Below are 57671 nucleotides of genomic sequence, written 5' to 3'. Positions count from 1 at the left end.
CGACGTGGGCATCCAGGAGCAGATAGCGGCTGCGCATCACGAGGCTGTCGCCGATGTGTTGTCGCTGATCGAGCAGCATGCGGCGTTCACCAGGAGCGGCGATGGCGGCATCGCACAACTGGATACCCGCGGGTTGATCGCGGCGGCGTTCGATCACTGGGACAGCCGCAGTGGCGACCCGCAACTGCACACTCACGTGGTGGTAGCGAACCGCGTACAGGGCCCGGGCCACGCGTGGCGGACCCTGGATGGGCGTGTCCTGTACCGGGCCGCGGTGGCGATGTCGGAGATCCACAACGTGCTTCTCGCCGACCATCTCGCGCGTCGTTTGGGCGTGAAATGGGAACTGCGCGAACGCGGTTCCCGGCGCAATCCGGCGTTCGAGATCGACGCGATTCCGGACGAACTGCTCCGCGAGTTCTCTGCAAGAACCGAACAGATCGAAGCCAACCTGACCGCACTTCTGGACGAGCGTCTTGACCAGATCCACCCACCCGACCGCCGCGAAATGTACGCCCTACGGCAGCACGCGACCCTCATGAACCGGCCAGCCAAGCACCTCGCCCAACCCCTCACTTTGCTGATGGCGCAGTGGCGCAAACGCGCCGACCAAGCCATCGGACCGGACGCCGTCGCCGCCATCCAACGCGCCCTCAACAACGCCGGCGAACGTCCCCTGGCGGCGGCAGACCTGAGCCCGGAAACGGTCGACGCGTACGGCGCCGCGACCGTCCTGACACTGCAAACCAAACGCGCGACCTGGACGCGCTGGAACCTCCTCGCCGAGGCCGCACGGCAAACCCGACTCCTCCGATTCGTCTCCACCACCGACCGGGTCGCCGCGCTACAGGCGATCGTCGAACGCGCCGAACAGCATTCGATCAGCCTGACTGCACCCGACCTCGTGACCATCCCCGTCACCCGCGCCAGCGGCGAGAACGTGTTCACCATCCACAACGGCCAGATCTACACCTCACCCGTCATCCTCGGCGCCGAAGCCGTCCTGCGAGACCTGGCCCACGACACCAACGGACCCACCATCGCCCCAGCCACGATCCACACCGCCGGACTCAGCCCCGACAAGGCCGCCGCACTCCGCAGGATCGCGACCAGCGGCCAGAAGCTCGAGGCCCTCATCGGCCCAGCCGGCACCGGCAAAACCAGCCTGTTGTCGGCGCTCGCGGCCAGCTGGGAAGCCAGCCACGGCGACGGGTCGACCATCGCGCTCGCACCGTCGTCGGCCGCCTCGACCGTCCTGTCCGACGCTATCGGCGCCCCCACCGAGAACATCGCCAAATGGATCTTCGAGTCCGCCGGCCTCGGCGCCGAACAACGCCGCGACATGATCCTGCACACCGAACACGCGGCCGGCCTCGCTCGCCGCTCAGGGCGCCGTCTCCGCCACCAGCGACTCATGGCGCAGCTCGCCGCCCTGAGAGCCGAGCACGATCGATGGAGCTTCCACAAGAACCAGCTCGTCATCGTCGACGAAGCCTCCATGGCCAGCACCATGGAACTCGCCACCCTCGCCCGCGCCGCCAATACCGCCGGCGCCAAACTCCTCCTCGTCGGCGACGACGCCCAACTCTCCGCCGCCGACACCAGCGGCGCCTTCCGCCTCATCGCCCACGACACCCAAGCCGCCGAACTCACCGACGTCTGGCGCTTCACCAACCCTTGGGAACGCGATGCCAGCCTCGCCCTGCGCCGTGGCGATCTCACCGCCATCGACGCCTACGACAACCACCACCGGCTCACCGCAGGCTCCTCGGAGGCGATGGAGGACGCCGCCTACAAGGCCTGGCTGGTCGACATCAATCACGGGAAGACCAGCCTGCTCATCGCGGCCGACAACACCACCGTGGCCCGGCTCAACGCCCGGGCCCACCTCGACCGCATCAGCATGGGAGAAGTCGAACCCGACGGCATCGAACTCCACAACGGCAACTACGTCGGCCTCGGCGACCACATCGTCACCCGCCTCAACAACCGACGCCTCTCCTATGGCCACCGCCAATTCGTGAAGAACGGCGACCACTGGACCGTCATCCACCGCTGGCCCGACGGCTCCCTCACCGTCCGAAACCACACGGGCAACACCGTCACCCTTCCCAGCACCTACGTCCAGGAATCCGTCGAACTCGCCTACGCCACCACAGCCCACCGCGCCCAAGGCACAACAGTCGACACCGCCCACCTACTCGTCACCGAACAGCTCACCCGAGCGCTGATCTACGTCGGCATGACCCGCGGCCGTGAAACAAATCGCGCGTACGTCGCGACCCACCAAACCACGTCAGACCTCCACGAACCCCACGCCGACCAGACTATGCAGGATGTCCTCGGAGCGGTCCTCAACGATCCCGGGGTAGAGCAATCCGCCCATGAGGTCATGCGCCAAGAGCTCGACAACGGCACCCGCCTCGACCGGCTGATCCCCATCCACGAACACCTCTGCCAACTCGACGCCAAGAAGCGCTACCAACCCGCCATCGCTGCCTCCGCCCTCGACCCCGCCGACCAAGCCGCACTCCAAGCCTCCCCCGCCTACGGCCCACTTATCGCCGAACTCCGCCGCGCCGAGAATGCCGGCCTCAACATCACCGACCTACTCCTCCACGCCGTCAACCAATCACCACTCGCAACCGCCAACGACGTCGCCGCCGTCATCCACCACAGAGTGCAACGCCTGACCGCCCGGTCGCTACACAAGACCGGCCGCCACGCCACACAGATCCTCGGCCTCATCACCCCGGCCGCCCACGTCAGCGATCCAACGCTGATCGCGCCCCTGCGCGAACTCGAATCTCAGATCATCGAACGCGCCAACTGGCTCGCCGAGGAGTTACTCGCCCATCCGCGCGCCTGGTACCGCGATTTGCGTCACGCAGCCGGCAACCCCCCAGACCAGGAACTCGCCGAGTTTGCGCGCGAGATCGCCGCGTACAGGGAGCGCTACCAGATCCACGGCCACTCCATCCTCGGAGACGCCCCGCCGGCCAACGCAGACGAGCGACACCATCAGCACTCCCGGCTCGCCAAGATGCTCACCGGCTTCTCGCCAGACGCTGTCGAACGATCGATCGATAGCACAGGCATTGCTGAGGCGCCAACGCAGCCCACCCCGCTACCGCAGCCAGACTGACGTCGCCATATCGGGCGATCGGCCAGACCCTACCGACCGTGGGTCGGTAGGGTCTGAGGTACGACGGTCGCCGACCTGCATGCTTCCATCAAAGGTGTCGACCAGTCGGCCAATCCGCTGACCAGACCAGACTGCCCAGGCCATCCGACGACTGGTGATCTGAATGACTCTTCCCGAACTGGATGTCGCACGCGTACGGCGGTGGTGCGCCGCACGGGTCCCCGAGCACGCTCGCGACCAACTGCGCATTGACTGCGAACTCGCCCCGCGCCACCTGACGATCGTGGAACGACGCCCGCCATGGCGCGAGGACATCGGACCGGATTGGACCAGCTCCGCAATCGCTCGCCTGCGGTACAACACCACCGATAGGTCCTGGATGTTGTACTGGGCCGACCACCACCAACGCTTCCACGCCTATGACCGACTCGCCCCGTCGCACAGTGTCGACGACCACCTGACGGAGCTCGACCGCGACCCCACGAGCATTTTCTGGGGCTGACCGCGATTCGTCGGCGAGATGGATCCGATCCATCTAAGGAGGGGTTCAGTGGGGGATCCACGACGCACCTCCGTAGGTCGAGCGCCTCTGAACAACCACGCGGACGACGCTTCTGGTACTCGAGCACCACCATCAGGTCCGCGCAGAGGTCGTCCGGATGATGAAGACCTACGCTTACGACGTACGCCGCCCGCGTCGCTTCATGATCCTCGACGGCTTCGCCACAGCTGCGATCCTGCGGGATTGCGGACACCTCAGGTAGCGATTCGCGCGCCAAAAGGTGGGTAGTCTGCCGTCCGTGATGAGCGACGATCTGGTGCGCGCCAGGACTGCCCGGCTGTTCGACGCGTTCTGGTCAGGTGGAGTCTCCAATCCGCTGGAGATCGTGGAGCAGATTTCCCACTTGCTTTACCTCCAGGAGCTGGATCGCCTACAGAACAGCATGGACCGCCAGTCGGCGAGCCCAGAGGATGCGGACAGGGAGCCGATCTTCGCGGAGGACGAGCAGCACCTTCGCTGGTTCCAGCTCATGACTTTGGAACCCCAACTGTTGTTCACAACGATGTCAGAGCGTGTGTTTCCCTGGCTTCGCAGTCACGAATTCGCGGGAGTGCCGTACTCGTACCAGATGCAGGACGCTCGGTTCCGGATCCCGACCCCTCGCCTCCTGGCCAGGGTCATGCACTACTTGGATGAGGTATCCGCCGACAATGAATCTGAGGCGGCTGGACTGTACGACCACCTCTTGGCAAGGATCGACGAATCTGGCGCCGTGGGTGCTTTTCAAACCCCACCTCACCTCTCGTCACTTCTGGTGGCGCTGGCCGAGCCCGGAGACGACGACGAAGTCTGCGACCCTACCTGTGGCATGGGCGGTCTGCTGATCGCGGCAGGTCAGTTCGTGCGCGGTTCTGTCCCCAACGTAGGACGTGCACTGCATGGGTTTGACCTCGATTCGACGATGCTCAGACTCACCAGCATGCGGATGACCTTGAACCGCATCGAGGCTCCTGATCTACGGCGCCGGGACAATCTGTCCGAAGCTGCCGCTGCGGACAGCGGACGTTTCCCGGTGGTCGTGTCCAGGCCTCCGTTCGGCGGCAGGGTGGACTTGGAATCTGTTGCGCCTGAGCTGTTGCTGTGGGGGCGGCCGAGGTCGGCTGAGATACTGCATATCGCGGCGATCCTGAGGCTGTTGAAGCCCGGAGGACGCGCGGCTGTCATGGTTCCGGCGGGATTGCTCTTCAACTCGAGCGCAGCGCACGTCGGCATGCGTCGGGCCCTGGTGGACGAGCACGGACTCGAGGCAGTGATCGCGGTGCCGAGCGGCACCTTCAGACCGAGTGCGGGACTGCGGACTGCCATCCTGGTTTTCGTCAAAGGAGCAGGACGGGCCGAGAGTGTGTGGTTCTACGATCTGAAGGCTGACGGATGGAGCTTGGACTCCCGACGCGCGCCGTTGCTGCCGGCTGACAAGCTCGGCCTTGCACCCCACGGCGTGCTCGACACAGCTGACCATGCACGCAACAACCTGCCGGACCTGATGCGACGCTGGCGACTGCGTCACGAAGGTGAGCGTCGGCGTACCCGGTCGGAGCAGAGCTTCTGCGTGACTGGACCGGAGATCGCCGATGCTGACTACAACTTGACATCGGAACACTTCCGGCACCTCGACCAGATGCAGCAGGCCGCACAGGATGGCATTCGGCTCGGGGACTTCGCCCAGGTCTTCTCGGGATCCGTACGGAGCGCCGAGATGGACAAGGAAGCTGTTGCGGCGGAGCTGGACGTCCGAAAGCGAGTTCTCCCACCGAGCTTGTTGTCCTCCGCGCTGCCCGAGGTTGCTGAGTTGCCCACGCGGATGGATGGCCGCGAGGCAGCTCGTCCGTTGCGCCAGGGCGACGTGATCGGGCGGGACCTCGCAGGTGTCCGTCACTGGACATCGGTCCCCGGCGAGTACGAAGGCGTTCAGCCCGGGCAAGGCCTGATCGTCATCCGGCTGACCGAGGAGGCTTTTCCCGCCGAGTACCTGATCGCCTACCTGTCGAGTCCATACGCCGAGCAGCAACTCCCCAAGTACGGAACGATCCCGCGCGTCAAGGCACGTGAGATGGCCGACATATGGATTCCCAAGTGCGACGGCGACTTGTCGGAGATCCGCAGCGCCTTCGCCATGCTCGAAGAAGGTGAACAGGAAGCCGCGCACATCCAGGAAGAGCTGCGCCGGGCACGGAACCGGATCTTCGAGAGTGGTTCAGGATCAGACCGCCGCGCGCGACTGGACGAGGCCGCCGCAAGGAGCTCATTGACCGGGCAGAGTCTGCGTCGGCAGAACGATCCCTACAAGCTGTTCCAGGAGTCGTACCCCTACGGGATCGCCCGGGCAGTCCGCAAGTTCCGGCATTCGCTCTCGCCGACGGAGAAGCACGAGGCTGCGATGCAATGTGCCGAGTCGCTGATTCTCTCGCTCGGCATTGTGGCGCTTGCTCTCGCCACCGACCGTGGTCGCCACGATTTGCCTGCGATCTCTCAGTGGCGTGAGTCCGTCAACCAGCGAGGCGTGTCGTTGGGACACTGGGTCGGCGTCATCAGAGCAGTTGCCGACGACGCCCGGCAGCGTGGTGAGTCAGCCGGAGGGCTGGCGGAAGCCATGAGGCGGAAGAAGGGCGGACAAGGTCTGTCTTCTGATCTCGATGGCCTGGTCACGGTCCGAAACAAGATTCGGCACGGCGCCGCACCACGGACACGAGCCGAGTTGGAGAGGAGCCTTGAGCTCATCGAACCGCTGATGCTCAACAGCCTCGAAGGATCTACCTTTCTCGCCGACACTCGCTGGGTGTATGCGGACCGCCTCCAGTGGGTGCCGGCTACCGGGACGTTCCGGGTTTCGGGCTTGGGCCTGATGGGCGATCACCCGGACTTCGCGGTTGTCTCGTTCGACACGACACACCCCGTGGTCGACGACAGCTTGTACCTCGTCGCAGCGTCCGGCGCACCCGTCGCCCTGTCACCGTTCTGTCTGTTGGGAGACTGCCCCACCTGCCTGGCGCCCGAGCTCTTCTACCCTGACCGGATGGGAGCATCTACCGCACTCCTGAAGAGCCTCGATCGAGGGCATGAGCTGGACAGCGACTCTGTTTTCACCGCATTGCGAGAATGGGCCATGCCCTGACAACGCCACTCCAGCGGCTCGACCGCGGCGCGCCTGTGTTCTCAGCGTTGCGCGCCGCGTAAGCGTTCGGCGACTCGATCGAGGCCATGACGGCCGGAGTGACGGCGGTGCAGCACATCATCACCAACTACCTGATCCGCCTGACCGGCCTGGACACCGCCGACGGCGAAGCGTACTGATCGCCGATCAACATGCGGAGAACAGCGACTCGGCCTACGTACTGATCGTCGGCGGCCGCTACCTTATCGCTACTCCCGATGAGAAGGCCAATGGAAGATCGCCCACCGCAAATGCGTCACCCAGTGAACCCACTAGGCAAACGTTCCCAGCCAAGCTACAGAACGAATCAATGACCGCGACCCTCGCCGCGGGGCCGAATGGACGCCGACGACCCGTCCTACAAGTTCTTCACGGCGTTCCCCCCGCGGCCAACGACGCTGGACCGAACGTCCGCCTGGACGTCAACCGCCGCGATCAGGCCTGGCCCTTCAGCGCCGCAGCATCGAGAAACACGACTTGCCGGTGGTCTTCCACGCCCCCATCGGCGGCGGCTGGCCAGTCTGCGTCACCGAGACTGTGATCCTCATCCGCGGCGACCAGAAACCCACCGTCTGAGGGAACGAGGGTCACGAGGTCCTGCTGCCGTTGTTCTTGTCGAGCTGCCGCACGGAGCAGGCGGAGCGCCTCCTCAGGCGGGTACCACGCGCGCCCGGTGACAAGAGACTGCGCGGGGAGCCGCACAAGCTGGGGCCAGTCGGCTTGGCCGCAACGCAGAAGTGTGTCCCAGAAGTCCAGCCAGCTCATCGCCGCTGGGCGACGCGGCCCGCCGGACCCCCAGGTCTCGGTCTTTCCGGCGGTGTCATAGCGGACCAGGCATCTCTTCTCTCCTCGCTTCGGCGAGCCATGACGCCTGAGTTCGGTCGAGAGAATGTCGGCGACTTCGGCCGTCGTCAGGACGACCATCCAGTCAGCGAACCACCAGCCTTCACCGCTGCGCCGGAAGGCCAGCTCCGTCACAGGGACACCGTTGTGCCTTGCCACAGTGGCGAGCTCCCCACCCCAGTCAGGCCGCGGAAAGACATAGAACGGCTGCAAACCGAGCGGGCGCCGGCAGTAGTCCCACAGTTGCCCCAGATCCACCAGCACATCCTGCTTGTGCACGCCGACGAGCTTCGTCGTCTTCAGCTCGAGTTGCACAGCTTTGCCCGGTCTTGCCGGCAACCAGGCGACGTCGACGTCCTCACCCGCCGCCGGCCACCACAACGCAGCTCGGGACTTGAAACGGTAGGTCACGTACTGGCTGACCCAATGCTCAAGTGTCTTCTCAGGTACGGAAACCGACGCCGCCACGACCGGGAATACTACGTGCACCCGCAGACAATTGAGCGCCTCGGATTGGCCGATCCACGGTCGGTCGGTGGGACGGTCTGGTGACATATCGCTGGGTTTGCGGCACTCTGAACACGGACAGTTGCCGGGATGACGCTGAGTGCGTTGGGGGTATGGCGTTGTTGGAGGGGGACGTGGGGGTGCGGAATGACGGGTTTGACGCGGTGGCGGTGCGGAGAACGACGAGTCTGATCGATTTCCTGGCGGACATCACGGACTCGGCCAATCGGGATCCGGTACGCGACGTGATGTCGTCGGGTGCGCGAGCACCTGAGCGGGTGTTGTGGCTCGACGAGCGCCCCGCGGGAGTCGAGGTTTGGGCGGGCGATGCGGCCGAGGTTCTGCTGGCGGCCCGGCCGGTGCCGATCGTGCCGTTTCCAGCTGTTCCGGTCGGCATCGACGAGTTCGTGGACCGCGCCGGCCGAAGTGATCCGAACGGCCCGGCGCCCCGGCTACTGGACCCGGAGGACAGGAGCGATCCCGCCGATGACGACCAACCGGAGGACCCAGCGGTAGCTCGCCGGCGCGCGACGTACCACGAGTGGCTGCAGGGCTGGCGTCAGTGGGCTGCCGACGAACGTGAGCGGGCCGTCCTGAGGCAGTTCCACGAGGATCTCGAGCATGCCGCGAAGGCCATGGAGCAGCGCGATGACGAGCTCGAGTTCGTGCTGGCGATCGGGCTGGTGACGTGGCAGGCTCCGGGCGGCGACCTGATCCGCCGGCACCTGCTGACGGTGCCCGTGGTGCCCGTGATCGAACGCTCCGGGATTGTCCAGGTTCTGGCGCCGTCCGGGCGCAGGCGGTTCGAGGACCGAGAGCTGTTCGAAGGTCTCGAGGAGTACCGTGCGGACCGCGGCGCCGCGACCAAGGAAGACATCCTCGATGCTGCTGAACCGTTTCTTGGCCCAGCCACGCTGGATCGGCTCCGGGCGTGGATGGGTCTCGGACTGACCACGGCATTCGAGGAACGAGCACGGAGGAGTGCCGACGACGCGACCCTCGCCACTGGTCCATTGCTCGCCCCCGCCCCGGCCCTCGTACTGCGGCCTCGCAGCCGTGAACTCCTCGCCGAGGCGTACCGGAAGATCGCCGGCGAACTGCGGAAGCCGTCGGTCGAGGTCCCGGTGGGTCTCGCGCAGGCGATCGTCGACACCGAGCCGGATCAGCGACGCTCCTGGCTGGAGCGCCAGGGCTCGACGCGCGGCGACGTACTCGGCAAGGATCCGCTGTTTCCGCTGGATGCGAACGAGGAGCAGGAACGGGTACTGCACATCCTGAGCAAGGAGACCGCGGTGGTCGTTCAAGGACCGCCCGGGACCGGCAAGACCCACACAATCGCCAACCTGGTCTCCGCTCTCCTCGCTCGTGGTCAGCGCGTACTCGTGACCAGTCAGAAGGACCAGGCCCTCCGTGTGCTCCGTGACCGGATTCCCGATGAGCTGAAGTCCTTGTGCGTGTTGCTCACCGGTGGCAGCAAGGATGCCGCCGCGGAGCTGGAGCGCGGCCTGGAGGCGTTGTCGACCACGTTGGCGACGTCCGACGAGAAGAGCCTCAGGTCGGCAGCAGCAAGGTTGGCTGCCGAGCGGGACGCGCTCAAGGACCGCAGCGTCAGCCTGAATCGGCGGATCGCCGAGTTGCGGGAGATCGAGCAGCGAACCTTCGATCCCGTCGCGCCGTGGTTCGATCCGTCGATGTACCGCGGTTCGCTGGCGGAGATCGTCCGGGATGTGAACCGGACCGCGGCCGAGCACGAGTGGATGCCGGAGCTGCCAAGACAAGCACCGGAACAACCACCGCTGTCGCCGGCGGCATTCACCGAGTTGCGACTGTTGCTGGCTGACCGTACGCCGAGACGCGAACGGAGACCAGGACAGCGCATCCCGACGCCCGAGGAACTCGTCTCCACCGCGACGCTGGCCGAGCTGACGAGGGCCGAACGCGACGCCCGTGAGCGCTTGAATCAGGTCAACGATCCGCTCGCGCATCAGCTGTCGGCCTTGCCTGCCGAGGACCTGTCGAACATCGCCGATCTGCTGCACCAGCTGGTGCAAGGCGTAGAGGAAGCCGGCTATTCGTCCTCCTCGGTGACCAGCGGCTCCTGGATTCAGCAGGCAGTGGACGACGCGCTGGCCGGCCGGAACGCCGGTCTGTGGGAGCACCTCGCCGCAGCTGCACACGAGCCGGGCCGGCTGCTGGCCGCTATCCGTGGACAGAACGGCGACCACGTCGTCGAGTTCGTCCAGCAACCGATCAGCTTTGCGACGCTGGGCACGGCCCGGGGGTGGCTCGTCGCGGGCAACGCGTTCCTCACGTATCTAGACCAAGGCGGAAGCTTCAAGAAATTGATGCAGTCGGCACAGCAGAAGGCCGCGAGGCCGCTGCTGGAGGCCGTGCGGGTCGACGGCACCGAGGTTCGAACGGCCGACCAGCTTCGTGCCGTCCTGCGCCGAATCGACGCCGAGGTCGGTGCCCTTCAGCTCGCGCAGCGCTGGACAGAGGGCGGCGTCAAGATCGCGGAAGGCCCCGTGCACGCGGTGCTGTCTGAGGTCGCCGACAACGCGCGTGTGCTGACCGCGATCGTGCGCCTCGGCGTACTGCGGAAATTCCGTCAGGGAGCTGCTCCAGCAGAAGCGAGTCGTCGTTCAGCTGTCCGACGTCCGGTCGCTCCGCGAGGCCCACGAGGCCACAGGGCAAGCAAGACTCGGCGCCGTACTCCGCGATGCCTCGGCGCAGGTCGAGCGGGTCCGTGCGCCGCTTGAGACTCTGGTACGACGACCGGACGCCTGCCCCGAGCTCGCGGACCTCGTCGCCGCGATCGAGGAGCGGAACGTCGAGAACTACGAGCTCGCGGTCGCGGCGATCGACGCCGCACGGCGGGAGCAGGCGGCGGAGGTCCGGTGCGTCGAGCGGTCCGCCGTACTGCGTGACGCGCATCCCCGGCTGCTTGCGGTTCTGGAGCGCGACGCCGTCGACCCGGACTGGGAGCATCGCGATGTCGCGGCGGCGTGGGCGTGGTCACTCGCGAAACGCTTCATGCTCGAGCACCGGAATGCGGACCAGGAGCGCAGGCTCGCCGACGAGTTCCGCCAGGTGGAGGATCAGCTCGCCCACGTCACGGCCCAACTCGCCGCCGCCGAAGCCACCAGTGCCTGCATCGCGCGGTTGACGGACGACCAGCAGCGGGCGCTGAACACGTATCGCACGCACATGTCCAAGATCGGCGCGGGCCAAGGGAAGAAGGTTCGCGAGATCCGACATGCCGCCCGTTCCGCGATGGAGAAGGCCCAGAGCGCCGTTCCGGCCTGGGTCGTGCCGTTGCCGAATCTCCTGGAGAACCTTCCGGCCGAGCGCGACCGCTTCGACGTGGTGATCGTCGACGAGGCCAGCCAGGTCGGGCTGGAGCATCTGTACCTGTTGTGGATGGCACCTCGGATCATCGTCGTCGGAGACGACAAGCAGTGCACGCCAGGACCCAGCACGCTCGGCAAGCTCGATGTGGTGTACGCGCGCAACGACGAGTACCTCGCCGAGGTCGACACCGACATCCGGCGCCTCTACACCTCGAAGTCGAACCTCTATGACATCTTGTCGGCGCGTTCCGGAAAGGCCGGCCTGATCCGGCTCCGTGAGCACTTCCGGTGCGTGCCGGAGATCATCACCTGGTCCTCGAAACAGTTCTACGAGACGGACGCCTCCGGGGTGTCGGGCGGCCTGATCCCGCTCCGCGAACGTGAGGCGAACGCTTTGCCGCCGCTGCGGGTCACGATCGTGCCGGACGCGCACATCGAAGGGATGGGTGACAGGCGGCGGAATCGTCCGGAGGCGACGGCGATCGTCGACGAACTCGCACGCTGCCTGGACGATCCCACGTACGCTGGCAAGACCTTCGGGATCGTGGTGCTGCAGTCGGTCAAAGGCCATCTGCAACTACTCGAACACCTCGTCAACCAGCGGATCGCACCCGACGTACGTCAGGAGCGGCAGATCCGGATAGGTACCGCGCCGGACTTCCAGGGTGACGAACGCGACGTCGTGTTCCTTTCGATGGTCGTCGCCGAGACACCGCACAAGGCAACTGCGGAGCACTACCGGCAGGCCTATAACGTTGCAGCGAGCCGCGCACGGGACCAACTGTGGCTCTTCAGTTCGGTCCGCCTCGAAGATCTCAAGCCCGGCGATCTCCGGACCTCCTTGATGGGATACATGCTGCAACCGCCTTCGGCGTACGGCGCGTCTCCGTCGCTGGACGACGTCCCGGAGACGACTCAGGTGATGCCGTTCGAGAGCCTCCTCGAGCAGCGCGTCTTCCGGGAGATCCGCGGGCGGGGTTACCACGTCGTACCGCAGTACCCGGTCGGCTCGCGGCGCCTCGACCTCGTTGTCGCGGGCAACGGCTCGCGGATCGCGGTCGAGTGCGACGGCCACCGCTGGCACACCAGCCCGGAGGGCCAGGCGAACGACGCGCGGCGGGACCGGGAGCTGCAGCGGATGAAGTGGCAGACGGTGCGGATTCGCGAAAGCGAGTTCGAGTTCGACCGGGAGCACGAGCTCGCGCGGCTCTGGCAGTTGCTCGAAACCCAGCGGATCCCGCCCGAGGCGGTGGAGGACACCGGCGCCGACTGGAGTCCGGTCGAGCTCGAGGACGACGAGATGACGGAGGTCTGAAGTGGTGGACGACGACACTTTCGAGCTCGACGACAACGTCCTGGAAGGGATCGCGCAGCTGATCTACGGCGACGACCTGAGTCCGCGCTACCGGCGGAGCTTCGAGATCGAGAAGTTCTTCAAGGCGGCGGGCCTGCCAGTCGGCGAATTTGAGGGCTACCGCCGCGAGTGGACCCTCGAACAACTGCGCGCCTGGCGGCACGACGCGGCCGCCATGCGCCGCGTGGTGTGCCGGCTCGCCGATCCCCGGGAGTACATCGGCGAGGAAGACGCGCTGTCTGCCGTCGTGACGGAACTGAACAAGCTCCTTGCGCTGGAGGGCTTCCAGGTCACGTACGAGGTCGGCCGACCGGTGATCGCCTCAGGTACTCGGATCGCGGACCGGATCAGCGCTCCGAGCGTTGCCGAACTCTCGGTGAGCATCGCCGAGATCGTGAACGACGAGGCCTTCGGGCGCCAGCTCCGCCACCGGCTCGACGAAGCGTACGCGTGCTGGCGGTCGGGGGCTCCGACAGCAGCCCTGATCATGCTCGGCAGCCTGCTCGAAGGGGTGCTGTACGACGTCGCGCTCGCCGCCCGCGCCGACGGCCCGGCACCGAGCGACAATCTGCAGGCACTGATCGAGAAGGCACGCAACGAGCGCTGGATCGCCAAGGACGTCGCGGAGTACGCCGACGTCCTGCGGAACCACCGCAACCTCGTCCATCCACGCAAACAGTGGAAGCAGGAGTACGAGCCGAAGGACGATAGCGTCCGCATCGCGTGGAACGTCGTCGTCGCGGCCCTCAACGACCTCGCAGCCTTTCGCGCCGCCCGAGGGCCCGCCCGACGCGCTACCTGACTCACGAAGGTCAGAAGTTGATGTTGCCCTTCACCTCACCCGCTTGGACGGCCTTGCCGGTCACCAGACCTGAGAATCTGGTTGCGACCGTCAATAGCGGGTCGAGGTTCGTGCCCAGTGGCCACGGAACGACCAAGACTGCTGAAGGCGACAGCCGCGTAGTGGGGCGAAGGCCAACGACGCCGCCGCTACTCCTGCTGTACGTCCAGGCTCGATGCTGGCCAAATGGGCCGACCGGCCCGATCCTGGCCTCAAGCTCGATCGGCCCTGACACTAGCTAACTCAGGATGCGGATGTATCGCCCACGCACGTTAACGCGCTCGATGGTGCCACGGGCCTTCAGGTCAGCCATGGCTTTGTCGCGCAGCCGCCTGGCCTCGGGCTCGGTCAGGCCGTACTCCTTCATCAGCCACGGCTTGACCTCGAAGTCAATGAGGTCGCCGACGCCGCCTCGCTTGCGGTACTGCTCGTAGATCTGGTTCGCGTAGTCCATCGCGTCCACGTCAGCCTTTCGTGGTTGCCGATCCTACGGTGGGCTCCACAGCCGGGAGCCCTCTTGCGTGCTTGTCGTTCAGCGTGCCGTACGCCGGGCAGGGTGTCAGCGATGCCTCAAGCTCTGTGACAGCGAGATCGAAGCTCGGCAATGACTTCTTTCTCACGTGTGGTGAGGGCGCCATCTACGGTGGCGACTCGATCGGCAACGTCGAGGAGTTCGGTCAGGTCGCCGGGCTCGGCGTCCAGACGTTTCCACACAGCGTTGGGGTCGATGTCGACAACGTGAGCGAGTTCGTCATCGACCACCTGATGCTGATCGCGGACGACCCGCACCAGGTGCTTCGTCAGCAGCGCCTCGTCGTCGGTGATCTTGTCGTCCGCCGCGATGACGAGCCATGCAACCCACAGCATCAGCTGCGGATACCGGCTCGAGCTGCTCAGCCGCTCGGCCAGCTCGATCACCCGGGCCTCGTTACGGAAGACCGCTCGCGCGTGCCGGCCCGCGACCAACGTCGTGTATCGGTTCAGTAGGACGGTCAAGGGGACCCCGACCAGCGGAATCCCGACCTTCATGACATTGCGCTGGAGCAGATACTTCCCGACGACAGGGAGCGCTTTCGCTGCGCTCAGAACATCCTTGGAGAAGAACCGCTTGACCAGTGGGCGCACCACAAACGGGACCGACTTGGTGACACCTTCCCGCGCCAGCTCCCCGGCCTTGATCGCGAAGGCCACACGAACCAGCTTCCACAGGTCGTCCGGGTCGTCCGGGTCCAGCGGTAGCCGATAGAGAACGGAGATGTCGTAGGCCAGGCGCAGCTGCAACTGGGTAATGTAGGCGAGGTCGACTAGGAGCGTCACCGCGGCGGCGGGGGCAGTCAGCGGTGACGCACCGCCCAGGCTACCGATGGTGGCGACGACGGCCGCCGAGTACGCGCTGGCGGAGAGCCCGCCTTCGAGCGCGGCGTATCGCGATGCCATCCTGATCCGCTGCTCGACGATGCCGTCCGCTGGCACGCCGTCGTACTTCTCCTTGAAGTACTGCCAGTCGACCTTCTTGGTGTAGGAGTTCAGCGCGTGCGCGACGAGCTTCGAGAACCAGCCGCCCGACTTGACGTCATCCGCGTCCAGCCCTTTGATGAACTCCCGCAGCTCGGCGCGATCGCGCTCGACATCCGCCCGCGCAGCCTCGTCGGAGTCGTCCACGTCAATTGGAGATTCGGTCATCGCTAGTCCCCCCAGCGGTTAGCGGATAGCCAGCTCGAAGGCCCCCGCTGGCGTCTCGATCGGTGAAGCAGCAATCAGAACATCGGCCGACGGATGCCGACTGAGCCGCCATGTTAGGCCGGTTCGTGTGACCCCACCACTCCATCAGTCCAAGGCGGCTCAAGCCACTCGGCCCGGACAGCCAGGCGAACGATTCTCACCAGAGGTCGAGATCCGCGAACTCCTGGTCCAGGGCGGTTGCTGCGGAGGGGTTGTGGATTCGGCGGCCCATGTAGACGTCTTGGGTTATGGAGACTTGGGCTTGGCCTAGGTGGTCGGCGATTTGGCGGGCGGATTGGCCTCGGCGGTCTAGGGCTGTGGCGGTGGTTTTGCGGAACGTGTGGGAGCGGATCCAGGTGAGGGCGTCTGAGGGTGAGGGTTGGGCTGCTTGGTCGACTTGGGCGCTGAGGTCGGGGGATGCGTCGAGGTTTATGCGGTAGGTCTTGACGAGGGTGGCTGCGAGTTCGCGATCGAGCTTGATGCGGCCGGTCTCGATCAGCTCGAGTCTGGTCTTTGGCCAGCCGAGCTTCGTGGCGACCTGTTTCCGAGTCAGGCCAGCCTGAAGTCGTGCGGATCGCAGTACTTGGCCGAGGTCTCGGCGGGCGGTGCTGGCTACGGGGGACAGTGCGCGGCGGAGGGCTCGGCGGACGTTGGAGGGGTCTCGGAAGCCTCCGAGGGAGTCGGCGAAGATGGGTTCGTCGGGGCGGATGCCGGCTGCGTGGCGTCGGCGGAGCATGGTGACGGCCCAGTCTGGGAGGGGTAGGGCGCGTTCGCCGGCTTTGGACTTCGGGGCCTTGCGGATTAAGCCTTGGCCAGGGACGCGAACCATTGTGTGGGTGATCTCGAGGGCGCCGGCTTCGAGGTTGACCTGTGACCAGAGGACGGCGAGCGACTCGCCGATTCGGACGCCTGTGCCGAGCATGAAGATCACCAAGTCAGGAAGGTCGGCGTGTACGGCGGCTTCGTCGGTGGTCAGGAGTTGCCGTAGGCCGGCGATCTCCTCGTTGGTCAGCGCGCGGGGCGGGTTCTTCGGGCGGGACTCGACCGGCTCGACTTCGCGGACCGGGTTGACGGTCAGGGCGCCGTACCGGACGGCGAGTTGCATCATGCCGGAGATGACTGCGCGGCAGGTCTTCGCGGTGGGGCGGCCGGCGTTGCGCTTGATGGTTCCGATCACTCTGTCGATGCGGGGCGTGGTTGCCTCACCGATCAGGAGTTCGCCGATGGCAGGGCGTACGTAGTTCTTGATGGCTGTGCGGTACGTCGTCAGCGTCGTCGGTGATCGACGGCCGTCTTCGATGCGTTCCTCGAACTTCTCGATCCACAGGTCGATGAGGTCGTTGATCTTGTCCGTCGGGCTCAGCTCGCCGTACTGCGAGACCTTTGCCCGGTCTCGCAGCTTCGTTAATAGGCGGTGCTCGGCTGCGCCCTTGGTCTTGGCGGACGCGGTGACCTCACGGGTACGTCCGTCGTGGTCACGGAAGTATGCGGACGCGCGCCAGGAGACCACCTTGCCCTCGGCGTCCTTCCTCTCTGCACGGGATCGGACGTTGCCCCACGTTCCGATCGGAAGGTGCGGTCTGCTCATGTCGGCCCTCCACAGTCCAGCTGCGTGTGGAAGCTCAACGGCTGGTCGGGCCGGAGATCGGGCGAAACGAGAGCAGTGCGACGCGATGCGATACGTCGCTCAGCAACGCGCAGGCAGCTGGCTGCGCGGAGCCGCCGGCCGCTGTCAGACGGGCATGCATCGGCCACCCCTGAGTATTGGCAGAGTTTGCGCAGACACAACTTTCACGGCCGAGGCGCCGATCTGGGCCTGACCTGCGGAAAGTGGTAGGCCCCGTGGGACTCGAACCCACAACCCGCGGATTAAAAGTTAGACGCTCCCCGCAGAACGGTCTGCATCACGCCGGAATTGCCGTACCAATCGCCGTCTATGGTGTCTGAAGTGGCATGTTCTGGCTGACGTTCGTGGACACGACCATGGACAATCTGCTTCTCAGAGCGTTGACACTCGATCGGCCACGTCCGCGCCGATGCTTGGGTGACTGCCGGCCAACCTGGCTCCGCTTGTGCGCTCTGCGGGAGTGGAGACAGCCTTCGACACTGTGAGGAGGTGCGCTCTGGGCCGCGTCCTCGAGAAGACGACGCAGAACTTCGATGCGTGTCCTTCAACCCGCTATCGCTACCCTAACGTTCGTGTCGATTCTCCGCCGGAGTCCTACGGCCGAGGGCCGTGTATCAACTCGGCCCATCCCAGCCGTAGCGTTCCTCCTGATCGCCGGAATGGCGTGCGTCGTTGGCGTACTGGTCGGTTGGGTCGTATGGGGCTCCGCTGGTGGTGTGACAGGGCCAGCCAAGGCGACGAGTCAGGCGGAGGCCGTTAAGTCGGGAATCGCGGCCGGGGCAGCCGTCGGTGGTCTGTTCGCGCTGTGGATCCAAACCCGCCGGCAGCGGACCGAAGAACGACGTCACTCGCTGGATGAGCAGAAGTTCCAGGCTGAAATCGATGTCCGCCGCGAAGAGCTGACCACCGACCTATACATCAAGGCCATCGCATACCTGGGCGATGCGAACCCGTCGGTTCAGATCGGAGGTGTCTACGCGCTGGCTCGTCTCGCTGACACTGCGCCGTCTGAGCAGCAGCGCATTGTCAACACGCTGTGCGCATACCTTCGATCGCCCTTCAGTCAGCCCGACGCCGACACGATGGCTGCTGCGCGAGACCACGTCGTTTCGACGATAATTGAGGTACTTCAGAACGGCCTGTCACTCACGGCGCGGGACCGATGGGAGAATGTCGATATCGATCTGAGTGGGGCAAACCTGGTAGAACTATCGCTGACTAATGTCGGTGTGCGCTCATTTCGGTTTGAGCGCTGCACCTTTAAGAAGGACCTCCGCATCATCAATTGCGAGGTCTCCGAGTCTCTGAGTATCCAGGACAGCACGATCGATGGGCCATTCATGATAGGTGGAACATCTGTTGGTCAGCGAGCATGGATCACTAACACCGAATTTCGCGACCACGCTCATATGGTGGCTTCCGATTTCGCCCGGGGTCTATCGGTCATGGATTCCAAGTTTGATAAAGATGTGACGTTGGATGATAGTCATTTCGGCCCTCCCGACTTGGATATTCGTAAGTGTCGCTTCGGCGGTGGTGTATCCATGGAAGATGTCAGAATTGATGGAACCCTAAAGGTGCTGTCGTCTTCGATATCCGGAGAATTCCGTGGAGCGAACAGCGAATTTCGATCGACGGTGCGATTCAGTGAAGACCAGTTTGGAGATATGGTTGACATGCATCAGGCTGTGTTCGGACGAGACGTGCACTTCGATGCGGTCATGTTCGATGGGGAAGTTGACCTGAGCGAGACAACCCTGAAGGGTGAGCTGTCCGTGGACAGTTGCGGCTACTCGGCTGACACGTTCATTCCGCCGCTCGGCTATGAGGTGGCTGGCTCTAACCAGGCAGTAGTCCGGTCGCATCCCAGCAAGTAGCCTCTCGCCGCGGCCCGGCCGGACACGTCGGCTCGACACCCCGTCAGGTAGCTGACGACTGCCACCTGGAGACCGGGGTTAGCTTCAGTTGCCGACCGTGGCTAACCACGTATCTCTTAGAGATGGGTCAAGGGCGATCTGTGGCGACCAGTTGAGGGTTCGCCGCGCGAGGGAGATATCAGCGCACTGCCATGAGACTTCAGCCGCTGAGGATTTGTGTGTCCGCTGCGGGTCGGCCCCTACGACTGGCTCGGCCTCGGTGTCGCTGATCTCAATCAGGCGCTTCAGCCAATCACCGGTACGGACAGCTTGCCCGGAGCCGATGTTTACTAGCGGAGGCGCGGCTGCGGCTTGGATGGTCGCAATGGCCGCTGCGGCAACATCTCGCACGTCGACGTAGTCTCGCCATCCGTCTAGTGAGTCCACGATGAGCGGGTCGCCGCTTCGTAGCTTTGCTACAACCCCACCAAGCAGCGTGCTGGTCGGTGAGAGCGGACCACTCACATTGAAAATGCGAAGGACCGTGACGGCTAGGCCCTGCCTCCGGGCATGCAATGCGAGCTGCGTGGCAGCCAGCTTCGAGTATCCGTATGGACTGCTTGGCCGCTCTTGGGCGTCTTCAGCTATGGGTCGCTGCTCATCCTGTGCGCCGTACTCGGCGGAGGATCCCAATTGCACAATCCTGGCTGCAGGAGCGGCGATCCGGGATGCCGACACGAGACTGTGAACGCTCGCGACGTTGGTCCGCATCATTTCGCCGGCGGTACCACGTACAGCTCCCGAACAGTTGATCACAGCTGTCGGCTTGTATGACCGAAGCAGGTCGACGAGCTCTCCCTGCGGTGCCTGCACGAGGTCAAGGCCAACATCTACGACGGGTCCTTGAGTCCGACCGACGCGAAGGTGGTCGATTCCCCGGTCAGTCAGCAGCTGCGAGCAATGGTGCCCCATGAATCCCGAGGCGCCCAGAACCACGACGCGCATAGTCATTGCGTCAACGTTGGCGGAGGCGCTCTCGACGCCGGACTGGGGCAACGAGTCTTGCATTGCTGATCTCCTGCGTGTCGGGGTCGTAGTCGCACTGGACGAGACACGACCACAGGTGGTTGCGCGTCTCTCGATACAGCTTGGCAATGTTCTCGGCTAGATAGAGGGCGCCACCTCGGGATCCGGGCGCATGAATGCCCGCGCAGTACAGCCAGGTTCCCTTGCCATCTGGCCTGGGCAGCGTGCCAAGGTACGCAAGGTCGCCGCCCTCATTCCGGTGCCTCGGTGACCGCAACTTCTCACCTGTCGACTTGTCGAGCAGGTACCAGCTCTCGTCGTCTCGCTCGAAGCCATACGCGCTATCCGAGGCGAGGATCTGGGTCAGCCAAGGCGACTGTCGCGGACCGCAGGTCACGACGAGCCCGTCGCGGTTGAGATCCACGTATTCGCCTGCCGGCAGGTGCTCGGTCTTGGTCTCGAGGCCGAACTCCAGCGCCAGCCGTTGGATGTCGTCCCGGAACGCTATGTCGCTTTCATGTACGACCGGACGTTGTGGCCCCTCCGGATAGGGTGCCTGCTCGACGGGCAGGACGACATGAACGGTATCGCCGGTGCTGAGGACTACTCGCTCTGGTCGGCGGCGCGGTGCACCGAGCTGAGACAGCCGAGCGACTGAGAGGCCTACGCGTTCCGCGATTTGCGCCAGGGTCATGCCATCTTGACGCATCTTGTCGAGTGCTAGACGTCGAATGTCGCCTACCTCGGTGATGGCTGCGTCCAGGGCATTGAGGACGTCGCCCGAGTAGATGAACTGCTCGACGGGATCCTCGATCGCCCGAAGACGCTCAAGGTCGTCCACTCCGTTCACCTCCCTGCATCAGCCCATCCTAGTGCCTCTCGACTTCCGGCTTAAGGGGGGCTTGAATTTCTGATTCAAGGGGTGCTTAACTTATCTATACAGGGTAGCCAAACATGCCAGCCAGGGAGAACTAGGAGCACCACATGACGAGCTCGACAGACCTGCCGGATCCACAGACAGATACGGCTGATCCGGCCATGTCAACCCGCGCAGTAGCCGCGCGGACGGTTGGTGCGGCACTCCGACTCGCCGCGCGCAATCGCGCATTGGAGAGCGCGTTGCACAAGCGGAGCCGGGGTGTTCCGACCTACACCGTGCCGGAGGCCGCCGCGCTACTCAGCATCTCGCCGGAGGCTCTCTACCGGCTTGTGCGGCGCGAGGACTTTCCGGCAGTGCGGGTTGGCCAGAAGTACAGCGTGCCCGCGGCGGCAGTGACAGACCTGCTCGAGTCCGGAACGTCGGTAGACATCGCGGACTGGGGCTCGCAGTGGAAGGAGCAGCATCGGCGCGCCGGTGGCGGTGCCGCATGAATACGCGGAATGCGATGGACCGGCCCTGCACAGGCGCCAACCAGAACAGGGCCGGTTCTCCCTTCACTCAGGTACGAGTTCGAGAGGTCTACAGCATGACTGACGCAGTACAGACCGGCACCGAGTGGGTGCCGCCGATTGGAATGTTGGAGGTTCCGGCTGAGCATGCCGCGGTGATTCGCGGCCTGTTCGAGCTGGCCGCGTTCGTGGCCGATCACCCCGAGTTGCCCGCGCCAGATGTGGATGCGGGGTTTTACACCGGTCGAGGCGACTGGCAGTCCAAGCGGGCCGTCGTGGATCGGGTCGCTGAGGCACTGGGCGAGTCGGCGGATGAGGACCCGCGGCGCGGGTCGTACGGCGTGCGGAAGTTGTTCGGCCCAGTGCGGGCGTGGGCTACCGCGTTCACGGCCGAGTCAATGGCGGCACACACCGCGTTGCTGTCGTACAGCCACAACGTGCAGCCCGAGGCGTCAACTGACGCAGCAGGTGGTGCGTGATGAACGAGCGCACACAGTTGGATTTGGCGTGGCGGATGCACGACTCGGCCGCGCAGGCGATCGACAAGGCCGACACGAAGGCCGGCTTCGCGGCGACGGTGGAGACCGCGCTGGCGGCGCTTGTTCTGACCTTGGTTTCGCAGTCGCACGGCGCCCCTCTGGTCGCGCGGGTGGCGTTCGGTGTGGCGCTGGTCGCGTTGGCGGTGGCGTTGGGGTCGGCGCTGCTGGTCGTGGTGCCGCGGCTGCACCGGCCAGCGGATGCGCTGGTGCCGGGGGAGTTTCTGTACTTCGGTGCGGTGCGGCGCCGCTCGGTCGAGCAGCTGCTCGACCGCCACATCCACCCGCGAACGTACGACAACAAGGTCGCCGACACATTGGTGGCGGTGACTCACCAGGCCAAGCGGCTGGCCGACATCGCCTGGACGAAGCACCAGTGGCTGCGGGTGTCGTTCCTCGCCGCCGTTCTCGGCGCGGTCCTCACCGTGGCCGGTGTGCTGATCGGTGGTGCGCGATGATGCGCCGGCCGTCCAGGACCGAGGGTGTGATGGCCCCGCGGTTCACCCTCGCCGTGGTGGCGCTGCTGGCCGCGGGCGTGGCCGCGGTCGCCTGGGACAAGACTCCGACGCTGACCGAGGTCGGTTACTGGGCCGCCGCAACCGGCGCGGTCGGACTGGTGACGGCCAGCCTGTTGTTTTGGCGGCTGATGCATGGCGCGCTGATCGCGACGCCGCTGTGGGTGCTGCTGGCCGGCGCGATCGGGTTGCGGCTCGGCGCGCCGGGTGGTGCGGCCGGATGGGTGATCGCCGGTGGAGTGCTGCTGCTGATCACGCTCGCCGTGGTGGCGGTCAACCGCCCGGTGGGCGGCGGTCTCGCGGTCGCGCTGTGGCTCGGCTATGCCGGGTTCGTGCTGCGGGCCCTGCCGTCAACCGTGCAGGCTTCTCAGCGCTGGTGGCAGCTGCTGATCGCTGCGGGAGTCGTGCTGCTCGTCACGGCGGGGTTCACCCTGCGGTCGCGGTCCAGCTCGCGCGGACTGCTGCGCCGTCTCGGCCGCGCCGGCCGGGTCACCGACGGGCTGGCGTCGGGGTGGGACGTGCGGCGGGTCTCGTCGGCGCGGATGCTGCGCAAGAAGGCGAAGATCGTCCGCCCCTCGCTGGCCGAAGTGCCGGCGTGGAAGCGGCGGTTCGTGCCGCTCAGCCAGATCGGCGCGACCGTGGCCACGGTTGGCTGGGTCAAGGTCCGGTCGTCGGCTGAGGACCACACGCTGACCGTGGCGGGTCCGCGCGCCGGCAAGACCGGCCTGATGATGAACCACCTGCTGGACGCGCCGGGCGCGGTGATCGCGACCAGCACGAAGACCGACATTCTCGACATCACCCGCACCCAGCGCGCCAAGCGTGGCCCGGTGTGGGTGTTCGACCCCGACGGTCTCACTGACGACGGGTCCACGATCACCTTCGACCCGCTGACCGGGTGCACCGACCCGGGCGTGGTGATGGACCGCGCCTCGGACCTGCTCGACGGTGTGGGTGCGAAGTCCGACGACGCCGAGCACTGGCTGAACCTGGCCCGCCAGGCGCTCACGGCATTGATGCACGCCGCCGCGCTCGGCGGCTACACGATGGCCGACGTTCAGCGCTGGATCGCCCACCCCGACGACCAGGCGAAGTCCGACGTGCTGTGGGAGCTGCGGGTGGCGAACGCGACCGGGTTCGAGCAGCAGGCGACGCAGTTTTTCACCAACAACGAGCGCACCCGTTCCAGCATCTCCACGACGATCATGCCCGCGCTGAGCTGGCTGTCGGTCCCTACTGCCGCCGCTGCGGCGGCACCGGGCGGGGTGCCGTTCGACGTGGAGCGGCTGCTGGCCGAGACCGGCACCGTCTACCTGCTGGGCGCGGAGGACAAGAAGACCGCCCCCCTGGTGACCGCGCTCACCGCCCACATCGCCCGCCAGGCCAAGACCCTTGCGGTCCGTACGCCGGGGCGCCGGTTGGACCCGCAGCTGACGATGGTGCTGGACGAGGCCGCGCTGATCTGTCTGATCCCGCTGGACCGGTGGACCGGTGACTTCGGGTCCCGCGGGATCACGCTGCACATCTCCGCGCAGTCCCGCGCCCAGCTGCGCGACCGGTTCGGCGAGGCCGCCACTGGTGCGCTGCTCACCAACGTGACCACGAAGGTCGTGCTGGCCGGCACCTCCGACGACGACGACCTGCAGTTCTGGTCCACGCTGTGCGGCGAACGGCTGGAGCAGGTCGCGACCCGCGACCGCACCACGGGCGGGGTGTCGATCAGTGACCGACGCGTCCCGGTCCTCACCCCGGGGCAGGTCGCGCAGCTGCGGGCCGGGCAGGCGCTGATCATCACCCGCGGGATGCCGCCCGCGATCGGGCGGGTCAAGATGGCGTGGAACCGCCGCGACCTGCGCATGCAGCGGTTCCACAACCGCCGCAGCGTGCAGTGGACCAGCCGCCAGCTCGCGACGATCGAGCACCGGGTCGGTGCCCGGCTCCTCGTCAACGCCACGTGGCTGCGCGACCAGATCCTCGCCGGACTCGACCGGGCAATCGCCGCACGGCAGCGACTGACCGAGCCCGTCGTACGACGGATCGCTGACCGGCTTGACGCCACGGTGACGTGGCTGGAGGCAATCGACCCGGCCCGCGAACTCCTCGCCCGGCTGCGGCTTGCCGGTGCGATGCGCAAGGCCCGTGCCGCGCTGGCTCGGCGCGCTGCCGACGAGCAGACCGGCCAGAGCCGGGTGTCGCCGGAGGTGAACCGATGAAGGCACAGTTCTTCCTCGGGACGCACCAGCCCGGGTGGCTGCGGACCAGCGTTGTGCCGTTATTCGTCTCGGACCGGCGGCTGCGCGGCTACAAGACGTTGCCGAGGGCATCGGCCTCCTGGGCGCTGGACTCGGGCGGGTTCACTGAGTTGTCCTCCCACGGATCGTGGGAGCACGGCCCGTCGCCGAGGCAGTACGCCGCTCGAGTTCGCCGGTACCGCGACGAGATCGGGAACTTGGCCTGGGCGGCACCACAGGACTGGATGTGTGAACCGTGGATCCTGTCCAAGACGGGGCTGCCGCTACTCGAGCACCTGCAGCGGACAGTCGCCAACTACGTCCAGCTGCGCGAGATCGCGCCCGACCTGCCGTTCGTGCCCGTACTGCAGGGCTGGCGCCTCGATGACTATCTCGTCTGCGCCGACCTGTACGACGCGGCTGGCGTCGACCTGACCACGGCCGAGCTGGTGGGGCTCGGCTCGGTCTGTCGCCGTCAGGCAACCAGCGAAGCCCTCGCCATCATCGACGCCCTGCACGCGACCGGTGTGCGGCGGCTACACGGGTTCGGGTTCAAGGTGCTCGGGCTGCGCACCTGTGGGCAGCGACTGGCCTCGGCCGACTCGATGGCCTGGTCGATCGACGCCCGACGCAAGCCGCCGCTGCCCGGCTGCCGCCACAAGAACTGCGCGAACTGCCATCGCTACGCCCACCAGTGGCGCGAGCGCGTGGTCGCCTCGATCCCGAGCCACGAACCACTGGCGCTATTCGACTACCCCGGCCCGCGGTCAGGTGCCGCCGAGCGCACAGACGACCTGCACACCGGGCCGTGGAGCGAGAGGGGAGTGGCATGACGACGCCGACGAACGGCTCGCCAGCCGACGAGCTGCGCGCCTACTACGGCTGCGCCGAGATCGAGCGCGCCGGTCTGCGGGCGGTGCCGGCCTACGACGAACACGGCCGACCGACCGGGCTCGTCGCGGTCGACGCCGACGAGTTCTGCGACTGGCTCGAAGACCTGTACAGGGAAGGCGACGACTGATGCGGTACGACGACGACAAAGACCCCGGCACCGCCGCCCTGGCGGCGGTCGCCGGGCTGGCCCGCTCGGTCGAGACGCTGAGCCGCGACGTGGCCGCGATGAAGACCGGACTGCAGCACACCGCAAGCAAGGCCGCCGTGTCCCGGTTGAACGACACGGTTGCCTCGCTCGGCAACACAGTCGCCTCCTTCGAGGAGCTGCTGACCCGGCTGGCCGCCAAGTCCAACGGTGGCCGCAGCCGGGCCGCCGCGGAGAGCGAGGTGGAGCCGGTGCGGTCGTGGCTTCGGCTGCCCGAACACGACGCGGCCGCGATCGAGGCGGTGCTGAGCGAGCTGCTGCCGTGGATGGAATCCACGTATCTGCGGTACGCGACAGCGCGGGAGACGCTGCCGCCGTGCTGGCTGTGGCACCCCGAAATCGTCGAGGAACTGCTGTGGCTGATGGACGCCTGGACCGCCGCCTACGACAGCGACGAGGCGTCGAACAAGCTCGTCGGCGACTGGCACGACCGCCAACGCCCCGGCGTGACGCGGCGCATCGGCGAGTATGCGCCCGCGTGTGACGTGCTCGCGCACCGCGACCCCGCCGGACAGCCCGCGATCACCGTGCCGCTGGCCGCTGACGCCGACCCGTTTGTGACCTGGTGGTCCACGAACCGCGACACCCACGGCCCGGCCCCGACAACCGAGCAGATCAAGGCCGGTCGCCGTGGCGGCCTGACCGCCGTACCGAACACGACCGCTGGAGGCCAGCGATGACCACCCTGTCCATCAACCTGCCCGAGGCGTTCGACCCGGGCGCGGTCACCTGGCCGATGATCGCCGCCGGCGGCGCCGCATTGCTGCTCCTCGCCGCCGTCCTCACCGGCCTGGTCTGGGCGGCCCGGCGCACGGCTCGCAGCGTCACCGGCGCGATCGAGTCCGGGCGCCTGACGACCCGCCGGGTGCTGATCGTGGTCGCGATCATCGCCGCGCTCGGCGTGGCCGGGATCGGCGGTGCCCGCTCGTTCGGTGCGGTGTCGGAGAAGTTCGACAGCCCGTTGGTGCCGTTGGTGGCCGACGGCATGATCGTGGCCTGCACGGCGCTGCGGCTCGCGGCGCTGACCCGCGGGTGGCGGATTCCCGGTGCGCTGGTCACGACGTACGTGTTCATCGGCGGCACCGTGTGGCTGAACATCGACACCGCGACGGGGATCGCCGACGCTGTCGCGCACGCCCTTGCGCCGCTGGCATACGCGGTGCTGGTTGAGATGCTGGCGCACCTGCTGCGGCTGCACATGAAGCTCGCGCAGCCCGCGAAGCCGCGGCTGTCGGCGCTGACCTGGTTTACCTCGCCGGTGATCACCACCCGCGTGTGGCTGCATCTGTCGCGGACCGGCACGGACGACCCGGCCGATGCGCGGGCGCTGGTCCAGCAGGTCGTGCGGATGGCCTCACGGCTGGCGACGCTGTGCCCCAGCCACAAGCTGTGGCCACTCGACGCCGCCCGGGCCGCCCGGACGGCCGCGTTGCAGACCATCCGCGACGGGCTGCTATCGGCCAGCGGACTCGCCGCGCTCCTGCCGGCCACCGGACGGCTGACGCCAGGCGAGCTGCTCGCGCTGGTCGATTCCGCCGCGCTCGGACTGACCGGCCCGAGCCGACCGGCCGAGACAGCCGCGCCTGCCGACGTGCCCGGACGCAACGAGCACCCGAGTGCACCGGTGTGGCTGCTCGCGTACCTGCTCGGCGCACTCCGCACCGAATCGGCCACCGCACCGGTGCACCACCCGACCCGCACCGCACCGACTGCACCGGTACACAACGACGGCCCAAACAGTGCACCTGCACCGGTGCACGCACCGCACCGCACCGACGAGTCGCCCGATGCTGCACCGCGCAAGAGCGCCGGGCCGTCCGACGCCGAACTGCTCGACGCGGTGGTGCGCCACGCAGCCGAACACGGCGGTGCACCGCTCGGCCAGCGCGAAATCCGCCGCGCCACCGAGGAGGCATTCGGGCGACCGGTCGGCTTCGGCCGCGCCAAGCGCCTCCAGGAACTCGCCGGGTGGGCCGAGCCCACTGCCACCGGTGACGCCGACAACCCGCCACCCGTCCCGCAGGTCCGTGGACAGCTCCAGCTCGTCACCGAGCCCGGCGAAAACCCCTCTGACACCAACCCTGACAAGACCCCTGACACCGACAACGAATCCGCCGCAAGCCGCGACCTCGAATCGAGCAGCAGCCGATGACCAGCACACACAACACCCGATCAGCAGCCAGTCACCAAGACAGGCACGCACCCGCAGCGACCATGACCGACCCGACGATTCAGCAGCCGCCAGCAGGCAGCAGCAAGACCAAAGAACTCAGATCACACCAAGGCATCACGATCAAGTGGAGCCTCGACTCCGCTTCGCATCGTCGGATCGGCTTGCCGCCTGCGGCGGCAAACGGTGCTGTCGCGCTGGTCGTGACACGCGCGGGGGGTGGCTCGTGCTGAGCATCTCCAGCGGCCACCGTGCCGACTACCTGACCGGCGCGGTCGCGTCCGGCCGGGAGAACTACTACACGGGCGCGGTCGCGGCCGGCGAGCCGCCCGGGCGCTGGTTCGGCAAGGGCGCGGAGGCGCTCGGCCTGTCCGGCGAGGTCGACACGCAGGACATGACCGCGCTCTATGAGCGGTTCATCGACCCGCGCGACGAGGCGTTCCGTGACCCGGCGCGGTGGGACGAAGCCGAGACCCTCGGCCACACGGGGCGGGCGTACAAGTCCGAGGAGCAGGTGTACGCCGATGCACTGTCCAAGGAGCCCGGTGCATCACCGGAGCGGCGCGCCGAATTGCGTGCACTGGCAGGGAAGGCGGTGCGCAAGAACGTCGCGTTCCACGACGCCACGTTCTCGGTGCAGAAGTCGGTGACGGTGCTCCATACCGCGTTCGAGGCGCAGGAGGTGCAGGCCCGCACCGAAGCGGAGCGGGCCCGCGGTGCACTGGAGGACGCCGAGCGCACCGGCGACGGTGAAGCGGTGCACCGGCTCCGCACTGCGGTGCACCGCGCGGAGGCCGAAGCCGTGCACTGGGCCGAGCACCGCCAGGCGGTGGAGGAGGCGATCTGGGCTGGGAACCAGGCCGCGCTGACCTACCTGCAGGACAGGGCCGGGTACACCCGTGTCGGCCACCACGGCGGCGCCGCCGGCCGCTGGGACGACGCCCATGACTGGATCGTGGCGTCGTTCTTCCAGCACGATTCGCGCGACCACGACCCGCAGCTGCACATCCACAACGCGATCCTGAATCGCGTTCAGGCCAGCGACGGGCAATGGCGCACGCTCGACTCGAAGGCACTGCACCGCTACAAGCCGGCCGCCGGCGCGGTCGGCGAACGCGCGATGGAACAACACCTCACGCGCTCGCTCGGGGTCCGCTTCGCGATGCGCCCCGACGGCAAGGCCCGCGAGGTCGTGGGCATCGACCAGGCCGTGATGGACCTGTTCTCGTCGCGCCGGCGCGCGATCACGAAGAAGACCGCTCGGCTGGTCGCCGATTTCGAGACCAAGTTCGGCCGGGAGCCGAACAGCCTCGAACTCGACCGGCTCCAGCGCACCGCCACACTGGCAACCCGCCGATCGAAGTCGCACGACGGCGAGACCGTCGCGCAGCGGCTGGAGCGCTGGGATCGGCAGTTGCGCGCCGAGGTCCGCGGGGGACTCGGCAAGGTCGCGCGCGACGTGCTCGAGTTGCGGCAACGCCAGTGGCTGCCCGGCCGGATCAACGAGGCGAAGGTGCTCGAGACCGCCCTGGCCGAGGTGCAGGCAGCGCATGCGACCTGGCGCACGTCAGACCTGACCCGCGCTATCAGCAACGCGCTGCCCGACAACCTGGGCAACCTGCGACCGGAGAAGGTCGCGCGGTTGCTCGACCGGTTGACCGAGCGCGGCCTGAAGCTCGCGCAGCGGGTCGATGCCGACCGTCCCGGTCACAGCGCCGGCGAGCTCGGGGCGCTGCCGACGGAGTTGCGCCGCGGCGACGGATCGTCGGCGTACTCGGCACCGGGCGCGGCCCGCTACGTCACGCCCGACCACTTGAAGGCCGAACGGCAACTCGCCAAGGCGGGATACGCCCGGGGGGCGGCGGCGATGAGTAGCGACGCCGCCGACCGGTTCCTCGAAGGTTTGGAGGTCGCCGGGCTGCGGCTCGGCGACGACCAGGCCGCGGCGGTGCGCGGCATCCTCACCTCCGGGGCGAAGGTCGAGACGCTGGTCGGTCCGGCCGGCACCGGCAAGTCCCGCGTCATCGGCGCGCTCGCCACTGCGTGGGAGAGCGCCGACAGCCTGTGGAACGGCCAGCAGCACCGCGTGGTCGGGCTTGCCGCGTCCCAGGTGGCCACCGAGGTGATGGCCGCCGACGGCGTCACGGCCATGAACATCCGGCGATGGCTGCTGACGCAGCAGCGCCTGGCCGACGGATCGGACGCGCCGCAGGATCGGGCCTGGCTGCTGCGCGAGGGCGACCTGATCGTGGTGGACGAATCGGCCATGGCCGACACCAGCGACCTGGCCGAGATCCATGCGCGCTGCGCGGTCGCGGGAGCCAAGTTGCTGCTGGTCGGTGACCACCGCCAGCTCGCCGCGGTCGGCGCCGGCGGCGGGATGGAACTGGTGACCGGCAACGCGCTCACCCACGAGTTGACCGAGACCCGGCGTTTCAACAACGCGTGGGAAGGCCCGGCGTCGCTGCGGCTCCGCGAGGGCGACGAGTCGGTGCTGGCCGAGTACCACAAGCAGGGCCGCATCCTCGACGGCGGCCACATCGAAGCCGCGCAACGTGCCGCGGCGGACGCGTGGCTGGCCGACCACCTCAACGGCCGGCACGCGCTGCTGATCGTGGACACCAACGCCCAGGCCGCCGAGCTGTCCGCGCAGCTGCGTGCCCGGCTGGTCGAGTACGGCCATGTGGATGACGCGCGCACCGCCTGGCTGGCCTCGACCGGCAACCGCGTCGGCCGCGGTGATCTGATCCAGACCCGGCTCAACGCCTGGCACCTCAACGGATACCGCGGCAACTCCCGCGCCGCGTTCAACCGCGACGAGTTCCTCGTGACCGAGGTCCTGGACGACGGCGGACTGCGGGTCGCGCCGCTGATCCGGGGCACCCGCCGGGCCGCACCGGGCGAGACGATGGTGTTGCCGGCGAGCTATGTGCGGGACTGGGTGGCGCTGGGTTACGCCGCGACCGTCCACTCCTCTCAAGGTCTGACAGTGGACTCCAGTCACCTGGTCGCCACCCCGAACACGTCGGTATATGCGTTGTATGTCGCGATGACCCGCGGCCGGGTCGCGAACACCGTGCACGTCGTCACCCAGTCGCTGTCGAAGGAAGCCGAGTACGGCGAGACCACCACTGCCGCGAAGCGGACGCCGCTGTCGGTGCTGCGCGGAGCGTTCGAGCTGGACGACCCGCAACTGTCGGCGCTGGAAACCGCGGCCGAGTCCGCCGCCGAAGCCGACCGGCTGCGCACCCCGGCAGAGCTGCTGGCCGACGGCATCTCCCTGGCAACCGCCGGTCGCACCGCCCGCTGGCTGGACGAACTCGCCGACGCAGGCGTGCTCACGGCCGAGCAGCGGACCGCCCTCGCGGTCGAAGACGGTGCCGGAACACTCCAGACGCTGCTGCGCCGTGTGGAGCTGGCCGGGCACGATCCGCGCCAGGCGCTGACCGAGGCGATCCAGCAGCGGTCGCTGCACGACGCGCGCCGGATCAGTCACGTGATCCAGGACCGGATCAAACGCGCCGGCGGAAACCTCGACCCGCTCGGCGACACCTACAGCGAGCGACTTCCGCGAGTCGATGACCCCAAGTGGTCGGCGTACCTGACCAACCTCGCGACTGAGGCAGACGCCCGCGCCACCCAGCTCGGCGAGCAGGTCGCGACGGAGCAGCCGCAGTGGGCGATTGAGGCGTTCGATCGGCCGCCGACCGATCCCGGCCGGGAACGCGACGAGTGGATTCAGAAGGCCGGCATGGTGGCCGCACACCGCGAGGTCATGGCGCACGAGGCAACCGACGACGCGCTCGGCAAGGCACCCAAGCCAGGACAGGTCGAGCAGTACGCCTCCTGGCGCGCCGCCTGGCGCGCACTCGGCCGGCCCGAAGCCGACCGCGCCGAAGCCGAGATGTCCAACGGCCAGCTCCGGGTCCGGGTCCGCGCCTACGAGCGGGAAAAGGCGTGGGCGCCGCCCTACGTCGCCGAGGAACTCGCCGGCACCCGCCAGGCGGTCGAACGCGAACGCCGCACCGCCGCGCTCCGCGCCGCGGAAGCCGACGCGGCCGACGACGCCGCGACGCGTCATCGGCTGCGTGCCGAAGCCGATCAAGCCAAGGCACTCGCTCAGGCGCTGGAGGCCCGCGCCGCCGAATTGCAGGTCGCCGACGATGCCCGCGCCGTCTGGTGGGCGCACACCGCCGAAACCCGCGCGAACGCCGAACGCGCCGAGGCGGAACTGGAGGCCCGCGGCATCGACAACAGCGACGACGGACCCACCCCCGAGGAACTGCTCGACACGATCGACGCCGAAGCCGCCGAGGACGAACACCGCGAGGTCACCGATGAGCACGAGCTGGCCGACATCGCGCAGCAGCGCGACACCGACACCACGCACGCGGTGCCCGCCGACGAGCTCGTGGAGGCGGCACTGGTCAACGACCAGCTACCCAGCAAGCCTGCGGGGTCCGACGTCGCTGCCGACGAAAGCCTCGCCCCGGAGATCGTTGCCGCCGACAACACCACCGGCGCCGAGGCGATCAGCGATGTTGACGCCGACGAAACAGAAACGGTTGTGGACCGCGCCGTGCTGGAGAGCCAGGCGCCGGCCGACATTCGGGAGGTCGCCGCAGGTGAGGAGACCGTCGCGGAGTCCGATGTTCCGCGGGTTCCGTCCGCGGACGAGACCGCCGAAGCGGTACGCCGAGCACAGCGGGCGCTGATCGAGATTCAGCACCGCCGCGAAGCCGAAGAACGCCACGCCGCCGACGATGCCGAAGCCCGAGCCGAGGAACTCGCCCGGTGGCACGCCGACGACACTGCCGCCGAGCAGGCCAACACATCACCGACCACCGCCACCGATCAGGCGACGGACGACCACGGACCGGTGCTGGAACTCGGCGGCGACGACGACTAACCGCGCGGTCCAGGCCCTCCCGCCCCTGGCGGGCGGGAGAGCACCCCGGCCTTCGGCCGGGACGAAAAGCCCTTCTGTGACTGGGGTTGGTGGCCTGGTGCCAGACCGCCCCCTCCAAAGTCAAGGGGTTCTCGCCTGGAGGACGGCGGCGCTCCGCAAGCTCCGCTTATTTCCTTGTCCACCAGCCGAGAACCCCTTGACTTCGGAGCCTCTAGCGGCCCGGCAGACGGCAGTAGCCGGCAGGCCCAAGGGCTGCCGTCACACAACGGCCACCAGCGAGAGGGACCACGATGCCGAAGCCAACGACCACCCCCCAACAGACCAGCTGCCCGCCGTGGTGCAGCCCCAAGCGCCAGGTCGGCTGCGGACGGCCGGGCTGCCCGTCCAGCGCCGGGAGCACCAAGCGATGAACCACAGCGACGCAACCCCGCTCGGCGAACACCCCTACAACGGCGACGACTTCGTATCGACCTGCTCCTGCGGGCGCGAGTTCACCGGCCCGACACCAGACGACGCCGACGCACTGCTGATGGAACACATCGAGACCGCCAACTAGCCCACCAGCTCGGGGAGGGCCGTGGTGAAGGTCCACGCACCCACGGCGCCTCCCCGCACCAACCCAGAAAGGGGTTGAAGACCGATGACGTTGACGATGACGGATCTGTTCTGCGGGGCCGGTGGGTCGAGCACCGGTGCGGTGCAGGTGCCTGGTGTGACGGTGAAGCTGGCCGCGAACCACTGGAAGCTGGCCGTCGAGACGCACAATAGCAACCACCCGACCACCGACCACGACTGCGCCGACCTGTCCCAGGTCGAGCCGCGCAAGTACCCGCGCACGAACGTGTTGTGGGCGTCGCCTGAGTGCACGAACCACTCGCAGGCCAAGGGCAAGAAGCGCAACGTGGACGCGATGCCGGACCTGTTCGGGGACACGCTGCCGGACGAGGCGGCGGAGCGGTCCCGGGCCACGATGTGGGATGTGGTGCGGTTTGCCGAGCACCACCGCTACGACGCGATCGTGGTGGAGAACGTCGTGGACGCAGCGCTGTGGGTGCTGTGGCCGGCGTGGCGCTCCGGTCTGGACGCCCTGGGCTACTGCGTACACGTGGTCTACCTCAACAGCATGCACGCCCAGGCCGGTGGCCTCCCGGCGCCGCAATCTCGCGACCGGCTGTACGTCGTGGCTCACCTGCGCACGTCGGGGTGCCCGGACCTGAACCGGTGGACCCGGGCGAGCGCGTGGTGCGAGGGCTGCGGTCAGATGGTGCGGGCGATGCAGGCGTGGAAGAAGCCGGAACGGACCTGGGGCCGCTACCGCGCCCAGTACGTGTGGCGCTGCCCGAACGTTGCCTGCCGCAACCAGGTGGTCGAGCCGGGCTGGCTCCCGGCGGCGGCCGCGATCGACTGGAGCCTGACTGGGGAGCGGATCGGCGACCGCGCGAGGCCGCTGGCCGACAAGACCATGGCCCGCATCCGCGCCGGACTGGCCCGCTACGTGAAACCCGAGTTGCTGGTGCCGGTCGAGGGCCGCGACGGCAAGACCGCCGCGCCGCTGTCCGAAGCAATGCGCACCATGACCACTCGCAACGAGACCGGGCTGTTGGTCCCGGCCGGCGGTACCTGGAACGAGACCGCGACGCCGGTATCGGAGGTGATGCGGACCAGGACCACCCGCGAGTCCGAGGCGCTGGTAGTGCCGCTGCGCAACAACAACACGACCAAGAGCGCGGCAGAGCCGTTCGACACGTTCGCTGCCAACGGCAACCACCACGGGCTGCTGATGCCCTACTACGACAACGCCACCAGCCGCGACACCAGCGAGCCGCACGGAACGTTCACCACCCGGGACCGGTACGCGCTGATCATGCGGAACAACGGCTCCCGCTACTCCGGTGCGGAGATGTGCACACCCGCGACCGAGACGCTGCGAACGATCACCACCGCCGGGCACCAGTCGGTGCTCGAGCCTCAGACCGTGGCCGTGGAGGACTGCCTGTTCCGGATGCTCGAGCCGCACGAGGTGGCCGCCGGCATGGCGTTCACGGACGGCTACGTCGTGCTGGGCAACAAGCGCGAGAAGGTCCGCCAGCTCGGCAACGCCGTCACCCCACCCGCCGCGCGCGACCTGATCGCCGCCGTCGCCGAATCCCTCGGCCACGACCTCACCGACCTGACCACCGCCTGACCGGGCCGCAGTCGGCCGGACCTCCCGCCGAGGTCCGGCCCCTCGGCCGACCGGCCATTGACACGTAACCGTCAACACACGAAGGAGAAGCCCCCATGAGCGAATCCACCAACACTGAGACTGACACCGGACCGGACGAGTTCCAGGTGGCCGCCACCGCGATCACCCGCGCGATCCGCGCGATCAACAACAACCAGCGCGGCGGCGACGGCGCCGAGTTCATCACGCACCTGCTCGCTACGGTCGCCGCGAACCTCGGCAGCAGCGACGCGGTGACCGCCGGCCGCCCCGGATCGTGGGAAGCCGCCGGCGTGATTGACCTGCTGCGCAGCACCGTCGGATACGACGACGAGTACCTACTGACCTATCGGACCGAACCGATCGAGATCGTGGCCAACAGCGTCTACGAGCTCGACGACCTCGGCATGTTCGAGACCTACGAGGCCAGCACCGCACACATCGGGCAAGCTCTGTTCGGTGACCGCTGGAGCCGCTCCCGCGACCGGCTGAACCTGGACGAGCTGGAGCAGATCGAGGACATCGAGGAACAGCTTGTCGAGCTGGAGAAGCGCGACCGCGACGAGTACCAGCAACGGTTCGCCGCCAGCGTTCGGGCACGGTTCGAGCAGCTGCGCACCGAAGACCCGCACCGCTACCCCGAGCACCTGAGCGTCACGGTCCGGTTCACCGACGCGAGCAACGACGACCTGACCGACGGGTGGGGCAGCGACCTGGCCAGCCAGCTCTACCGGCACGCCCGCGAGACCACACCACTGCCCGGCAGCGACACCGCACCTGACTGGGAGGCCGGCCAAAGCCACGCCGACACACTCCTGGCCGCCGGGCACTGGCCGCACCTGCGCATCCCCCAGCTCGCCCACTACGGCGTACCCACCACTACGAAGGAGAACTGACCATGGCTGAGCGCATCCAGAACGGAACCACCCTCACGACGTACGACGAACTGATTGAGCTGGTGTCCTGGGCGCTGACCCCCGTGGTGATCGACCGCGACGGAACCCCATGGATCGTGTTCGAGACCCAGGACGGCGACGACTGCGCCGCCACCGTGCCGTGCCCCGACGACGACATTCCCGGCCGCCCGGACTTCGACGGTCTCTGCGAGCGTGGCCCGCTGCGCGTGGTGTTCAACGGCGACACCAGCCCCGAAGCATGGCCCGGAGCGAACAAGGACCAAGGGGTGACGGCATGACGATCAAGGTGAGACTTTCCGGCGAGGCCGACGAAATCGCGCGCCTGGTCGAGCATCTACGACACGAGTTCGAAGTGGCCGGCGCAGACCGTGCCTACCCGAACCGTGGATCGTTCGGCGTCCGTGTCTACCTCGAACTCCGCGAGCCCGCCGCAGGCCGCGACAAGCAGCGAGTCCGTAGCGAACGAGTCCACCCCGACCGGAGAGGAATCGAGCCGTGACTACCACTACGCGGCGCGGCGGGCGAGCCTTGGACCCCGACCACGAGCTGCTCTGCCGGGCAGCGCACTGGCACGCCGATCACGGCATGGCCGTCTTCCCGCTCGCCCCCGGCCGCAAGGTACCCGCCGTGGAGAAGGACTGGGAACTCGAAGCAACCACTAACCACCTCGCCATCGCCCGCACCTGGCGCCATGCGCCGTACAACATCGGCGTCGCCGCCGGGCCGTCCGGTCTCCTCGTCGTGGACCTCGACCAACCCAAGACCACCGCAGACCTGGCACCCGAACCGTGGCGCACCCGAGGAGCAACCAACGGCGCCGACGTACTCGCCTTGGCCGCCGCCGACCACGACGCCAGCATTCCCGCCACCTACACCGTCGCCACACCATCCGGCGGGCAACACCTCTACTACCGCCAACCCACCGGCCACCAGCTCGGCAACAGCGCCGGCCGCATCGGCTGGAAGATCGACACCCGCGGGCACGGCGGCTACATCGTCGGCGCCGGCTCGATCACTGCCACCGGTCGCTACCTCGCGGAGGATACTCTGGCACCGCGGCCTCTACCCAGCTGGATCATCGAAGCCCTTAACACGACCCCACCCGCCGCTGAGGCACCCCGGGCCGCACCCAACCTGAAAAACACCAGCGCGTATGCCCTCGCCGCGCTCACCGGGGAACTCGAGAAAGTCCTCGCCGCCACACCGGGCCAGCGCAACGACACCCTCAACCGCGCCGCCTTCGCACTCGGTCAGCTCGTCGGCGCGCGGCTGCTCGACCAGCATGTCGCGCGAGATGAACTCGTATCCGCCGCCGGGCGCATTGGCCTACCCCGCCACGAAGCCGAACGCACCATCACCTCAGGACTCACCGCCGGCACACAGCACCCTCGCCAACGAACCGCATGACAGGCGGGGGAAGCGGAACACGATGAACGAGGAACGGGCCTCAGGAAGCCGCACAATGGCTCCCGAGGCCCGTTCTTCGTGGATGGGTGAGCTGACTGTCAACCTGCCTGTGCGTGCTCAATCTCAATCGGCGGCACGCCCGAACGTCGCCACGCCCACGCCAGCGTCGCCATTGCACCTTCTGCGAAACCTGGGCGACCAGGCAGCCCACCGCGAGTAACCGCGAGCTCGGCGGCCTCGGTCTCCAGCGCGATCAACTCCTCGTACGCCTTTCTAGTGCTGCGAGTGATCGGAGCCCGCGCCCGCTGCCTGACCGGGCCGGACGGGTAGTTGAAGGTCACGAAGGCACACGCCAGCCAACTGCACGTCATTTGCACGCCGGTCAGGTACCAGTCGCCGCGGCCTTCAGCCGCCAGCGCATCGCCGCGACGCTCAGCCGCCAGCCACAGCCGGGCGAACTCACGCACCGGCACACGCAGGTTCTCCCGCGGTATCCGCTCCAAATCCCGGCCAGTCAGCTCCATACCACAACACGATCCCACCGCCCACCGACACTTTCCATGACCCCGGCGTGGCTTGCGCTCGCTGGTGCACACGACAACTGGACTGGAAGTCCTGGCACAGGGCACCGGCGCCGGCAGCCGCCGCTGACCACGCTTGCGTAGCTTTCCACGTACCATCGCCAGCTCGCCGGTGGCGATCACGACGGCGGACATGAGCTAGCCGTGCGGCTCGATTCTTCGACGAACGCCTGCGCGGGCATAGCGAGCACTGTAGCCCGCCGCCGACGACACAAACCCCGATCGCCACAACCCCTGTGGACAACCATTCCCGAGTCTGCGGAGAACGGGGGTCGCGCAAGGCATGTACTTGTCAAGATGAAGTCGGTCCCGGCGCTCTGTTCGGACCCGCATCGCGGCAGATGTGGGCTCTCGTTCCGAGGTGACAAGCCGAGCCCAACCCACGTCAAGTCGGCCTGTCTCGGGTCTCGGGTTGTATGTCTTTCGACCAACGGCGGATTACCCTTCTTGGGTGGCCCTCGACCTCGAATGGAGCCCCCGGCTGAGATCTCGTCGGGGCGCTCGCGAGCGTCTGTGCGGTATTCGGGTCTTCCACGACTTCGATTGGCTCGACGTCTTCCCGGACGAGCGCACCCACTTCAAGAACGGTCAAATTTTGGCCCGCACGGTTAAGGACCAGACTCCTCCTGGGTTGATACCGGCGCTGTTGCTCACTCGGCGGACCGATGTCCGGCAGGGCTTCATTACGACCGCGACGCATTACCTGTTCGTTGTCAACATCGATGAGTACCGTCGGACGCCGGGCAATCCAGCTCTCTCGTATCTGGCAAATCATCTAGCGGTTGATGTATCGCACCTCCATGAGTTCACGCAGCTGTCGGAGCTTGGCGACCCAGACGCTGTTCGCGAACTTGTCATGCGTCAGATGGACGTCGAGCACGTGGCCGCGTGGCTGAACGAAGCCGACGGACGCTTACAACGTCTGACGGAACTGATCGACATCGGTGCGCGCAGTCCAGCGACGATGCAAGAACTCGTGGACTCCGTCACGGCGCTCGGTGATCTTACCGACCAGCAGATTCACCAGCTGATCAAACTCACTGTCGGCCTGACCCAATCAGATCATCGCGCAGACCTCATCCGGGGTGCCACCACGGATGAGGACGGCCGTCGCGTCGCGGGTCTGGTCCTGCATGAGCGGGTCGCAGACCGCGTTTCCGATGCGCGCAGAGCACTTGAGCGTTACCAGGAACTGCTGGGTGAGAACGGTACAACCGAAACCGACATGCAGCGGTTCTTGTCCCAGCATCCGTTGCTCTTTGGTCTGGAGTATGCAGGTATTTGTCCACAGACTCAGGGGCCCAGCGGCTCTATGGACTTCATCCTCGAGCGCTTTGACGGTTACAACGACTTGGTGGAACTGAAGAGCCCTGGAGATGTAATCATTAAGGCGCCGTCGCACAAAGAGAACTCTGGCGTGCCGAGCCCGCATCGTTACAAGCTCAGTCGCGGTCTTGCCCAGGCGCTAGCCCAAGCCATGGCGTACAGGGATCGGTTGACGCGTCACGCGGAGGCGGCGAAGGAACTGCACGGAATCTCGAACCCCCGAGATCCCAGGCTGATCATTGTCCTTGGTCGCCTGGACCGACTCGAGGAGCATCAACGACTAGTTCTGCACGAGCTGAATAGGTCTCTTCATCGCGCACAAATAGTCCCCTACGACCTCCTAGCTCGGCGCGCAGATGCGGCGCTAAAGAACATTATCAACTATCTGGAACTCGACCCGCCTGCGCCCGAGGATTAGACCCTGCAAGCGCTGCTGATAGGTGGGCGTTTGTCGGACAAACAGGGCTCATGGGCCTCGGTGGAGAGCTTCATCGATGCCAAGGCGACGAGACGACGGGCGCGCGCACATCGGCAGGTGCGGACGAGTGCCGGTGGCCCTCCGTCTTTAGGGCCGGTCGTAGCCGCCATAGCTATGTGCTGAACCGCCTTCGCGCAGGCGATTGTGGCAGCCTGACGGTATGTGCGGACGATATGCATCGACGCGGACCCGGTCGGAGCTGCTGGTCGAGGCATATCGTCCGCACATGCCTCCAGCCTGCCAGAGCGCCACACCGGCCTGGCGGCAACCTGTTGCCGGGTCCGATTCCCCGACGGTGAAGCACTCACCGCCAGCCCGCGCTGCCTGGCGTTAGTGCCGTGGTCGTCCGCCACCCGTCGAGCGACCAGCCGCCAGCGACAGGCCGAGCGGGGGGTAACCCGGCCTGGTGACGGCTGGTCACCCGCTTGCAGTGTCCGCCCGGCTGTCGCAATACACAAACCTCGTTGCGCTATGGGCCGAGAGTCCGGAATGTCAGGGTGCCTGAGCCATTGAGCGCAGGTGATGCTCAAGCGCCCGCAGGCGGGCCGATTCGATCGGTTGGGACGCCGTCAGGGGCGTGCGGTCGATCCGTTGGTGCGACTGGGCGCGCGCGACCTCGCGGCCGGTGAAGACCTCCCACAGCGGTACGCCGTACCCGAGATCGGCAGTTACCCGGTCGGCGTACTTCTCGCTCGCCCGGGACGCCCAGGCAACGACAATCGGCGCGAACACTGGCGAGATCATCATGACGAAGTACCCGTCGAAGCTAGTGAAGAACGCCACCAGGAACACCCCCACCACGAGGAACCCGATCACGACTTTGATCACCGTACTCAGGCCCGGCACCTTCACCCCATGCCGGATGAACGCACCCAGCGCCCGGGCCGGGAGCGAGTACCAATAGATCATCAGCGACAGCCAGCCCGGCACCGCCAGCCGGTGTGCCAGCTCGTGCGCCAGGACCGCCTCGAGATTGCGCGGCGGCAGCGTGTGGACACTCCAGGACGTGACCGCCACGGTCGACCCGGCTGTCTGCGGTGCGGTGGCCTCCGGTCCCTCGTGGATCCACACCCGGTAGCGGTCGGGGTTGACGCCGGCCGCGGCACACGCGGCCCACCAGGCCGGGCCGATCCGGCGGGACTCCAGTTCGGACGGTGGCCGGAGGCGCCACACCTTCCAGGCCAACAGATCCTGAGTGCGCGGGTAGATCAAGCCCGCCCCTGATACCAACCAGACGCCCAGGGCAACATGCTCGATCGTGTCACTCGGGAGCCCAACGAACTGCACCGCCAGCCACGCCCACCACAGCCACGGCAACGCCAGCAGCAGCTCCGTCAGGCCAGCGATGTCCCAGCGTCGTGCTCGGCCGGCCGCCGGCCGTGCCTCGGGTGGTGGGACGATCGGAGCTGGACGAGACGGTACCTGGTTTGTCGGTGGGGAATTCCGGTTGGGCACTGCCGCCCAGCCAGGCAGGGGCTGGCGGGAAGTGGTTGCCGGTCGGGTCGAGTGGTGCGGATTGTTGCTCTCAGCCCCATTCATCTTTCGCAGGGTAGCCACCGCCACCGACATGCGGCCAGCCGTTTTGCAGCTTGTTGCAAAGGGCGCGGAGACGCCTCTGGAGCTTGCCAACGGCAACACTCGCGAGTGCAGATCGAGCACAGCTCCCGCAATGTGAGACCGAAGGCACGATGACAGGCGACCCCGATCAGGCGCAGTCTGGAGCCATGAACGGATCCGTGCAAACGATCAACATCGTCTTCGACGGACCGCCGGCGCCCGAAGGTGGGCGGTTCGTCGAGGTCGAGACCGACGACGGCCACAGCATCAGCATCGGCCAATGGCTGGAGCGCTCAGACGGCAACTGGGCGCTTCGGATCGAGAACGTGCGCATTCCTTCACCCGATGTCGTCAACCGCCCAGACGAGGCGGCGCGCGATGCCCGCGAACCGTAAGCCGCCCAGGCCAGCCGATCACGGGCCTGTCCTCCCGCCGGACCTGGCGGGACCCGTCGAACTGGCCCTCGCCAAGGCGGTAGAACAACTGCCGGGCCGCAACGGCCTTCCCGGCGGATCACGCTATGAATTGAAGTACGACGGCTACCGTTGCGCCGTTGTCCGCTGCAACGGCACAGTCCGCTTGTGGTCGCGGAACGGAACCGACCTGACCGACAAGTTCCCCGATGTCCACAAGGCGCTCGACGCGCAGTTGGAGCGAGACTGCGTCCTCGACGGCGAGCTGGTCGTGTGGAGCGGCGAACGGCTCGACTTCGGCGCACTCCAGCAGCGCATGATCAACAGCGCAGCGACCATCCGGCGGCAACTCGCACCGAAGTGGCCGGCCTCCTACGTTGCCTTCGACCTCTTGGCGATCGACCAGGTAGACATAAGGATGATGCGCCTCAGTCACCGGCAGCGACGCCTCAGCTCATTCGCCACAGCATGGCGACCGCCCCTGCAGCTCTCGCCGGTCACCGACGATCCCGACGAGGCACGTGAGTGGCTCGACGCCTTCAGCTACTCCGGCGTCGAAGGACTGGTCGTGAAGGGCGCCGGTACGCGGTATCAGCCTGGTCGGCGTGAGTGGGTCAAGGTCAATTCTGTGGGGGTCCGAGGGTGCCCGGTTGCTCGGACATCCGTGGTTGGGCTGGTCAGGGCGCTGACGCCGGATGATTCTGTGTGGCCGACAGGTGTCGGGCACAGGCGTCACAGTCTCCGCAAGTCCCTACTTAAGCGTGATGGTGGCCAGCCAGAAGTAGTCGAGCTGGGTCCATTGCACTCCGGCCGCGATCGGTGCGACGTCGGAGGTGAACTGCTCTTGGCTGGGGAAGTTCTTCAGCACTTCGAACAAGCGGCCGTCGTTCAGGCGTCGGCTTTGATAGGTGTCACCATCGTCGCTCGTTCTGGTGATGGGCTGGCTGCTGCCCTCGACATAGCGGTTGTCGAGGACGATCACCCGGCCGCCGGAACCGATGCGGTCGCGCATCCTGCGGGTGAAACGGCCGATCTGGGCTCGGGGCACGTGCGACCAGAAGAAGCCGGCGAAAGCGGTGTCGAACTCGCCGGGTATCGCCTGGGGGTCGAAGGCATCAGCGGTCTGGATAGTGACCGATGCTGGGCCGTATTCGCGTGTGCGGGCGATCTGCAGGGGCTCGTCGTTGAGGTCGGTCGCGGTGACTGCCTGTGCTGCGGTAGACAGAGTCGCCGTCCAGTACCCGGTGCCGGCCGCAACCTCCAGGACCGAGCAGTCACGAACCAGGTCGGGAAGCAAGTTGTGCAAGCGGGCGAGATCTGGCTGCCGCTCGGGCTTGGAGTAGACAGCGTCGTACTCGGTGGCACGTTCGCGGTAGTAGTCGGCGAGCTGGGACATCTCGCGGTGCCTCCTCTCTCTGCGGGGTGACGGACATGAGCATCGGTTCAACTGATGATGGTGCCGATGTGTTGACCAGAACTGATCGCCGCTGCTGCGCCCTGCCGGTCGATGTCGAACACGTGTAGCGGCAATCGGTGATCGCGGGCAAGGATGAAGGCACTTTGATCCATGACGCCGAGGCCCTTATCGATCACCTGTTGATAGGTCAGGCGATCGAACCGGTGCGCCGACTCGACTTCATTCGGATCGGCGTCGTAAACACCATCCGCACCGTTCTTGGCGACGAGCAGGGCGTCGGCGCCGAGCTCGACTGCGCGTTGCACTGCAGGGTAGTCGGTTGTTGTGAACGGTTGGCCGTTTCCGCAGCCGAGCAGAACGATTGAGCCCTTCTCCAGGTGCCGGAGCGCTCGCAGCCGGATGTACGGTTCGGCGAGGTTGTTGATCGGTATCGCCGTCATCAGTCGCACATCTGCCTGGCCGAGTGCGGCGAGCCTTCCACGCAGCAGGACCGCGTTGATGACGGTGCCAAGCATTCCGATGTTGTCGGCCTCGACTCGGTCGATGCCCCAGTCGTCTGCTCGGTTGCCTCGAAAGACGTTGCCGCCACCAACGACCACTGCCACCTGGACGCCGGTGTTACGTGCGCTGATGACCTCGTTCGCGAGGTGGGTCAAGCTGTCGGTGTTGAATCCGAACTGAGCAGAGCCGGCGATTGCCTGACCCGAGAGCTTGATTACCAGCCGTCGATAGTGCGGCATGCCAACTCCTTGCTGCAGGCGATCAGGTTGGAGAAACCGTAACTCACTCCGACCGCTGGTCGGGCTTGGTGAGGTTCACCGGCGGTTGAGCTGGGTCATCAGCTCGCGGCCGGCGGCCCTGGCTGCCGCCAACTCTTCGGTGCGTTCCTCAAGTTGCCGGCGGAGTTCAATGATCTGTTGCTCGCTGTCGGTCAGCCTCTGCTGCAGAGCCCGGATGTCGTCGGGTGCTCCCAGGCCGGTGCTTCGGAACGCTGTCTCCCCGAGTGTTTCGGACAGTCGGATCTGAAGGGCTTCCATCCGACGGTGGAGCCTGATGTTTTGCGCTCGTACGTTGAGCATGTCGGCCCGCATCGATGCGAAGCTGGTTGCGCTGTTGGCAGCCGCTGGCTCGGCTGGCCGGGCCGCGGCCGCCTCCAGTGCGGCGTGCAGGTCTGGGTGGCGGTGGATGAAGCTGCGGTGCACTCTGGCAGCCCGGGCGACCGAGGAGACGGTGATGACGGCACCTTCGGCGCGTAATTGAGCCACAGCGTTCTGGACCTGCAGGCGACGGCGCGCGGTGTCGCGGCGGCGGGACCGCACGAGCGGATTGTCCCCTTCAGTTGCTGTCGGCTGGACCGGGTTTGTCATGGTGTGCTCCGTCCGACCGCCCTGATGTCGCCCTGTTCGCCCGGACCTGGTGGTCTGGTGGGCATGCCGAGGCTGACAATCTGCCGGGTTGTGCGTAGCACCTTGACCGCCTCGGTGATCTGGTCGCGTTCCTCGCTGGTCAGCTCGTCGACGTGATGTTCGACCCTGCGGATCAGCGCACGGACCTTGTCGATCTCGGTGTCGCTGGGGGTGGCTTCGGTTCGGGCCCAGGCCTCAAGTTCGGTTGCGGCGAGCACGCGTTCGCGGTCGGCCAGGAGCCGGTCGAGGTGGGCTCGCAGGTCAGGCAGGTAGGACACGTCGGTGCGGAAGTGGCCGCAGCCCAGACAACGGAACCGGAAAGGGCAGGCTCCACCGCCGGCCTGCACGTTGGACGGCTCAGTGCAGACGCCGTAGGGGACGGCGATCTGCCCCACCCGCATCCGGGCTCGCTCGCTGTCCAGCAGCGCAGCGACCTCACGCCAGAGCCGATTGCCGGATCCGTCGAACTGGTGGTCGGCGACCCGGTTGACTGCGGCGCGCGTGCGGACCTCGGTGATCCGGTAGTAGGCCTCCGTGGAGTGGACGCTGCGGTGTCCCATGAGCTCGCGCAGCACGTCGATCGGGGTGCCAGCGTCGGCATGGCGCTGTGCGTAGGTGTGGCGGTAGGCGTAGGCCACCACAGCAGCCGCCGGGAAGACGCCCCCGTCGGACAGGGTGAATTCGGGCAGGCGATCGATCCACTCGCGGTGGAGGTTGGTCAGCGTTCGTGCTCGCAGCGACGAGGTGCCGTCCGGGTTGGCGGTGACCGCCGGCAGCAGCACCAACTCGGGGGAACTCGTATGGGAGAAGGTCTCCTGGACACGGGCCTGCTGGTCACGGATCAGTGCAGCGGTGCGGTCGGCGATCGGCAGGCGCCGCTGCAGCCGGTTCTCCTTGTAGTCGTTGTAGATCAACACGTACTTGCCGTCGCCATCTCGGTCCAGGCAGTCCCACGGCAGCTGGCACACCTCGTCCGGGCGCCGTCCGGTGTCCATCAACACTTCGACCGCGACCCGGGCGGCTCGGCCGCTCATCGCCTCCAGCAGGGGCAACGCATCACTGAGCGCGTTCATCACCTCGTTCGGCATCGCCCGGCCAGGGCCGGAGATACGGACAGGCGGTGGGACATCGTCGGTGCGGATACTGAACTCACCGGGCAGTCCCGCAGCGCAGCCGCCCGGCAGCGCCATCCCGAGATCCCTGCCGTCACGCAGCACGGTCCGGACATGGCGGACGATCTGCAGCCGCCGGTTCGGCGACACCACACCGGTCTTTTCGAGGTGAGCCAGCCGCGCGAGGAAAGCCAAGATGTCGGACCGGCCCAGCGTCGTGTGATCGAGGCCCTCGTCGTCGCGGCTCAGGCGCAGGCTGGTCGACAGTTCGGCTAGTGACCCGACATGCGTTCGCACCACCCCGCCAGCTTTGTCGCCCCGGCGCCGTGGCAGGTTTTCGCTCGACCAGTGTTTCGCGATCTCCCGCAGCCACGGCTGCACCAGCACGGTGAAATCCAGCCGGCCGGCCGCACCCAGGATCACCAGATCCCACCAGTCCTTGCGCTGCTCTTCCAGCGCAGTGGTTGTCGCGCGGTTCGCCTCGAGGACAAAGCTAGCCACCAGCGTCCTGAGGTCCTCGCCACATGCGCTCGGATCTATGTCCCGCAGGCTGCCGAGCTGCTGAGTCCGCGCGGCCCGTGCCAGCCGGTTCACTTGTGACGGCCGGACCTGCTTGCCCTGACCCGCGCGCAGCTGCACCCCGGCCAACATTTCAGCCACGACCAGGCGGTCCAGGCCGCGCAGGTTGGCGACACCGGCCACGACGACGCCGTGCTCGGTGCGGCACCACTGCTCGAAGTCAACCTTCAGGCTGGGCCGGTCCTCAGCACCCCACCGCTGGGTATGCCGAGTGCACAGCCCCCGGCTGCCGTAGGCCAGCATCAGGCAGGCCACGACCCTGCACTCGCCCCAGCTAGCTAAGCCGGTCACATCCGGCCGAGCGACGAAGGTCTTCACCGTGTCGGTGTTGAGCGGCCCGTAGAGGTCGGCGCAGCGCCTCCGGTGGCTGTTGCACAACCCGTCCTGTCGAGAATGCATCGGACGCTGGCACCCACCAACGACGCAGAGCCGCTCGTCGACCAGCCATCGGGGCGACGGGCGGCCCGCCCTCGGCGATGCGGCGGCGATGAACTCCTCGACGGACAGGCCACTGGCCTGCTGCTTGGTGCGGCACTTGCAGCAGATCACCTTCCGGAAAGCCTCGACCTTGCAGCCAGCGACCGAGCACCCCGACCACCCGAGCAGCCGGTGATCCTGCGGAGGCCGCAGCAACTGCAGATCCCAATCCCAGCCAACCTCGGCCAAGAACACCGGATCCAGCAGTGTCTCCAACCTGGTGAGACGGGTATGCCTCGACGACCCGGTCGACGCCGCTGCGATCGCCTTGGCGTGCGGCAGCACAGTCACGAAATCCCCGCCGAGCCCCGGGCCACGTTATCCACCGCGGCCCGCAGTCGCGTCGTCGAGGGATGCAGATAGACCTGGGTGGACAGCGGACTGGCATGCCCAAGCAGCGCCTGAGCCTCGTCCAGCGTCCCGCCGGCCTCCAGCACGTTACTCGCGAACGCATGCCGCAGCATGTGCGGGTGCACCGGCCGGTCAAGGCCAGCTCGCCGCGACAACGCCGCCAACAGCTCGTTGATCGCACCGGGCCGCATCCCCACACCCAACGGTGGCCGGAACAGGTTCACCAGCACGAAATCGCAGCCGAACGCTGCCCGGCAGCGGTCACGCTCCCAGCAGTAGGCGTCGTAGGCCTGCACCACCAAGAAGTCCAGCGGCACCACCCGCGGGTGCCGAGACTTCGCGACCGCACCGTTTGGCGCGTCCTCACGGCGGACCACGTGCAGATGCTCGCCGCCGACATCGCAGCCTGCCGACGTCGACTCCAGACCCACGTGCATATCCGGCCTCCGCAGTCCCGCCACTTCGCTGCGTCGAAGCCCGGCTCGACCGAGCAGCACCACGATGAACCGGTCCCGGGCCGATCTGCACACCTTCAGCAATGACACTGCGTCCGAGTCGCTGGACCTCCCCGCCGGTCGCTCCGGCACCGACAAGCGATGTCGAGGACGCGCGACATATCGCAGACCAGTGCGCTCACCACTCAACTCAGCAGGAGACCAGCGGTCATCCCCCACCTCGTAAAGGGCAGCCAACGCCCGCGCCGGTGCATCACCGCTCACCACCGCGTGCTTCATGAACTCGCGCACCGCGGCCAAGACTGCGTTGATCCGGCGCGGCTGGCGGACCACGACCTCGGCCCGAACGACCTCCACCCCTAGTGAGCGAGGTCCCGGGGCATGCCGCAGCCACAACATGAACGCGCCGAGCCGGTCGACCGCGTCCCGCCAGTCACGGTGAACCTGTTGGCACCACCGCAGATACAGCGCGGTGGCGGTGGCATACGCCCTGGTCGTGCTCTCGGCGCACCCTCGCCCGAAGCGCATCTGCTGCAAGAACGCATCCGCCTCCCGATGCACGTGTAAGTCCTCGTCCAGCACTGTCCAATACCGCTGACCGGACGGGAGTCGGACCACAAACGCCTGCATCTCCAGCTACCTCCACGACAGGCCCACGCCCAGCACGCCGGCTACGAATCGCTCAACCTAGGTGGCGCCGCGCCGCTGCGTCCGCACCCGACGGTCGGGTGTCGCGCACACCTCCGGAACGGGCCTAGATGCGACAGTGCACGACGGTTTCCAGACCCCGATGAAGGGTCAAACACCGCGACACGATCGAGGTGATGTGACTGGCAGCATCGAGCGCCCGGAGGTAGTCGTGTGTGGCCGCTACCGAGGAAGTGACCTGGAGATCGTCGGGCGGACCGTTCCACTCAACCCATCCCAGGCCAAGGAGCTGGCATCGGTCCTCAAATCAGCAGGCGATCGGCACCCCTGGCCAGACGAGATCAGCGCCGGGCACTGGGGCCGCGCCGCCAAGATGGTCCCGATAATCAAGGTCAGGCCGCTCGTCGTGGCCGAGGTGGCGGCCGACGCCGCCCGGCAAGGCGACCACTACCGACACCCGCTTCGATTCCATCGAGTCCGCGGCGACCTCACGCCGAATGATGTGGACCGACTTCCGGCGTAAGCCTTCGCTCGGGACCGCGCCGCACCGTACGGCCAAGAGGGAGCTCGAAATCCACCTATCGAACATATGTTCGCCTTTGTGGCATCCTGGGTTTCATGAGCAGGTTCGAGGTGTGCGGTGACGCCCACCGTGGGTTCGGAGTGTCCGACTCGGCGGTCAGCAGGTGGAACATGCCGCTGGATCTCGGCGAGGCCGAGGCCACGGAGTTGGCGGCCGACCTGAACGCCAGGTATGACAGTTACGGCGAGCGCGGACCCGAGGCGGTGCGTTGGTGCAAGCCCTCAGTCCCGGTCGCCGTCAGGCGATGGAGGCTGGCCGGGACAATCGATGTGTGGATCCGGGACCGCGGCGAGTGGTACGGCAGGGTCTGCGACGACAGTGGGCGGGTCCGGTGGTACCCCGCCGACGACCTACGTCCCGCCGGAGAACTGCCAGCTGAGAAGGCAAGCTGATGACCGGTTCCGTGATCAAGCTCGAGGCTGGACCCGGACACGGGCAGATCTACTTCGAAGCGGATTTCCGTGACCGCATCAGGTCCGCCCATCGGATGGGGCGGACCGAGGCAACCGGCCCCGGCTGGGCGCTCGGCTACACGCCTGGCCCCGGGAACCTGTGGGTATGGCAGGGTGGCGTGAACTGCCACCCCGCCGACCCAGAAGATCCCGACCTGGCCCCGTACGGCGCTGCCTTCCGGGGTGGCACAGGACAACCTGTGGATAACGCCAACGACGCCTGCCGACTTTCCGGCAAACTAGACACGTCGCCGGCCGCGGCCAGAGACCACTCGCAGGCGAGCCGCTGCCCGCACAGTGTCGAGGCACGAGGCCCTGAGAGCAGGCACGCCCCGGTCGGCGACCCAGTCAGTGGATGGGTTGCGGCCCGAGGCAATAGAGCGAACTAGCCCGAGATCCGGCGGCCTGCTCGGGCGCCTTGGCTGCTAGTTATCGCCGTCCAGTGCGGACGCCAGGAGCGCCGATGCCCCTGCCGATCCCCAGGTAAACAGGCTGACGTCGCGAGGGCTCTGATCGACGGTCTTCCGGTCGAAGGCCACTAAGACGGGCTCACACTCGGGCAGCGCGAGGCAGTAGACACCGTCCTCAGCAGGGTCGGGAGTTAGCCACTGATCGATTGCGTGGTTATTGACTAGTGCGGCCGCGAGATCAGTAAGGGTGGCGGAGGGATGAAGCTCGGGGACGGCGAGTGTCTGCCTCTCGGCGTCGGACAATCGCACAGCACCGCTGGTGGCGTCGCGGACCTGGCGCTTGAGTTCGTCGACGGCTTTCTCAACGGCTTTGACGGTGTCATCGCCTGGCACAGCCATTGCGGCGGCGCGAATCGCCTCCTCGGTCGCTGCAAGGACGGGCTGAGCGTCGCCAACGATTTCGGTGAAGTTTCCGAAGTCCTCGCGGATGCCGGCGTAGACGCTCTGCTCTACTGTGCCGGCGTAGAAGTAGTTGCTGATAGTGACGACCGGGTACGCGGCGCCGATACGGTCGATGCGGCCGATACGCTGCTCAACCCGCATGAGATTCCATGGCATGTCGTAGTTGAACAGGCGTCCGCAGGTCTGAAGGTTCAGGCCCTCGCTCATGCTGTCTGTGCCGAGCAGGATCCGGATTTCGCCGTCGCGAAACTGCTGCTTGAGCTCGCTCTTGCTGATTCGGGCCCAAGTACCGGTGTCGGGATCCCATCGCTCGCCACCACGTCCGGAGTAGCAGGCGACTCGTTGATAGGAGCCAGCCAGACGCTCACGTAGGTAGTCCATCGTGTCGGTGTATTGGGTGAACAGGACGACGCTGTCGTAGCCGGCGCTCAGCGCCTCGTTGAGATCGCCGTAGAGCTGGTCGGCCTTCGTGTCCTGGCCGCCGAGTGCCTCAATATCCGCGATGAACGAGTCGAGCTCGCTGATCTCCCTCCCGAGCAGATCGTCCGCGGTTGGGTCGTCGACAACCATGTCGGTAGGCAGGTCGGCGTCCTCAGTCTCGCGGCGGTCGTCGGAATCGAGCAGGTCGTTCAGAACGAGGCCGCGGCCGGCACGCAGTAGGTCGCGTCGGCGAGTGAGCGATAGTCGGACCGCCTCGAAGCTGCTGGTCAGCCGCCGCTGGTAAACGGTCATGATGAATCCGAGAGCGCGGGTGGCCTGGCTGGTAGTGCCAGTGGTTAGGTAGGCGTTGTAGTAGCGACTGATGTAGCCGTCGATCCGCTCGTATAGGGCCCGCTCTGGCTTGGAAAGCTTGATGAACTCGTCGCGGATCTGCCGTGTCGGGATGGTCAAGTCCGGTGGAAGAAGCCCGTTCTGCTGATAGCGGCGCATAGTCGCCCGGGTGTGCCGGAACACGCGGTCGCGCATCGGAGTGTGCGCGCGCAGCCACTCGTCCACGAGGCGCTCTTGAGTTTGGTTCCAGGCCATGACCCGGTGGCGCGTCGGCGGGGGCGGCTCGTGCAAGCGCAGCACGGTCCGCGAGCGGACTGGACCGAGCTCATCTCGGACGCGAGTCCGCAGGGCCTCGTCGACCGAGGCACCCTCCGCGTCGAGCTGGTCGCGCAGCATCCGCGTCAGCGTGCTCCAGTCGCGCTCGGACGCCGGGCGTCGGAGGTCGGCGTAGTAGCGAACGAACTGGTCAGCCGACTCGGCCCACGCACCGGGCAAGCTGAGCAGATCGATGAGGTCCCACGCCTCGTGTGGGGCCATCTGCATCGGTGTGGCTGATGCCAAATAGAGCGCCTTCCACGCGCCGGTGTCCTTCATCACCTGCAGCAGCGAGAGCAGCGCGTTAGGCGTCCCCGTCGACTTCAATCCTTGCCGGCGGGCGTGGTGCGCCTCGTCGACGAGTACCACGTCCCACGGCGCGGCGGCAAGGATTTGCGTGCGTCGGTCGTTGCGACGGGCCAGGTGTGACGAGGCGAGTAGCACTGGCGACGCCGACCAGGGGTTCGCCGACGGGTCCACTGAAAGCGGTCGGTTGTGCCGGTCGAGGAACGCGCCGCCCTCGTATCTAGGCACATCGAGCGCAATCTTCTCGTGCAGCTCCTCCTGCCACTGCCGGAGAACACTCGCCGGGACCAACAACAGCGCGGTCTTAGCCCTGCCGGACAGCAACAGCTCACGCAGGATCAGCCCGGCCTCGATCGTCTTGCCGAGGCCTACTTCGTCGGCGAGTAGATACCCGCGCGGGTAGGTCTCGACGGCGCGGACGGCGATGAGCTGCTGGTGCGGGAGCGGCTCTACGCCTGCGCTTGCGACGCCGACCATGGTGCGGGTCAGCGGTGCATTCATCACCTCGATGAGCCGGTCCAGATCCGATCTCCGCTGCCGCTCTGCGACATCCGGGTCGTTCTCTCCCGTCGTGTCGATGTCGGTCTGACCGCCGCCGAGCGGGTCATCAGGTACGTCCCAATCTCGCAGCCGAGGGTCCGCATCGTCCAGGGGAGGATCCCAGCCGGGCGGGACGATGCTGACGAGCTGCTCGCGCACAGCCTCAGGCACCGGCATGACCGCCCAGCCCGAGTCGGGCGTGCCGGTCCAGTGTTGATCGAGTCGGCGTACCACGTCCGCGCCGTACAAAGCCCACACGGGATCGTTCCAGGACCAGTAGACGTGGAAGGTCTCGTGGTTGCCCGTCCAGCCGGCAACGGTCTCGTTGTCGCTACCCGAGAACGCGATCTGCCGGCCGAGCTCATCCGTGAACAGCCCGTACTTCGAGTGGAAGTATCGGCGCGCCTGTTCCGGTCGCAGCGGCTTCCCGAGGGCGTCGACTGGGACGCCGACGCGCATTTCCAGCAGCCCTTCTCGCAGCATCCACGCGAACAACCGGAGGTGCTCACGCTGCACGATATCCACGCCGTCGGTCAGTGGCTGGAGCCGTAGCCGGTCCGCGACAACCCGATCCAGCGGCTCCCCGCGCAGGACCGCGTCCACGTCCTCTTCCGACAGTTGCGCGCCGACGACCAGTTGCATCTGCCCGCGGCGTGCGACGAATGGGGCGAAGCCCGCTGCTGCCCGCGCCAGGACGGCTGCGTTGAAGTAGCCGACCAGGCGCCGGTACTCCTTCGCTCTCGCGAGCAATGGGACATAGAACCGCGTGAGCGGCTGTTCGCCTGTTGAATAGGACGGCTGGAGCGGAACCTCCTGGAAGTCCGACAGAGGAAGCGGGCGGGGCTCCGGGCCAGCTTCGGCCGGCGCGTCGATCCCGGGGGTGGTCAAATCTGGTCCTGCGCGAAGAGGTCCTCCTGCACTGGGACGGCGTCGACCGGATCTGACGGGATTGCGATGCCAGGCAGGTAGGCCGTCGCGATGCGCTCGAGCGCCTCAGCAAGGGGGATGTGGAACGAGCCGTCGCGCGTACGGGTGCGCGGGATGGCGTTAACGAGCGCTTGGAACGCTGCTGTGAACCTGGTGTCACGCATGAGCGCGGTCCGGTCCAAAAGCGCCTTAGCCGCGGCGAGGCCGTCGTTGTCGGCGACGTAGCAGACGGTGTGGACAGCGTCGATCAAACTGGTGAACGAGGCGGCCAGCGCGCGCACGCCGGGGAGGTCGTCGTCGCTGCCGCGGAGCCGCACCCGTTTGTCCGGATTAAGCAGCGTGACTGTGCCCGCCTTTTTTTCGATCAGCTTCGCTCGGGCGAGCTCACCCTTCTCGACATCCAGTCCGACCGCGAGCGCCAGCCGCCGAGCCTCGTCGAACGTCGCGGTGTCGTCTTTGATGACGTCCCAGAACGCAATCACAAAATCGGTGAGTGCGTCGAATTCGACGGGGTGACCGACAAGTCGTGCACGCTGGACTCGCACAATCTCTGATCGAGCGATGTTCAACGCCTCCTCCGGGCGGAGGAGGCGAGCACGGCCATCGTCCGCGGCCTCGCTTGCGAAAACAGGCCAGTGCCGGCTGACGACACTGAGGGTAGGACCGTACGCCGAGAGCATCAGGTCGACGCCGTCGATGCCGTCGCCGCGGAACCTGGCTACTGCCTCGCGCGCCACATGTCGGACGTCACCCTCGATGTCCTCCAGGTAGACATTCCCGTGTTCGTTCATACCGACCCTTGGCCGCTTGCGACAGACCAGCATGATCGTGCTCGCCGCGGAATTCACCCCCGACTGGTGCAATGAGTGCTCCGCCTCGGTGTTCACTGGCCAAGAGGCCTCGATGGTGAAGCCGGCATTAAGCAGACCCATGCCGAGGGTGTCCCATGCCTCGGCACGCTTGTGCGTGAACATCACAGTCAGGACGCCGTCGTCGCGGAGGACTCGGTGTGCCTCGGTAAAGATGGCCGTCATCTTCGCTTCGTAGTCAGCGTCGGCCAGCTCGCGCATCCGCTTGCCGAGATGCGCGAACCGGGATGCGTTCGCGACGGCCTCGTTGTCCTTGTCGGCCATGTCAGCTGGAAAAAGATCCGGGGCCACCACGCCGATGGTTCGCTTCTCCCAGACATAGAAGAAGTCGCTTAGTTCCGCATACATCACGTTGTCGTAGTACGGCGGATCCATGCACAGGTGGGCGACGCTGCCCGTCGAAAGGCTCGGGATGTCCGCCGCGTTGCCCTGCGTTACGACGATCTCGCGCGGGCGCGCTTTCCCAGTTATGGGGTTCTGACCGGTCATCGCCATGAGGTTGGCGAGCCCTTGGTAGGCATCGAGCAACTGCTCATGGGCCCATGCGCTGAGCGCGGTGCCCTCGAACTCCGCGAACGACCACTTGAAGGAAAAGTCGTGCCGCGTGAACACATGGGCGATCTTCTGGCGTGTCGAGTCCCACCCACACGACTTCGCGTTGTAGTCCAGCGACTTGCCCTGCATGGTGCCGAGGAGTGTCAGGACCGCCAACGCGCGATCCTCCGACATTGCGTCACGAACCTCAGGCACGAGCCGCCTGTACTCCTCGACGAACGTGCCGTGGACGAGGAGTTGGCGTGCGGTGAACATGTCGGCGAAGCTCCGCATGCCGAACAGCCGAGGTCTCGATGACCTGCCGCGGTCGCCCTTCTCTGCGAGTTCCTCAGTCGGCAATACATCCGCCATCGACCAAGACGGGCGCAGCTCACTAAGAGCAGATTCGGCCATTCGCACGGCATCGAGGTCGGCCGGGTTGGGGGCCCGGAATATCCGACTGCCATCGGACGCCTTGCGCGCGATCACCGCGTAGAGGGTTGCCGTCATGCGGCCCGACTGAGCTTCCTCCTTGATGTACGCCTCGTCGATGACCTGGTCGTCCCAAGGGGACAGACCGTCACCGCGCTTGACGGTGCCGAACGTAGGATCGAAGTCGATTTCGTCGCCCCGCACGATCTCGAACTCCGGCGCATCAAGCTGCCGATCGCCTCGCTTCGTCACGATTCGGACGGCCACACGCTTCCCGGTCTGGGAGCGCAGGGTCCAGTCGGGGACGAGCGGCACGGGCTTGCCGGTGCGCGGGCACGCGACTGTCTGGGCCCAGATGTAGGTGGCGACCTGCTCGCCCGGGTGCGACGGGAAGAATCGGGCTATGCGCTCCTGAACGCGCGCCGCAAGCGTGCCGCCCCACTTCTGAAGGTCGTCGACCAGGTCTGGTCCGAACTGTGCGGGGTATTGCACCCCACTGCGGAGAACGGCAGCCGCAACGCCGTTCAGGTCGTTTGCGTGAGTCCGCAGACCCAGGCGCGCCGACGCGAACGGGATGCTGCCGCCTCCGGCTGTTACGTCTGCGACCAGCGGGTCCTCGTCCCAGGTGTGTCGTAGAACTGCCGCAAGAAGACCCAGATCGGCCGCGTCAGGATGGTTGCGGAATGCCTGCTTGTACGTGTACGGGTTGGGGATGCGGACACCGCTCGCGACGGCCGCGTTGTACGCGCGCCGGGCGCGAATCGGGTCGCCCCAGATTCCTGTCAGGTGTTTGAGCCAGGAGCGGTAGGCGTTCTCGGACTGGATCTGCCGCGCATCAGGGAACGCGGATGCAAGATCGGGCGTCCACGCAGGCATGAGTCCAGCGAGCACGACGCCGGCACTCGCTACGAGCGGGCGGCGGGCCCACCAAACGTGCAGGAAGGACAGCGGAGGGAGCGCGCTCGCGGCCGCACGCTCGCGGCGGGCCTCGATGCCGAGCTCGGCCATCGGGAGCCAGTCCTCGATGAGAACGCGTGGGCCTGTCACCGTCACTCCTCCGCCAGGAACAGCCGCAGGGCACGTCGGACCCGGTCGGCCCCGGGGCCAACGGCCTTCGCGTACCAGTAATAGGTTTCCTCGGTGCTCATAGAGGCGACGCCTGCAACGATGTGGCGGATGCGCGTGGGCTTCGTGATCGGTTGTGCTGCCAGCAGGGTCAGCGCCAGGCGGACACCGGCGGCTTCGTCGAGTGGGATTGGCGTCTTCCGAGCCGCGGTGAGGACACCAGCCTGGTGTCCACTGGTGCGCACAGCGGTGACGACGGCGTCGAGGATACGCGCTGTCTGCAGCGGCGTCGCATGGGCGACAGCCGAGGTCAGTGTGCGCTCGCCGTTGGCGTAGGACTCCTCCAGCCGGACACCGTAGCGGTCGCCCTCGTCGGCTGCAGCCCGAGCGCGCTCGATAGTGAGCCGGAAGGCGCGGACGCCGGCACGGGCGTCCGCGTGGACCGCGGAGAGGCCTCTTTCAGATCTGCGGCTGACGGCAGTCATGCGGTGTTCCCATCGACGGTGAGCTCGGCAGGTCCGAGGTTCCGGATGATTGAGTCGACGTGCTGGTAGGCCGGGTCGTCGGGCATGACGCCGTCCTCGCCGAAGTCGACAGTCAGGGTGAGGTTTCCTTCGACCTCGCTGGCGGCCTTGAGTAGCGGTCCAAGCTTGGTGTTGGCCTGCTGGTAATGCGCCTTGTCGCCCTCCAGCCGGACCTCTACGGCGCCGTCCAGCCCTGGCAAGCTGAGCGCGACATCGACGCCGACATGGATGTTGTGCTTGGGCATCTGGGCGAGCGCCATTCCGAGTAGGTCAAGATCCTGCAGTCCCGGGCTGGTGTCGGTACGGACGGCCAGCCGCATCTCAACGAGCGGCTTACCTTTGTCAGTGAGGTCGTCGCGGAAATTCGTCAGCGCGACCCCTGCTGGCCCGGTCTTGGCGTCGATCCGCTTAGACGCGGGCTTCGCCACCGCGGACTCAACGCCTAGACGGTCAGCTTCGAATCGGGTGAGGACGTGAAACGTGTCGAGGCTGCGCTCTCGAATCTCCTTCACGCCGAGCGCCTTGACACCGGCGGCCGGTGTGGCGTCCGTGACGACAAGCTTGCCCTGCCGGAACGCCTCGGCCAGCTGTTCGGCGACCTGTGTCTTCGTGGGTTCCTTTTGGCACCGACCCTCCAGCGCCGCGCGCAGTGCAGGACCGGTCGTTTCCTGACTGACGCAAGCAAGGACGTCGCCGAGGGTCGGGGCTCGTCCAAGGATTGCGCGGCTGACAGCCTCGTCGGCGGTGTAGAGCTCGACGGTGTCGGAGAGCTGGACGGCCGGCGTGGCTGACGTTGCCGTGTAAGCGCGTTCGGCGGCGGTGTCGTAGTAGACCCAGCCGTCGTTTGTTATGCCCTTCTTGATCGCGTCAGTGAGCAGCGTCGTGTCGAGCAGGAGCAGCGCGGACTGGTCGCGCCAGAACCAGTCGGACAGCTTCTTCGTCGTCGTCGCCGACGGGCTGTCCCAGGCACGATCGCGCAGCCAGTTGGTCGGAATTGGCTCCGTTCGGACCTTGCCCTCGTTGACGAGGAGCTCGCGCACGGTACGGACGACGCTCCTGGCGACGTCGCCCTTCTGCGCGGGCGGGAGCTCACGGTGGGCGAGATGTTTGCTGCTCGCGTCTTTTACCGGGTAGTACACGTGTTTGTAGCAGCGGGTAACGGCGATGCGCGCGTTGAGACCACTGTCGTCGTACATGGTGCGGACTTTCGCTTTCACCTCGTCAGCGAACGTTGCCAGCCGCGCTGGTTCCGTGACGAGCGCTTCCAGCGCGAGCTGGGACCGAACCCGGTCCTTGAGGTCCTCGACGGCGGCGGTATCGG

43 protein-coding genes and 1 pseudogene (1 of these 44 running past the window's edge) are annotated in these 57671 nt (G+C 66.8%); 27 read left to right on the top strand and 17 right to left on the bottom strand.

Annotated elements, in window-relative coordinates; all coding sequences use genetic code 11:
* From mobF (ACWCOV_RS09915) to ACWCOV_RS09905, 3 genes are all read left to right on the top strand, one after another.
* A protein-coding gene (mobF, locus tag ACWCOV_RS09915) for a MobF family relaxase (RefSeq protein WP_449828858.1) crosses the window boundary here: on the top strand, positions 1-3145 show its 3' portion. 686 nt of this gene lie to the left of the window's left edge; 3145 of the gene's 3831 nt are visible here — the last part of the coding sequence; its start codon lies off the left edge, out of view; its stop codon occupies positions 3143-3145.
* A gap of 163 nt (positions 3146-3308) precedes the next feature.
* Complete coding sequence (locus ACWCOV_RS09910) at positions 3309-3647, top strand: DUF3024 domain-containing protein (RefSeq protein ID WP_449828857.1); 339 nt, start codon at positions 3309-3311, stop codon at positions 3645-3647.
* 301 nt (positions 3648-3948) lie between these two features.
* Positions 3949-6819: an HsdM family class I SAM-dependent methyltransferase gene (locus tag ACWCOV_RS09905; protein ID WP_449828856.1), complete on the top strand. Its 2871-nt coding sequence runs from the start codon at positions 3949-3951 to the stop codon at positions 6817-6819.
* Between the two features lie 474 nt (positions 6820-7293).
* On the opposite strand, the gene ACWCOV_RS09900 is transcribed toward ACWCOV_RS09905, so the two are convergent.
* Positions 7294-8169, bottom strand: a complete 876-nt coding sequence (locus ACWCOV_RS09900) for a hypothetical protein (RefSeq protein WP_449828855.1) — start codon at positions 8167-8169, stop codon at positions 7294-7296.
* Positions 8170-8372: 203 nt separating this feature from the next.
* Between ACWCOV_RS09900 and ACWCOV_RS09895 the strand changes: the two genes are divergently transcribed.
* The 3 genes from ACWCOV_RS09895 (at position 8373) to ACWCOV_RS09885 (ending at position 13714) form a co-directional block, all read left to right on the top strand.
* Positions 8373-10967 (top strand): AAA domain-containing protein, encoded by a 2595-nt coding sequence (locus ACWCOV_RS09895; RefSeq protein WP_449828854.1) that lies wholly within the window; start codon positions 8373-8375, stop codon positions 10965-10967.
* Between the two features lie 274 nt (positions 10968-11241).
* Positions 11242-12873, top strand: a complete 1632-nt coding sequence (locus ACWCOV_RS09890; RefSeq protein WP_449828853.1) for an AAA domain-containing protein — start codon at positions 11242-11244, stop codon at positions 12871-12873.
* 4 nt (positions 12874-12877) lie between these two features.
* Positions 12878-13714, top strand: coding sequence for a DUF4145 domain-containing protein (locus ACWCOV_RS09885; protein ID WP_449828852.1), 837 nt, complete (start codon positions 12878-12880; stop codon positions 13712-13714).
* A 277-nt stretch (positions 13715-13991) separates the two neighbouring features.
* Here the strand turns inward: ACWCOV_RS09885 and ACWCOV_RS09880 are convergent, their stop codons facing one another.
* From ACWCOV_RS09880 to ACWCOV_RS09870, 3 genes are all read right to left on the bottom strand, one after another.
* On the bottom strand, positions 13992-14207 hold the full coding sequence (locus ACWCOV_RS09880; protein ID WP_449828851.1) for a hypothetical protein: 216 nt from the start codon (positions 14205-14207) through the stop codon (positions 13992-13994).
* 116 nt (positions 14208-14323) lie between these two features.
* The gene (locus ACWCOV_RS09875) at positions 14324-15415 is read right to left on the bottom strand and encodes a hypothetical protein (RefSeq protein WP_449828850.1); all 1092 of its coding nucleotides are present in this window, start codon (positions 15413-15415) and stop codon (positions 14324-14326) included.
* Between the two features lie 217 nt (positions 15416-15632).
* The gene (locus ACWCOV_RS09870) at positions 15633-17063 is read right to left on the bottom strand and encodes a helix-turn-helix domain-containing protein (RefSeq protein WP_449828849.1); all 1431 of its coding nucleotides are present in this window, start codon (positions 17061-17063) and stop codon (positions 15633-15635) included.
* A 611-nt stretch (positions 17064-17674) separates the two neighbouring features.
* Here ACWCOV_RS09870 and ACWCOV_RS09865 point away from each other — a divergent pair.
* Positions 17675-18979: a pentapeptide repeat-containing protein gene (locus ACWCOV_RS09865; RefSeq protein WP_449828848.1), complete on the top strand. Its 1305-nt coding sequence runs from the start codon at positions 17675-17677 to the stop codon at positions 18977-18979.
* Between the two features lie 84 nt (positions 18980-19063).
* Here ACWCOV_RS09865 and ACWCOV_RS09860 read toward each other — a convergent pair whose 3' ends face one another.
* Complete coding sequence (locus ACWCOV_RS09860; RefSeq protein WP_449828970.1) at positions 19064-19963, bottom strand: NAD-dependent epimerase/dehydratase family protein; 900 nt, start codon at positions 19961-19963, stop codon at positions 19064-19066.
* A 10-nt stretch (positions 19964-19973) separates the two neighbouring features.
* Complete coding sequence (locus ACWCOV_RS09855) at positions 19974-20825, bottom strand: hypothetical protein (protein ID WP_449828847.1); 852 nt, start codon at positions 20823-20825, stop codon at positions 19974-19976.
* Between the two features lie 143 nt (positions 20826-20968).
* Between ACWCOV_RS09855 and ACWCOV_RS09850 the strand changes: the two genes are divergently transcribed.
* The 15 genes from ACWCOV_RS09850 (at position 20969) to ACWCOV_RS09780 (ending at position 37360) form a co-directional block, all read left to right on the top strand.
* Complete coding sequence (locus ACWCOV_RS09850; RefSeq protein ID WP_449828846.1) at positions 20969-21355, top strand: helix-turn-helix domain-containing protein; 387 nt, start codon at positions 20969-20971, stop codon at positions 21353-21355.
* Between the two features lie 95 nt (positions 21356-21450).
* Positions 21451-21852, top strand: a complete 402-nt coding sequence (locus tag ACWCOV_RS09845) for a hypothetical protein (protein ID WP_449828845.1) — start codon at positions 21451-21453, stop codon at positions 21850-21852.
* Entirely contained in the window at positions 21852-22367 is a 516-nt protein-coding gene (locus ACWCOV_RS09840; RefSeq protein ID WP_449828844.1) for a Pycsar system effector family protein, read from the top strand. The genes ACWCOV_RS09845 and ACWCOV_RS09840 overlap by 1 nt, the downstream gene beginning before the upstream one ends.
* A gap of 29 nt (positions 22368-22396) precedes the next feature.
* Positions 22397-24637 carry a type IV secretory system conjugative DNA transfer family protein gene (locus ACWCOV_RS09835; RefSeq protein WP_449828843.1) on the top strand — a complete coding sequence of 747 codons (2241 nt, stop codon included), beginning with the start codon at positions 22397-22399 and terminating at the stop codon, positions 24635-24637.
* Positions 24634-25488: a deazapurine DNA modification protein DpdA family protein gene (locus ACWCOV_RS09830; protein WP_449828842.1), complete on the top strand. Its 855-nt coding sequence runs from the start codon at positions 24634-24636 to the stop codon at positions 25486-25488. The genes ACWCOV_RS09835 and ACWCOV_RS09830 overlap by 4 nt, the downstream gene beginning before the upstream one ends.
* Positions 25485-25676 (top strand): hypothetical protein, encoded by a 192-nt coding sequence (locus ACWCOV_RS09825; RefSeq protein WP_449828841.1) that lies wholly within the window; start codon positions 25485-25487, stop codon positions 25674-25676. Before ACWCOV_RS09830 ends, ACWCOV_RS09825 begins: the two co-directional genes overlap by 4 nt.
* Complete coding sequence (locus ACWCOV_RS09820; protein WP_449828840.1) at positions 25676-26434, top strand: hypothetical protein; 759 nt, start codon at positions 25676-25678, stop codon at positions 26432-26434. The genes ACWCOV_RS09825 and ACWCOV_RS09820 overlap by 1 nt, the downstream gene beginning before the upstream one ends.
* A gap of 56 nt (positions 26435-26490) precedes the next feature.
* Positions 26491-27906: a DUF2637 domain-containing protein gene (locus ACWCOV_RS09815; protein ID WP_449828839.1), complete on the top strand. Its 1416-nt coding sequence runs from the start codon at positions 26491-26493 to the stop codon at positions 27904-27906.
* Between the two features lie 244 nt (positions 27907-28150).
* Positions 28151-32833, top strand: coding sequence for a MobF family relaxase (gene mobF, locus ACWCOV_RS09810; RefSeq protein WP_449828838.1), 4683 nt, complete (start codon positions 28151-28153; stop codon positions 32831-32833).
* A 406-nt stretch (positions 32834-33239) separates the two neighbouring features.
* On the top strand, positions 33240-33389 hold the full coding sequence (locus ACWCOV_RS09805; RefSeq protein WP_449828837.1) for a hypothetical protein: 150 nt from the start codon (positions 33240-33242) through the stop codon (positions 33387-33389).
* A gap of 84 nt (positions 33390-33473) precedes the next feature.
* Entirely contained in the window at positions 33474-35018 is a 1545-nt protein-coding gene (locus ACWCOV_RS09800) for a DNA cytosine methyltransferase (protein WP_449828836.1), read from the top strand.
* Positions 35019-35113: 95 nt separating this feature from the next.
* Complete coding sequence (locus tag ACWCOV_RS09795; RefSeq protein WP_449828835.1) at positions 35114-35932, top strand: hypothetical protein; 819 nt, start codon at positions 35114-35116, stop codon at positions 35930-35932.
* Positions 35933-35934: 2 nt separating this feature from the next.
* A complete protein-coding gene (locus ACWCOV_RS09790; protein WP_449828834.1) occupies positions 35935-36231 on the top strand; it encodes a hypothetical protein in 297 nt (98 codons plus the stop codon).
* On the top strand, positions 36228-36452 hold the full coding sequence (locus ACWCOV_RS09785; protein WP_449828833.1) for a hypothetical protein: 225 nt from the start codon (positions 36228-36230) through the stop codon (positions 36450-36452). The genes ACWCOV_RS09790 and ACWCOV_RS09785 overlap by 4 nt, the downstream gene beginning before the upstream one ends.
* Complete coding sequence (locus tag ACWCOV_RS09780) at positions 36449-37360, top strand: bifunctional DNA primase/polymerase (RefSeq protein WP_449828832.1); 912 nt, start codon at positions 36449-36451, stop codon at positions 37358-37360. Before ACWCOV_RS09785 ends, ACWCOV_RS09780 begins: the two co-directional genes overlap by 4 nt.
* A 98-nt stretch (positions 37361-37458) precedes the next feature.
* Here ACWCOV_RS09780 and ACWCOV_RS09775 read toward each other — a convergent pair whose 3' ends face one another.
* Positions 37459-37884 carry a hypothetical protein gene (locus ACWCOV_RS09775; protein WP_449828831.1) on the bottom strand — a complete coding sequence of 142 codons (426 nt, stop codon included), beginning with the start codon at positions 37882-37884 and terminating at the stop codon, positions 37459-37461.
* A 508-nt stretch (positions 37885-38392) separates the two neighbouring features.
* Here ACWCOV_RS09775 and ACWCOV_RS09770 point away from each other — a divergent pair.
* On the top strand, positions 38393-39685 hold the full coding sequence (locus tag ACWCOV_RS09770) for a Shedu anti-phage system protein SduA domain-containing protein (protein ID WP_449828830.1): 1293 nt from the start codon (positions 38393-38395) through the stop codon (positions 39683-39685).
* A gap of 552 nt (positions 39686-40237) precedes the next feature.
* Here the strand turns inward: ACWCOV_RS09770 and ACWCOV_RS09765 are convergent.
* Complete coding sequence (locus ACWCOV_RS09765) at positions 40238-40930, bottom strand: M48 family metalloprotease (RefSeq protein ID WP_449828829.1); 693 nt, start codon at positions 40928-40930, stop codon at positions 40238-40240.
* 539 nt (positions 40931-41469) lie between these two features.
* Here ACWCOV_RS09765 and ACWCOV_RS09760 point away from each other — a divergent pair.
* Positions 41470-41697, top strand: a complete 228-nt coding sequence (locus tag ACWCOV_RS09760; protein ID WP_449828828.1) for a hypothetical protein — start codon at positions 41470-41472, stop codon at positions 41695-41697.
* Positions 41648-42277: pseudogene (locus tag ACWCOV_RS09755) on the top strand (ATP-dependent DNA ligase); the annotation flags it as partial. The gene ACWCOV_RS09760 and the pseudogene ACWCOV_RS09755, both read left to right, overlap by 50 nt.
* Before the next feature lie 189 nt (positions 42278-42466).
* On the opposite strand, the gene ACWCOV_RS09750 reads toward ACWCOV_RS09755, so the two are convergent.
* The 5 genes from ACWCOV_RS09750 to ACWCOV_RS09730 all read right to left on the bottom strand — a co-directional run bounded on the left by ACWCOV_RS09750 (position 42467) and on the right by ACWCOV_RS09730 (position 48094).
* Positions 42467-43111, bottom strand: a complete 645-nt coding sequence (locus ACWCOV_RS09750) for a class I SAM-dependent methyltransferase (protein WP_449828827.1) — start codon at positions 43109-43111, stop codon at positions 42467-42469.
* Between the two features lie 47 nt (positions 43112-43158).
* Positions 43159-43872: a UMP kinase gene (pyrH, locus tag ACWCOV_RS09745; protein WP_449828826.1), complete on the bottom strand. Its 714-nt coding sequence runs from the start codon at positions 43870-43872 to the stop codon at positions 43159-43161.
* A 75-nt stretch (positions 43873-43947) separates the two neighbouring features.
* Positions 43948-44499 carry a DUF6262 family protein gene (locus tag ACWCOV_RS09740; RefSeq protein WP_449828825.1) on the bottom strand — a complete coding sequence of 184 codons (552 nt, stop codon included), beginning with the start codon at positions 44497-44499 and terminating at the stop codon, positions 43948-43950.
* Complete coding sequence (locus ACWCOV_RS09735) at positions 44496-46997, bottom strand: tyrosine-type recombinase/integrase (RefSeq protein ID WP_449828824.1); 2502 nt, start codon at positions 46995-46997, stop codon at positions 44496-44498. The genes ACWCOV_RS09740 and ACWCOV_RS09735 overlap by 4 nt, the downstream gene beginning before the upstream one ends.
* Positions 46994-48094, bottom strand: coding sequence for a tyrosine-type recombinase/integrase (locus tag ACWCOV_RS09730; RefSeq protein WP_449828823.1), 1101 nt, complete (start codon positions 48092-48094; stop codon positions 46994-46996). Before ACWCOV_RS09730 ends, ACWCOV_RS09735 begins: the two co-directional genes overlap by 4 nt.
* A 244-nt stretch (positions 48095-48338) precedes the next feature.
* Here ACWCOV_RS09730 and ACWCOV_RS09725 point away from each other — a divergent pair, with 244 nt between their 5' ends.
* Together ACWCOV_RS09725 and ACWCOV_RS09720 are read left to right on the top strand one after the other, a co-directional pair.
* Entirely contained in the window at positions 48339-48683 is a 345-nt protein-coding gene (locus ACWCOV_RS09725) for a hypothetical protein (RefSeq protein WP_449828822.1), read from the top strand.
* A 95-nt stretch (positions 48684-48778) separates the two neighbouring features.
* On the top strand, positions 48779-49135 hold the full coding sequence (locus ACWCOV_RS09720; protein WP_449828821.1) for a hypothetical protein: 357 nt from the start codon (positions 48779-48781) through the stop codon (positions 49133-49135).
* 485 nt (positions 49136-49620) lie between these two features.
* Here ACWCOV_RS09720 and ACWCOV_RS09715 read toward each other — a convergent pair whose 3' ends face one another.
* The 4 genes from ACWCOV_RS09715 to ACWCOV_RS09700 form a co-directional block, all read right to left on the bottom strand.
* A complete protein-coding gene (locus tag ACWCOV_RS09715) occupies positions 49621-52887 on the bottom strand; it encodes a DEAD/DEAH box helicase (RefSeq protein WP_449828820.1) in 3267 nt (1088 codons plus the stop codon).
* Entirely contained in the window at positions 52884-55769 is a 2886-nt protein-coding gene (locus ACWCOV_RS09710; RefSeq protein ID WP_449828819.1) for a DUF1156 domain-containing protein, read from the bottom strand. The genes ACWCOV_RS09715 and ACWCOV_RS09710 overlap by 4 nt, the downstream gene beginning before the upstream one ends.
* A 41-nt stretch (positions 55770-55810) precedes the next feature.
* Positions 55811-56311 carry a DUF7680 family protein gene (locus ACWCOV_RS09705; protein ID WP_449828818.1) on the bottom strand — a complete coding sequence of 167 codons (501 nt, stop codon included), beginning with the start codon at positions 56309-56311 and terminating at the stop codon, positions 55811-55813.
* Positions 56308-57671, bottom strand: a 1364-nt coding sequence (locus ACWCOV_RS09700) for a hypothetical protein (RefSeq protein ID WP_449828817.1), incomplete at its 5' end; no start/stop codon positions are given. The genes ACWCOV_RS09705 and ACWCOV_RS09700, both read right to left, overlap by 4 nt.

Source organism: Kribbella sp. NPDC002412, from assembly GCF_053592935.1.
Note: the sequence above shows the minus strand (reverse complement) of the source record. Positions and strands in the feature narration are given on the sequence as shown.

Bases quoted from the DNA above. Each gene is read 5' to 3' on its own strand.
- ACWCOV_RS09910 (WP_449828857.1), top strand. From the start codon at position 3,309: ATGACTCTTCCCGAACTGGATGTCGCACGCGTACGGCGGTGGTGCGCC.
- ACWCOV_RS09905 (WP_449828856.1), top strand. From the start codon at position 3,949: ATGAGCGACGATCTGGTGCGCGCCAGGACTGCCCGGCTGTTCGACGCG.
- ACWCOV_RS09890 (WP_449828853.1), top strand. From the start codon at position 11,242: ATGCTCGAGCACCGGAATGCGGACCAGGAGCGCAGGCTCGCCGACGAG.
- ACWCOV_RS09880 (WP_449828851.1), bottom strand. From the start codon at position 14,207: ATGGACTACGCGAACCAGATCTACGAGCAGTACCGCAAGCGAGGCGGC.
- ACWCOV_RS09870 (WP_449828849.1), bottom strand. From the start codon at position 17,063: ATGAGCAGACCGCACCTTCCGATCGGAACGTGGGGCAACGTCCGATCC.
- ACWCOV_RS09860 (WP_449828970.1), bottom strand. From the start codon at position 19,963: ATGCGCGTCGTGGTTCTGGGCGCCTCGGGATTCATGGGGCACCATTGC.
- ACWCOV_RS09850 (WP_449828846.1), top strand. From the start codon at position 20,969: ATGACGAGCTCGACAGACCTGCCGGATCCACAGACAGATACGGCTGAT.
- ACWCOV_RS09845 (WP_449828845.1), top strand. From the start codon at position 21,451: ATGACTGACGCAGTACAGACCGGCACCGAGTGGGTGCCGCCGATTGGA.
- ACWCOV_RS09840 (WP_449828844.1), top strand. From the start codon at position 21,852: ATGAACGAGCGCACACAGTTGGATTTGGCGTGGCGGATGCACGACTCG.
- ACWCOV_RS09835 (WP_449828843.1), top strand. From the start codon at position 22,397: ATGGCCCCGCGGTTCACCCTCGCCGTGGTGGCGCTGCTGGCCGCGGGC.
- ACWCOV_RS09830 (WP_449828842.1), top strand. From the start codon at position 24,634: ATGAAGGCACAGTTCTTCCTCGGGACGCACCAGCCCGGGTGGCTGCGG.
- ACWCOV_RS09825 (WP_449828841.1), top strand. From the start codon at position 25,485: ATGACGACGCCGACGAACGGCTCGCCAGCCGACGAGCTGCGCGCCTAC.
- ACWCOV_RS09820 (WP_449828840.1), top strand. From the start codon at position 25,676: ATGCGGTACGACGACGACAAAGACCCCGGCACCGCCGCCCTGGCGGCG.
- ACWCOV_RS09815 (WP_449828839.1), top strand. From the start codon at position 26,491: ATGATCGCCGCCGGCGGCGCCGCATTGCTGCTCCTCGCCGCCGTCCTC.
- ACWCOV_RS09805 (WP_449828837.1), top strand. From the start codon at position 33,240: ATGAACCACAGCGACGCAACCCCGCTCGGCGAACACCCCTACAACGGC.
- ACWCOV_RS09800 (WP_449828836.1), top strand. From the start codon at position 33,474: ATGACGTTGACGATGACGGATCTGTTCTGCGGGGCCGGTGGGTCGAGC.
- ACWCOV_RS09795 (WP_449828835.1), top strand. From the start codon at position 35,114: ATGAGCGAATCCACCAACACTGAGACTGACACCGGACCGGACGAGTTC.
- ACWCOV_RS09790 (WP_449828834.1), top strand. From the start codon at position 35,935: ATGGCTGAGCGCATCCAGAACGGAACCACCCTCACGACGTACGACGAA.
- ACWCOV_RS09785 (WP_449828833.1), top strand. From the start codon at position 36,228: ATGACGATCAAGGTGAGACTTTCCGGCGAGGCCGACGAAATCGCGCGC.
- ACWCOV_RS09775 (WP_449828831.1), bottom strand. From the start codon at position 37,884: ATGGAGCTGACTGGCCGGGATTTGGAGCGGATACCGCGGGAGAACCTG.
- ACWCOV_RS09760 (WP_449828828.1), top strand. From the start codon at position 41,470: ATGAACGGATCCGTGCAAACGATCAACATCGTCTTCGACGGACCGCCG.
- ACWCOV_RS09750 (WP_449828827.1), bottom strand. From the start codon at position 43,111: ATGTCCCAGCTCGCCGACTACTACCGCGAACGTGCCACCGAGTACGAC.
- pyrH (WP_449828826.1), bottom strand. From the start codon at position 43,872: ATGCCGCACTATCGACGGCTGGTAATCAAGCTCTCGGGTCAGGCAATC.
- ACWCOV_RS09740 (WP_449828825.1), bottom strand. From the start codon at position 44,499: ATGACAAACCCGGTCCAGCCGACAGCAACTGAAGGGGACAATCCGCTC.
- ACWCOV_RS09720 (WP_449828821.1), top strand. From the start codon at position 48,779: ATGAGCAGGTTCGAGGTGTGCGGTGACGCCCACCGTGGGTTCGGAGTG.
- ACWCOV_RS09710 (WP_449828819.1), bottom strand. From the start codon at position 55,769: ATGGCCGAGCTCGGCATCGAGGCCCGCCGCGAGCGTGCGGCCGCGAGC.
- ACWCOV_RS09705 (WP_449828818.1), bottom strand. From the start codon at position 56,311: ATGACTGCCGTCAGCCGCAGATCTGAAAGAGGCCTCTCCGCGGTCCAC.